We start from the raw sequence: 55534 nt of genomic DNA on the forward strand, positions 1-55534 counted from the left end.
GCTCCCTTTCTTTTCTAGTTATGGCTGGCCTTGTGGGCCGGGTTTCTTGCTGAGGTGTTGCCAGGGTGGCCCGGGGTGACCGGGCTGAATCGGGCAGTGGTGTTGGCTGTGCCGGCCTCTTCGCGGGTAAACCCGCTCCCACAGGAACATCACAGGTTTCGGAGCTTGTGCCGTACCTGTGGGAGCGGGTTTACCCGCGAAGAGGCCGCTGCAGGTTAAAAATCACTCAACACTCACACCGGAAAAATCATTGCGCCCGAACGGGCTGACCTTGAATTCGGAAACCTTGACGCTGAGCGGTTGGTTGACCGTGGAATGCGCCACCGGGGTAATTGGCACCTGTTGCTTGAGCCGCTGCTGGGCCTGCTGGTACAAGGCGCTGCGCTGCGCGCGGTCGGTGACCTGCTTGGCCTGCTTGACCAGGCTGTCGTACAGCGGGTCGCACCACCGCGAGTAGTTATTGCTGCCGATGGCGTCGCAGTTGTAGAGGGTGCCCAGCCAGTTGTCCGGGTCGCCGTTGTCACCGGTCCAGCCGATCAGGGCGACATCGTGCTCGCCGCTTTTGATGCGCTTGAGGTACTCGCCCCATTCGTAGCTGACAATGCGCACCTTGAAGCCGAGCTTGCTCCAGTCGGCCTGGAGCATTTCCGCCATCAGCTTGGCGTTGGGGTTGTACGGGCGCTGCACCGGCATGGCCCACAGGGTGATCTCGGTGCCCGGCTTGACCCCGGCCTGCTGCAGTAGCTGTTTGGCCTGTTCCGGGTCGAAGGGCGCGTCCTTGAGGCTGGCGTCATAGGACCACTGGGTCGGTGGCATGGCGTTGACTGCCAGCTGGCCGGAGTCCTGGTACACGGCCTGGATGATCGCCTGCTTGTTCACTGCCATGTCCATCGCCTGGCGCACTTCCAGGCGGTCGAACGGTGGATGCTGGGTGTTGTAGGCGATATAGCCAAGGTTGAAGCCCGGCTGCTGCAGCACCTGCAGTTTGCTGTCGGCCTTGAGCGCCGGCAGGTCGGCGGGGCGCGGGTGCAGGGTGACCTGGCACTCGTTGCGGCGCAGCTTCTGGATGCGCACCGAAGGGTCGATGTTGATCGAGAACACCAGGTTGTCGATCTTCACGTCCTGCGGGGCCCAATAAGCCTTGTTGCCTTTGTAGCGGATCTGCGAATCCTTTTGATAGCGCTGGAACACGAACGGCCCGGTGCCGATCGGTTGCTGGTTGATGTCGCTGGGGCGCCCGCTGGCCATCAGCTGTTCGGCGTATTCGGCGGAGAGGATGGAAGCGAAGCTCATGGCCAGGTTCTGGATGAACGCGGCATCGACGCTGTTCAGGGTGAACACCACGGTCATCGGGGCGGATTTCTCGACGCGGGCGATGTTCTTGTCCAGGCCCATGCTGATGAAGTAGGGGAACTCGGTCGGGTAGGCCTGGCGGAACGGGTGGCCCTTGTCGAGCATGCGGTTGAAGGTGAACAGCACATCGTCGGCATTGAAGTCGCGGCTCGGGGTAAAGGCCTTGTTGCTGTGGAATTTCACCCCTTCGCGCAGGTGGAAGGTGTAGCGCAGGCCATCGTCGGACACCTCCCAGCGGGTCGCCAGGGCAGGGTGCACGGCGGTGCCGCCGCGCTCGAACTCGACCAGGCGGTTGTAGATCGGTTCGGCGGCGTCGTTGTCGGTGGCGCTGGTGTACTGGGCGGTGTCGAAGCCGGCGGGGCTGCCTTCGGAGCAAAACACCAGGTTGTTGGCCAGCAGGGCCGGCGATTGGCTGATCAGGCCCAGGGCCAGCAGGGCGCAAAGGCGGGTGGTATGGCGCATGACAAGTCCTTTTACGTCTGTTTGCGCCGCCTCGGTGTACGAATGGCGGCAACAGGTCGCCTACCCCGCTGCGGGTAGCGGCGGGACGACATGAAGAGGTGGTGAGGTCGGCGCGGCACCCGCTGCTCAGCGGGTGCCGTGGCTAGCCTATTTGTCCACGCTGACGCCGTAGAAGGAGTTCAGGCCGAACGGGCTGATCTTGAAGTCCTTCACCTTGGCGCTCATGGGCTGGTAAACGGTGGAGTGGGCAATCGGAGTGATTGGCACCTGTTCCTTGAGAATGTGCTGCGCCTTTTGGTACAGCTCGGTGCGTTTGGCTTGGTCGGAGGTGGCCTTGGCCTGCTTGATCAGGTCGTCGTAGGGCTTGTAGCACCACTTGGAGAAGTTGTTGCCGTTCATGGCATCGCAGCCATACAGGGTGCCCAGCCAGTTGTCCGGGTCACCGTTGTCACCGCTCCAGCCGATCAGCATGGCGCCCTGTTCGCCGCCTTTGGAGCGCTTGATGTACTCGCCCCATTCATAGCTGACGATCTTCGCCTTGATGCCGACCTTGGCCCAGTCGGCTTGCAGCATCTCGGCCATCAGCTTGGCGTTGGGGTTGTACGGGCGTTGCACGGGCATGGCCCACAGGGTGATTTCGCTGCCTTCCTTGATGCCGGCTTCCTTGAGCAGTTGCTTGGCTTTCTCAGGGTCGAATGGCGCGTCCTTGATGCTGTCGTCATAGGACCACTGGGTTGGTGGCATGGCGTTGACGGCCAGCTGGCCGGCGCCCTGGTAGACCGACTCGATGATCTTTTTCTTGTCCACGGCCATGTCCAGCGCCTGGCGGACTTTCAGCTGGGCCAGCGGGTTGGCCTCGTTGCTGCCCTTGACCTTGTCCATCACGTTGTAGGCGATGTAGCCGAGGTTGAAGCCGGCCTGGTCAGGCATTTGTAGTTTCTGGTCCTGCTTTAGCGGCTGGATGTCGGCGGGGCGAGGGAACAGGGTGACCTGGCACTCGTTCTTCTTCAGCTTCTGCATGCGCACCGAGGCATCGGTGGTGATGGCGAAGATCAGGTTGTCGATCTTCACGTCAGCGGGTTGCCAGTAGTCCTTGTTGCCCTTGAAGCGGATCTGCGCGTCCTTCTGGTACTTGCTGAACACGAACGGGCCGGTGCCGATCGGTTTCTGGTTGATGTCGGCGGCCTTGCCGTCCTTGAGCAACTGGTCGGCGTATTCGGCGGACTGGATCGAGGCGAAGCTCATGGCCAGGTTCTGGATGAATGCGGCGTCGACTTCGTTGAGGGTGAACTTCACCGTGTGCTCGTCGAGCTTCTCCAGCCTGGCGATGTTCTTGTCCATGCCCATGTCGGTGAAGTACGGGAACTCGGTGGGGTAGACCTTGCGGAACGGGTGGTCCTTGTCGAGCATGCGGTTGAAGGTGAACAGCACGTCGTCGGCGTTGAAGGTACGGCTGGGCTTGAAGTAGTCGGTGGTGTGGAACTTGACCCCTTCACGCAGGTGGAAGGTGTAGGTCTTGCCGTCGTCAGAGACTTCCCATTTGCTCGCCAGGCCCGGGATGACTGCAGTGCCGCCACGTTCGAACTGGGTCAGGCGGTTGAACACGGTTTCGGCCGAGGCGTCAAAGTCAGTCCCTGTGGTGTATTGCCCCGGGTCGAAGCCGGCCGGGCTGCCTTCGGAGCAGAACACCAGGTTGGATGCGGCGAGGGCCGACGGTGCGCCGGATAGCAAACCTGCACCTAGCAGGAACGGAATGACTGCGTGTTTGAGCATGGTGGCCTCATTGTTGTCATTTTTCGATTGAGGTGGCCTCGTGAGCCGACCTGCGGATACTTATGCAGGGTGCGTTCCCAATGCAATATGCAGACGGATGATTGGCGCCAGAAAAGTGGTACGAACGTACATGGATGTCGCATCGGTATAACTTTCAGCGAAGTTAAACGTTTGCGTAGGCAAAATGATGGCTTTTTGCGAGATGTTGCTGGGCGGGGAGTTTGTAGGAAGCACCTGAATAGTGCGTAGGAAATTGCTGAAATTTGATTGTATGGGCTGCACTGCAGCCCATAACGATCGATTCAGCAGGGACCCTGTGGGAGCGGGTTCACCTGCGAACACCGGCGAAGCCGGTGCCATGTACCGCGTTGCCTGCTTCGCGGGTGAACCCGCTCCCACAGGTGCTTCGTCAACTGCTCAAGGCATCTGCACTTCGATCAGGCCATCGGCATTCATGCTCACTTCACTGGTCCCGGCCTCGATATCCGGCGCCGGTGCCGCTTCATCAGCCCCCATGGCCTTCATCGCCATCGGCGCACTGCGCAGGTACGGGCGTGGGTAACCGCTGCTGTTGAGGTTCAGACTGACCACTTTGTAGCCCTTGCCACCCAGCGCCTCGGTCGCCAGCTGCGCGCGCGCCTTGAAGGCATCCACCGCATCCTTGAGCAGCGCATCCTCGCTGGCCTTGCGCGTGGCCGGGGCGATGGAGAAGTCCATGCCAGCCATTTTCAGCTCTTGCAGCAGATCGGCAGTCAGTTGCGACAGGGCCGGGAAGTTGGCGCTCTCCAGGCGCAGCTCGGCGCGCTCGCGCCAGCCGGTGATCTTCTGACCCTTGCTGTCATACACCGGGTAGCTGTTGCGGCTGCCCTGGCTGATCTTCACGTCCTTGACCTGGCGCGACTGTTGTACGGCCTTGTTCATGGTTTCGGTGATCTGCTTGGCGAGCTTGCCCGGGTCGCTGTTCTGCGCTTCGCTGTACAGGGTCACGACCATCAGGTCGCGCGCCACTTCCTTGCTGACTTCGGCACGCAGCGAGACCTGGTTGTAACGCGGCTCATCGGCAGCCAGCGCCGACAGGCTGGCGAGCAGGCCGCAGGACAGGATCAGGGCGGTGCCGCGACGTGGGATTTGCATGTGGTACTCCTTGGCAATATAAGGCGTGGGTTGTGGTCATCCATTCCACGCATGGCCCATCAGACCGGCAACAGTGTAGTGGGTTCAAAAGTGCCATCATCAACCTGTGACAAAGTGTGGCGCTTTGCCGCATCGCTGCAGCGAGGCGCCCGGCTTCGGTATACTCCAGCCGATTTTTCTGGAGCACTCATCAGGAGAGCTCATGCTCGCCGCCGTACAACCGCTGTCCGCTACCCGCCAGAACCTCTGGCGCCTGACCGTCATTCGGGTGCTGGTCCTGGCTGCCCAGGCCGGCTCCGTGGGCGTCGCCTACTGGACCGAACTGCTGCCTTTGCCCTGGCTGTCGCTGGCCGGCACCCTGGCCTTGTCTTCGCTGCTGTGTGCCTTCACGGCCCTGCGCCTGCGCCTGTCGTTGCCGGTCACCGAGCTGGAGTATGCTCTGCAACTGGCCTGCGACCTGCTGATCCACAGTGCCTTGCTGTATTACTCCGGCGGCTCGACCAACCCGTTCGTGTCGTACTACCTGGTGCCGCTGGCTATTGCTGCGGTGACCCTGCCATGGGCATATTCGCTGATCCTCTCGGGCATTGCCCTGACCGCCTACAGCCTGCTGCTGGTGCAGTTCTACCCGCTCGAAGGCCTGCCGATGGCGCGGGACAAGATGCAGGTGTACGGCATGTGGCTGAGTATTGCCTTGGCCGCTGCGGTGATCACCTTCTTTGCCGCGCGCATGGCCGAAGAGCTGCGCCGCCAGGAGCAGTTGCGTTCCGAGCGGCGTGAAGAAAGCCTGCGCGACGAGCAACTGCTGGCCGTGGCCACCCAGGCCGCCGGTGCCGCCCATGAGCTGGGCACGCCATTGGCGACCATGAGCGTGCTGCTGAACGAAATGCGCCAGGACCACGCCGACCCGCTACTGCAGGAAGACCTGCAGATCCTCCAGGACCAGGTGAAGCTGTGCAAGGAAACCCTGCAACAGCTGGTACGCGCCGCCGAAGCCAACCGCCGCCTGGCCATGGTGGAGCAGGACGTGACGGCCTGGCTGGACGAGGCGCTCAACCGCTGGCACCTGATGCGCCCGGAAGCCAGCTATCGCTTCCAGCGCCTGCGCGACGGCCAGGTGCCGCGCCTGACCCCGCCGCCGGACCTGACCCAGGCACTGCTGAACCTGTTGAACAATGCCGCCGATGCCTGCCCCGATGACCTTGAAGTGCGCCTTGACTGGGACACCCATGACATCGTCATCAGCATTCGTGACCATGGCCCCGGCGTGCCGCCGGCCATCGCCGAAGCCATCGGCAAACCCTTCATTACCACCAAAGGCAAAGGCTTCGGCCTGGGCCTGTTCTTGAGCAAGGCCAGCGTGACCCGTGCGGGCGGTTCGGTGAAACTCTATAGTCATGAACTGGGTGGCACCCTGACCGAACTGCGCCTGCCCTATGGCAAGCGAGGAGATGAATGATGAGCGAAGAAAACCAGGTCGAAAGCGAAGAGCTGCCGCACCTGCTGCTGGTGGATGACGATGCCACCTTCACCCGGGTCATGGCCCGTGCCATGAGCCGCCGCGGTTTCCGCGTGAGCACTGCCAGCTCTGCCGAGGAAGGGTTGATCCTGGCCCAGCAGGACCTGCCGGACTACGCCACGCTGGACCTGAAGATGGACGGCGATTCCGGGCTGGTGCTGCTGCCCAAGCTGCTGGAGCTGGACCCGGAAATGCGCGTGGTGATCCTGACCGGCTACTCGAGCATTGCCACCGCGGTGGAGGCGGTCAAGCGCGGTGCCTGCAACTACCTGTGCAAGCCGGCCGATGCCGATGACGTGCTGGCGGCGCTGCTGTCGGAACACACCGACCTGGATACCCTGGTACCGGAAAACCCGATGTCGGTCGACCGCCTGCAGTGGGAACATATCCAGCGCGTACTGAGCGAGCACGAGGGCAATATCTCGGCCACCGCGCGGGCGCTGGGCATGCACCGGCGGACCTTGCAGCGCAAACTGCAGAAGCGCCCGGTTCGGCGCTGATTCAGTACTGACAGTACCGGCCTCTTCGCGGGTAAACCCGCTCCCACAGGTATTTCACAAGCTTCAAGATCTGTGCAGTACCTGTGGGAGCGGGTTTACCCGCGAAAGGGCCGTAACTGACAGAAACTTCTCTTTATCACCCCGCGATCCCCGCAACTCCCGGCCGTTGGCGTATCATTAGCCGCCTGACGGCAACCCCCTCCAGGATCGCTTGCGCATGCTTGCCCTTCTTATCCAGACACTGAACATCACGGCACCGGTCTTCGCCATGCTGTTCATGGGCGTGCTGCTCAAACGTATCCGCCTGATCGACGACAATTTCAACCGCGTTGCCTCGCAGTTGGTGTTCAACGTGTGCATGCCGGCGCTGCTGTTCCTCGGCATCTATCACGCCGACCTGGCCACGGCGGTCAAACCCGGTGTCCTCGTCTATTTCATCGTCGCCACCCTGGCCGGCTTCGCCGTCGCCTGGGGCCTGGCCATCTGGCGCAGCCCACAGGCCGACCGGGGCATCTATACCCAGGGCGCATTCCGCGGCAACAACGGCGTGATCGGCCTGGCCCTGGCCGCCAGCCTTTACGGCGACTACGGTATTTCCCTGGGGGCGGTGCTCGCCGGTCTGGTCATCCTCATGTACAACTCGCTGTCGGCAGTGGTGCTGGCGGTGTATAGCCCGGACCTGAAGTCCGACCCGTGGAGCATCTGCAAGAGCATTTTCAGCAACCCGCTGATCATCAGTGTACTGGTGGCCACGCCCATGGCCTACGGCCAGGTGCCGCTGCCCAACTGGCTGCTGACCTCGGGCGACTACCTGGCGCAGATGACCCTGCCGCTGGCGCTGATCTGTATCGGCGGGACGCTGTCGCTGGCGGCACTGCGCGACAGCGGCAGGCTGGCCATCGACGCCAGCCTGGTGAAGATGGTCTGGCTACCGCTGTTCGGTACCCTCGGTGCCTGGCTGTGCGGCTTCCGTGGGGCCGAACTGGGCATCCTGTTCCTGTACATCGGCAGCCCGACTGCAGCGGCCAGCTACGTCATGGCGCGGGCGGCCAACGGCAACCATGAGCTGGCGGCGTCGATCATCGTGATTACCACGCTAATGGCGGCGATCACTACCAACATTGGTATTTTCATCTTGCAGTGGGGCGGATGGATCTAGATCCTTGACTGCAAACAACACAAAAAACACAGCCTCACTGAGCTAAAGGACACTTCATGCAAGACCAGAGCACGCCCGAGCGGTTACAGCGCGGGCTGAAGAATCGCCATATCCAGCTGATCGCGCTGGGCGGGGCCATCGGTACCGGGTTGTTCCTGGGGATCGCCCAGACCATCCAGCTGGCCGGCCCCTCCGTGCTGCTGGGCTATGCCATTGCCGGCCTGATGGCCTTCCTGATCATGCGCCAGCTCGGCGAAATGGTGGTGGAAGAGCCGGTAGCCGGCAGCTTCAGCCACTTCGCCCACCAGTACTGGAGCGAGTTCGCCGGCTTCGTCTCGGGCTGGAACTACTGGGTGGTGTACGTGCTGGTCGGCATGGCCGAGCTGACGGCGGTGGGTATCTACGTGCAGTACTGGTGGCCCGGTTTCCCCACCTGGGCCACGGCGGCGATCTTCTTCGTGGTGATCAACCTGATCAACCTCACCCAGGTGAAGGTCTACGGCGAGATGGAGTTCTGGTTCGCCCTGGTCAAGGTGGTGGCCATCGTCAGCATGATCGGCTTCGGCGCCTGGTTGCTGACCAGCGGCCATGGCGGCCCGGACGCCAGCGTGGCCAACCTCTGGCAGTACGGCGGCTTCTTCCCCAACGGCGTCACCGGCCTGGTGATGGCACTGGCAGTGATCATGTTCTCGTTCGGTGGCCTGGAACTGGTGGGTATCACCGCCGCCGAGGCTGACAACCCGCGCCAGAGCATCCCCAAGGCCACCAACCAGGTGGTGTACCGCATCCTCATTTTCTACATCGGTGCCCTGGCAGTGCTGTTGTCGCTGTACCCGTGGCAGAAGGTGGTGCAGGGGGGCAGCCCGTTCGTGATGATCTTCCACGAACTGGACAGTGACCTGGTGGCGACCATCCTCAATATCGTGGTGCTGACGGCCGCGTTGTCGGTGTACAACAGCTGCGTGTACGCCAACAGCCGCATGCTGTTCGGCCTGGCCAGCCAGGGCGACGCACCGCGGCAGCTGCTGAAGGTAAGCCGTAGCGGCGTGCCGCTGAACGCGCTGGGCGTGTCGGCCTTCGCCACCGGGCTGTGTGTGCTGATCAACTACCTGATGCCGGGTGAGGCCTTTGGTTTGCTGATGGCCCTGGCGGTGTCGGCGCTGGTGATCAACTGGGCAAGCATCAGCATTACCCACCTGAAGTTCCGCAAGGCCAAGCTGGCGGCCGGAATTACCCCGTTCTACAAGAGCTGGGGGCACCCGGTCACCAACTACCTGTGCCTGGCGTTCATCGTGCTGATCCTGGTGGTGATGTACCTGACCCCGCCGATTCGCATTTCGGTAATGCTGATCCCGGGATGGATCCTGGTGCTGTGGGTGGCCTTCAAGATGAAAAAGGCTCGCCAGGCCAAATAGGCAAGACAGGCCCGGCCTCTTCGCGGGTAAACCCGCTCCCACAGGTACTGCACAGGTCTGAAGGCTTGTGAAATACCTGTGGGAGCGGGTTTACCCGCGAAGAGGCCGGGCGTGAAAAAGGCGGAATCAGTCTTGATAACTGTCGATCACTTCCTGCGCCGCGCGGAAGGCATCGATCGCCGCTGGCACCCCTGCATACACCGCGCAATGCAGCAGCGCTTCGCGAATCTCCTCCACCGTACAGCCATTGTTCAACGCCCCGCGCACATGCCCCTTGAGCTCCTGCGGGCACTTGAGTGCCGTCAGCGTGGCCAGGGTAATCAGGCTGCGGGTTTTCAGCGGTAGCCCGTCGCGAGCCCACACGCTGCCCCAGGCATGTTGGTTGACGAAGTCCTGCAGTGGCTGGGTAAAGTCGGTGGCATTGCCCAACGCGCGGTCGACGAACGTATCGCCCATTACCTGGCGCCGAATCTGTTCGCCGGTCTTCTTGCTATCAGCCATGTTGTTTTCCTTAGTGTTGGCGGCGCCAGGCTCGCACGGTGGTGTACAGCAACGCCATGGCGAGCACCGGCAGTACGTAGAACAGCATCAACCGCTCCAGGCGGCCGGCCAGCGGCATGCCCATGGTAAACGCCGCCACGTGCAGCCCATAGGCCAGGTACAGGCAGAGGAATACCAGGCCTTCGGCGCGGGTGATCCGGTAGCCGGAATAGAACACCGGCAGGCTCAGCGCGGCAACACCGAGCATCACCGGCAGGTCGAAGGCCAGGGCGTTGGGCGAGATCGACAGTGGCTCGGGGGTGACCACTGCGGTCAGGCCCAGCACGGCCAGCAGGTTGAACAGGTTGCTGCCGATCACTGTGCCTACGGCGATTTCCCGTTCACCCCGCAGGGCTGCGATCAGCGCGGCGGCCAGTTCCGGCAGGGAGGTGCAGATGGCAACGACGGTCAGGCCGATGATGCGCTCGGACAGGCCCAGGTCGGTGGCCACCGCCACGGCGGCCTCCAGCAGCAAATGGCCCGCCAGGCTCAGCAGGCCCAGGCCGGCCAGCACCTGTAGCAGCGTGCCCGACCAGAAGCGCCCGATGCCGCTTGTAACGACGGTCGGTGCGGGGTAGGTGCGTGCGTAGTGGCGCGACTGGTGCCAGAGTATCGCCAGGTAGCCGGCCAGGCCGAGCAGCAGCAACACCCCTTCGAACCGGCCCAGGTGGCCATTGGTGGATAACGCGTAGACCAGGCCGCTGGCGGCGATCATCAGGGGAATGTCCAGGCGCACCAGCTGCCGCGATACGCGCAGCGGGATGATCAGTGCGGCCAGGCCGAGAATGACCAGTACGTTGAAGATATTGCTGCCGATCAAGCTGCCCACCGCCACATCCGGCGCGCCCTGGTAGGCGGCCTGCAGGCTCACGGTCATTTGTGGTGCAGTGCTGCCGAAGGCCACCAGGCTCAGGCCGATGATCAGCGGGCGTACGTGCAGGCGCTGGGCCAGGCGCAGGGCTGCGCGTACCAGCAGTTCGGCACCGCCGACCAGCAACAGCAGGGCGATGCCCAGTTGCAGGAGGCTGGAGGTGGGAAGGGTGGCCAGGTCGAAAATGGTCGGACTCCTGTCGCGTCAGTCGCTAAGCCCTTGTACTCGCACGCGCGCGGTTCCGCTACGGATCATGCCGATTTTTTCTGCGGCGGCACGTGATAGATCGATCAGGCGGCCGCGGGTATGCGGGCCACGGTCGTTGATACGCACCACGACGCTGCGCTGGTTGGCCAGGTTGGTCACCCGTACCCGGGTGCCGAAGGGCAGGCTGCGGTGGGCGGCGGTGAGACCGTGCTGGTTGAACGGTTCGCCGCTGGCGGTGCGTTTGCCATGGTGGCGCGCGCCGTAATAGGAGGCGGTGCCGGTCTGGTCGTAACCGCGTGGGTCGATGTCGACGTCCTGGCTGGCGCAGCCGGCCAGCAGGGAGAACAGGGCGAGTGTGCTCAGGGATCGTTTCAGCAATTCAGATGCTCCGATACTGCAATTGGGGCCGCTGTGCGGCCCATCGCCGGCAAGCCAGCTCCCACAGGGGCTTCACCGCTCTTGAGAGCGGCGCAGTACCTGTGGGAGCTGGCTTGCCGGCGATCGAGGGCAGAGCCCTCGCCGCATTTTTCAGATCAGCCTTCGAGCTTGGCCTTGAGCAATTGGTTCACTTGCCCCGGGTTGGCCTTGCCTTTGGAGGCTTTCATCGCCTGGCCGACGAAGAAGCCGAACATCTTGCCACGCTTGGCTTCGTCGGCTGCGCGGTACTGTTCGACCTGTTCGGCGTTGGCCGCCAGCACTTCGTCGAGCATCTTGTCGATCGCACCGGTATCGGTGACCTGCTTCAGGCCTTTGCTTTCGATGATGCTGTCGGCATCGCCTTCACCGGCGGCCATGGCCTCGAACACGGTCTTGGCGATCTTGCCGCTGATGGTATTGTCGCGAATACGCAGCAGCATGCCACCCAGTTGCGCGGCGCTGACCGGCGCCTGGTCGATCTCGATGCCCAGCTTGTTCAGCAGGCTGCCCAGTTCGACCATGACCCAGTTGGCCGCCAGCTTGGCGTCGCCACCGATCTTCACCACTTCCTCGAAGTAGTCCGCCTGCTCGCGACTGGATGCCAGCACATTGGCGTCGTAGGCCGACAGGCCGTACTGGCTCTGGAAGCGCTCGACCTTCTGCGGCGGCAGCTCCGGCAAGCCGGCGCGGACGGTTTCGAGGAAGCTGTCCTCGATTACCACCGGTAGCAGGTCCGGGTCGGGGAAGTAACGGTAGTCGTTGGCTTCCTCCTTGCTGCGCATGGAGCGGGTCTCGTCCTTGTTCGGGTCGTACAGGCGGGTTTCCTGCACCACCTTGCCGCCATCCTCGATCAGGTCGATCTGGCGCTGGATCTCGCTGTTGATCGCACGCTCGATGAAGCGGAACGAGTTGACGTTCTTGATCTCGCAGCGGGTGCCGAACTCGGCCTGGCCTTTCGGGCGGATCGACACGTTGCAGTCGCAACGCAGCGAGCCTTCGGCCATGTTGCCATCGCAGATGCCCAGGTAACGCACCAGCGCGTGGATCGCCTTGACGTAGGCCACGGCTTCCTTGGCGCTGCGCATGTCAGGTTCGGAGACGATTTCCAGCAGCGGGGTGCCGGCACGGTTCAGGTCGATGCCGGTGGAGCCGCTGAAATCTTCGTGCAGGCTCTTGCCGGCGTCCTCTTCCAGATGCGCGCGGGTTACCCCGATGCGCTTGATGGTGCCGTCTTCCAGGGCGATGTCCAGGTGGCCCTTGCCGACGATCGGCAGGTCCATCTGGCTGATCTGATAGCCCTTGGGCAGGTCCGGGTAGAAGTAGTTCTTGCGCGCGAACACGTTGCGCTTGCCGATTTCGGCATCGATGGCCAGGCCGAACATGCACGCCATGCGCACGGCTTCCTGGTTCAGTACCGGCAGTACGCCGGGCATGCCCAGGTCAACCAGGCTGGCCTGGGTGTTCGGCTCGGAACCGAAGGTGGTGGCGCTGCCGGAGAAGATCTTCGACTGGGTGGCGAGCTGAGTGTGGATTTCCAGCCCGATCACAACTTCCCATTGCATGTGTGAACTCCTCAGAAGCCGTTGGGGGCACGGGTGTGCCAGTCGGTCACTTGCTGGTAGCGGTGCGCGACGTTGAGCAGGCGGCCTTCCTGGAAGTATGGCGCCAGCAGTTGCACGCCGACCGGCAGGCCGTCGACGAAGCCGGCTGGCATCGACAGGCCTGGCAGGCCCGCCAGGTTGGCGGTGATGGTGTAGACGTCTTCCAGGTAGGCGGCGACCGGGTCGCTGCTCTTGGCGCCGAGTTTCCAGGCCGGGTTTGGCGTGGTCGGGCCGAGGATCAGGTCGACGTCGTTGAAGGCGGCCATGAAGTCGTTCTTGATCAGGCGGCGGATCTGCTGCGCCTTCACGTAGTAGGCGTCATAGTAGCCGGCCGACAGGGCGTAGGTACCAACCATGATACGGCGCTGCACTTCGACGCCGAAGCCTTCGCCACGGGAGCGCTTGTACAGGTCGGTGAGGTCTTTCGGGTTCTCGCAGCGGTAACCGAAGCGCACGCCGTCGAAACGCGACAGGTTGGACGAGGCTTCAGCGGGGGCGATCACGTAGTAGGCCGGGATGGCGTGCTGCATGTTCGGCAGGCTGATTTCCTTGACTACCGCGCCGAGCTTTTCCAGCTCCTTGACGCTGGCCTGGACCAGGGCGGCGATGCGTGGGTCAAGGCCGGCACCGAAGTACTCCTTCGGCAGGCCGATGCGCAGGCCTTGCAGCGAAGCATTGAGGTTGGCGCTGTAGTCCGGCACCGGCTCTTCGATGCTGGTGGAGTCCTTGGCGTCGAAACCGGCCATGCCTTGCAGCAGCAGGGCGCAGTCTTCGGCGGTACGGGCCAGCGGGCCGCCCTGGTCGAGGCTGGAGGCGTAGGCGATCATGCCCCAGCGCGACACGCGACCGTAGGTCGGCTTGAGGCCGGTGAGGTTGGTCAGTGCCGCCGGCTGGCGGATCGAGCCGCCGGTGTCGGTGCCGGTGGTGGCTGGCAGCAGGCGCGCAGCCACCGCCGCGGCCGAACCACCCGACGAGCCGCCCGGGACGTGCTCGAGGTTCCAGGGGTTCTTCACCGCGCCGTAGTGGCTGGATTCGTTGGCCGAACCCATGGCGAATTCGTCCATGTTGGTCTTGCCCAGGGTGACCATGCCGGCTTCGGCCAGCTTGGCAACCACGGTGGCGTCATACGGTGCCTTGAAGTTGTCGAGCATCTTCGAGCCGCAGCTGGTGCGGACGCCGTTGGTGCAGAACAGGTCCTTGTGGGCGATCGGGGCACCCAGCAGCGCGCCGGTTTCGCCAGCGGCGCGACGGGCGTCGGCGGCACGCGCCTGGCCCAGGGCCAGGTCTTCGGTGACGCTGATGAAGCTGTTGATTTGCGGGTCGAGCTGCTTGATGCGCGCCAGCAGGGCGCCGGTCAGCTCTTCGGAGGAAAACGACTTGTCGGCGAGTCCGCGGGCGATCTCGGCCAGGGTCAATTGATGCATGGCAGGCTCTATCCCTTACTCGATGACTTTGGGAACCAGGTACAGACCGCTTTCGGTCGACGGCGCGATGGCCTGGTAGGCGTCGCGCTGGTTGCTCTCGGTGACCTGGTCGGGACGCAGGCGCTGGCTGGCCTCCAGGGGGTGGGCCAGGGGCTCGATGCCAGTAGTGTCGACCGCTTGCATCTGGTCGACCAGCCCGAGAATGCTGTTCAGTGCGTCGGTAATGCGTGGCAGTTCGCCATCATTCAGGCCCAGACGGGCCAGATGGGCGATCTTTTCCACGTCGCAGCGTTCAAGCGCCATGGGGATCTCCAGGGGAAACAAAGACCGGAATTTGGCTCCGGAGTGAGGAACATGTCAGCTTTCTGGCGGTCTAACGGCCGCGAAATTCTGCTGGCATGCTCGGAAAAACAGCCAATTTAACATATTGGCTCCTTGCCCAAAATCCCTGCCATTGTTAGAGTTTGCCGCACTTTTTTACCCACGCTTTCCCCAGGGTCACTTTCCCATGTTCAAGAAACTGCGTGGCATGTTTTCCAGCGATCTGTCCATCGACCTGGGTACTGCCAACACCCTTATTTACGTGCGTGAGCGCGGTATCGTCCTGAATGAGCCCTCGGTTGTTGCCATCCGTACCCATGGCAACCAGAAAAGCGTCGTCGCCGTCGGTACCGAAGCCAAGCGCATGCTGGGCCGTACGCCTGGCAACATTGCTGCCATTCGTCCGATGAAGGACGGCGTCATCGCCGACTTCAGCGTCTGCGAAAAAATGTTGCAATATTTTATCAACAAGGTTCACGAAAACAGCTTCCTGCAGCCGAGCCCGCGCGTGCTGATCTGCGTGCCATGCAAGTCGACCCAGGTAGAGCGCCGCGCCATTCGCGAGTCGGCCCTGGGTGCCGGTGCCCGTGAAGTGTTTCTGATCGAGGAGCCGATGGCCGCCGCCATCGGTGCCGGCCTGCCGGTTGAAGAAGCCCGCGGTTCGATGGTCGTCGATATCGGTGGTGGTACCACTGAAATCGCGCTGATCTCCCTGAACGGCGTGGTCTATGCCGAATCCGTGCGCGTTGGCGGCGACCGCTTCGACGAAGCCATCGTCACCTACGTGCGCCGCAACTATGGCAGCCTGATCGGCGAGTCCACTGCCGAGCGCATCAAGCAGGAAATCGGTACCGCCTACCCGGGCGGCGAAGTGCGTGAAGTCGACGTGCGCGGCCGCAACCTGGCCGAGGGCGTACCGCGTGCCTTCACCCTGAACTCCAACGAAGTGCTCGAAGCGCTGCAGGAATCCCTGGCGACCATCGTCCAGGCGGTCAAGAGTGCCCTGGAGCAATCGCCGCCCGAGCTGGCCTCGGACATCGCCGAGCGTGGCCTGGTGCTGACCGGTGGTGGCGCGCTGCTGCGTGACCTGGACAAGCTGCTGGCCCAGGAAACCGGCCTGCCGGTGATCGTCGCCGAAGACCCGCTGACCTGTGTCGCCCGTGGCGGTGGTCGCGCCCTGGAGATGATGGACAAGCACGCGATGGACCTGCTCTCCAGCGAGTGATCCCGCTCGCTGTTCACGAGCGCCCGGTTTACAGGTAGTACGCACAGTGCTACCTGTATGTACTGGGCTGGCGCCCGTTTGCGGCGCCGTATCCGTCAACCCGCAACCAGGCTGGTGCGTTGTCCCATGTCCAATGACCTCCTGAGTCGTCCACGAGGAACGGCCCATTAAACCGCTTTTCTCCAAGGGCCCTTCGCTGGGCGTTCGCCTGCTCGTCCTGGTGGTGATGTCGGTCGCGTTGATGGTTATCGACGCGCGCTTCGACGTGCTCAAGCCGGTGCGCAGCCAGATGGGCCTGGTACTCATGGAGTCGTACTGGATCACCGACCTGCCGCAGCGTGCTTGGCAGGGGGTGGCCGGCCAGTTCGGCAGCCGCAACGAACTGATCGCCGAAAACGAAAAGCTCAAGACCGAAGCCCTGCTGCTGCAGGGGCGCCTGCAGAAGCTGGCGGCCCTGACCGAGCAGAACGTGCGCCTGCGCGAGTTGCTCAACTCCTCGGCGCTGGTCAACGAAAAGGTCGAAGTGGCCGAGCTGATCGGTGTCGACCCCAACCCGTTCACCCACCGCATCCTGATCAACAAGGGCGAGCGTGATGGTGTGTTCCTTGGTCAGCCGGTGCTCGATGCCCGTGGCCTGATGGGCCAGGTGGTCGAGCTGATGCCCTATACCTCGCGAGTACTGTTGCTGACCGACACCACCCATAGCATCCCGGTGCAGGTCAACCGCAACGGCCTGCGCGCCATCGCCAGCGGTACCGGCAACCCGGAGCGCCTGGAGCTGCGCCATGTGGCCGATACCGCCGACATCAAGGAAGGCGACCTGCTGGTCAGTTCCGGCATGGGGCAACGTTTCCCGGCCGGCTACCCGGTGGCCACGGTCAACGAAGTGATTCACGATTCCGGCCAGCCGTTTGCCATCGTTCGCGCCATCCCCACCGCCGCGCTCAACCGTAGCCGTTACATGCTGCTGGTGTTCAGCGACCGGCGCAGCCCGGAGCAGCGCGCCACCGATGCCGCCATTGCCCAGGAAGAAGCAGACCGCAAGGGCACCTCGGCGCCAGGCCAGCCGACGGCTACGGGCGAGCAGGGTACACCTGCCGGCAGCGCGCCTGGCGCGCCGGCCACACCCGCGACCCCGGCAGCCCCGGCTGTGCAACCTGCAGTCCCGGCAGCCGCACCTGCCACGCCGGCTGCAGCGCCTGCCGCACCCGCTCATACCCGGAGGCAATGATGGCTGCATCACGCCGCAACAACGGCTGGGTCATCTGGCTGACTTTCGCCATCGGCCTGCTGCTCAGTGTCTCGCCCATGCCGCAGTTCATGGAAGTGTTCCGGCCCATGTGGCTGGCCCTGCTGGTGTCGTTCTGGACTCTTGCCGTACCGAACAAGGTCGGCATGACCACGGCGTTCGTGCTGGGCCTGGCCGAGGACGTGCTCTACGGCACCCTGCTGGGGCAGAATGCGCTGATCCTTACTCTGATCACCTTCCTGGTGCTGTCCTTGCAGCAGCGCCTGCGCATGTTCCCCATGTGGCAGCAGAGCCTGGTGATCCTGGTGATCTTCGGCATTGCCCAGCTGATCCAGCTGTGGCTCAGCGCGCTGACCGGCAACCGCTTGCCCACCCTGGCGCTGGTCTGGTCGGCGGTGATCAGTGCCTTGCTCTGGCCGTGGATCAGCTTCGCCCTGCGCGACCTGCGCCGACGTTTGCATATCAACTGACGGCGCTGCCGCGACTGACAGGGAGATGTCTGCATGACCCCGCTTTACCTGGCCTCCGGCTCGCCCCGTCGTCGTGAACTGCTGACCCAGATCGGCGTGCCGTTCAGCGTCGTCAGCGCCGCCATCGATGAAACCCCATTGCCCAACGAAGGTGTTTCGGCCTACGCCGTGCGCCTGGCGCGCGCCAAGGCACAGGCGGGTCTTGCCCATCTGGGCGGGCCCGGCGTGGTGCTGGGGGCGGACACCGTGGTGTCGGCGAAGGGGCAGATCCTGGGCAAACCCCATGACCGTGAGCAGGCCATGGCCATGCTCGCCGAACTCTCCGATGACCATCATCAGGTGATTACCGCCGTGGCGGTGACTGACGGCGAGCGCTGCCTGGACGTTTGTGTCGGCACACACGTTTACTTCCGTGCCATCAGCCCTGCGGAAGCGGAGCGCTACTGGGCTACCGGCGAACCGATGGACAAGGCTGGAGGCTATGCGATCCAAGGCCTGGGGGCGGTTTTCGTCAAGGAGCTGGTGGGGAGTTATTCAGCCGTGGTCGGGCTCCCGCTGTTTGAAACCGCTCGCTTGCTGGAAGCGTTTTCCATTCCATGCTGGCAGCAACACGAGGTATCAGCACAGCGCTAGCCAGCGACCCGACCGCGATCCATCATTACCGAATACCTTTGACGAGAGCCTGCCATGAGTGAAGAGATCCTGATCAACATCACCCCGATGGAGTCACGCGTGGCGGTGGTGGAAAACGGGGTGCTGCAGGAAGTACACGTCGAGCGCACCCAGCGCCGGGGCATCGTCGGCAATATCTACAAAGGCAAGGTGGTGCGCGTGCTGCCGGGCATGCAGGCAGCCTTCGTCGACATCGGCCTGGAGCGTGCGGCGTTCATCCACGCCTCGGAAATATCCCAGCGCGAAGGCTCGGCGGTAGAGAACATCACCGCCCTGGTGCATGAAGGCCAGGCCCTGGTGGTGCAAGTGACCAAGGACCCGATCGGCACCAAGGGCGCGCGTCTGACCACCCAGCTGTCGATCCCGTCGCGCTACCTGGTGTACATGCCGCGCAGCAGCCATGTTGGCATTTCCCTGAAGATCGAAGACGAAGCCGAGCGCGAGCGCCTCAAGCAGGTGGTGAGCGACTGCATGGAAAGCGAGAACATCAAGGACGCTGGCGGTTTCATCCTGCGCACCGCCGCCGAAGGCGCACGCGCTGAAGAGATCTTGCAGGACATCCGCTACCTGCGCCGCCTGTGGGAGCAGATCGGCACCCAGATCAAGACCTGCGGCGCGCCCATGGTCATCTACGAGGACCTGGGCCTGGCCCTGCGTACCCTGCGTGACCTGGTCAACCCGAAGATCGAGAAGATCCGCATCGACTCGCGGGAAACCTTCCAGAAGACCACGCAGTTCGTGGGCGAGTTGATGCCGGAAATCGCCGACCGCCTCGAGCACTACCCGGGCGAACGGCCGATCTTCGACCTGTACGGCGTCGAGGACGAGATCCAGCGCGCCCTGGAGCGCAAGGTGCCGCTCAAGTCCGGTGGCTACCTGGTGGTGGACCCGGCCGAAGCGATGACCACCATCGACGTGAACACCGGTGCTTTCGTCGGCCACCGCAACCTGGAAGAGACCATCTTCAAGACCAACCTCGAGGCCGCCACTGCCATTGCCCGGCAACTGCGCCTGCGCAACATCGGCGGCATCATCATCATCGACTTCATCGACATGGAAGACGAAGAGCACCAGCGCCAGGTGCTGCGCACCCTGGAAAAGCAACTGGAGCGCGATCACGCCAAGACCAACATCATCGGCATCACCGAGCTGGGCCTGGTGCAGATGACCCGCAAGCGCACGCGGGAAAGCCTGGAGCAGGTGTTGTGCGAGCCGTGTCTGGCCTGCCAGGGCCGCGGCAAGCTGAAAACCCCCGAGACGATCTGTTACGAAATCTTCCGCGAGATCCTGCGCGAGGCCCGTGCCTACCAGGCTGAAGGTTACCGCGTGCTGGCCAACCAGAAGGTGGTCGACCGGCTGCTGGATGAAGAGTCCGGTAACGTCGCGGAACTGGAGGCCTTTATCGGCCGAACCATTCGTTTCCAGGTCGAGTCGATGTATTCGCAGGAACAATACGATGTGGTGCTGCTCTGAGGCCTTATGATACGCGCCGCGGGTGGCCCGGGCTGGCAAAGCCGGCACGACGGGCCATCATGGATAAACGACCTGGAGGGCCATGGCCATGGGACGTCTGACCCGCGTTCTTGTCGCCTTGACCCGCTGGAGCCTGGGCGTTTGCGCCCTGCTGGCGGTATTGGTGGCGCTGTATGTCAGCCTCGGCCGTGAACTGGTGCCGTTGGTGGCCGAGTACCGCGCGGATGTGGAGATCAAGGCCGAGCAGGCGTTGGGCCTGCCGGTTCGCGTCGGTGCCCTGGAAGGCCACTGGAGCGGCCTGGCGCCAGTGCTGCGGGTGCGCGACCTGCAACTGGGCGAGGGGGCCACGGCATTGCGCCTGGACGACGTCAAGGTGGTACCTGACGTCTGGGCCAGCCTTACCGCCCGTGAAGTACGTCTGGCTCGCATTCAGCTGGGTGGCCTGCAACTGATCCTGCGCGAGAACGAGCAGGGCGCCTGGAACCTCGAAGGCCTGCCGAAGAAAGACGACGCGCCGCTCGACCCGGCCGAGCTGCTGCAGCGCCTGCGCCAGCTGGGCCGCATCGATGTGTTCGACAGCCAGGTCACCCTGCACCCCTGGCAGCGTGACCCGTTGACCCTGACTTACGTGAGTGCCGGCCTGCAGGCCGGAGCGTCGCGCCAGGCCCTGGACCTGCGTGCGACCCTGCCCGATGGCCAGCCACTGGCGCTGAACCTGCGCAGCCGTGCATCGGCCAACGCCTGGCGCGACGGCCAGGTCGAAGCCTACCTGAGCCTGCCGCAGAGTGACTGGGCGCGCTGGTTGCCGCCTCGCCTGCTGGGCCAGTGGCATGCCGACGCCTTGCGGGCAGGCGGCGAGTTCTGGGTCGTCTGGCGCAAGGGGCAGTTGCAGCAGGCCGTGGTGCGCCTCAATGCACCTGAGCTGCAGGGCGCCTTTGCCGGGCGCAAGGCGGCCACACTGAACAACCTGGCCCTGGGCGCCTGGTTCCAGCGCCGGGAGCAAGGCTTCGATGTGGTGGTCGATTCCCTGGCCATGGACATCGGCAAGAGCCGTTGGGAGTCGCACCTGCAATTGCAGCAGCGCCCTGGCGCGCACGCTGCCGCGGAAAGCTGGCAAGTGCAGGCCGACCGCCTCGATCTCACGCAGTTGACCCCGCTGATCGATGCCCTGGCGCCGTTGCCGGACAAGGTCATGGCCGTGGTCGATGGCCTGAAGGTGACCGGCGCGCTGCGCAATGTGCGCCTGGAAGCCCGGCCCAGGGCCGAGGGTGACCAGCGTCTGCAGTTCGAAGCCAACCTGGAGAAGGTCGGTTTCGATGCCTATCACAATGCCCCGGCAGCCGGTAATGTCAGCGGCAGCATCAGCGGTGACCTTGGCCATGGCGAACTGCGCCTGGATACCGAGGCATTCATGCTGCACCTGTATCCTATCTTCGCCAAACCCTGGCACTACCAGAAGGCCAATGCGCGCCTGACCTGGGCCTTGGACAAGGAAGGTTTCACCCTGGTCGCGCCTTACCTCAAGGTACTGGGCGAGGAGGGCAAGATCGCCGGTGACTTCCTTATTCGCCTGTTGTTCGAAGAGGGCCGCGAGGACTACATGGACCTGCGCGTCGGCCTGACTGAAGGCGATGGCCGCTACACCGCCAAGTACCTGCCCGAGGTGCTCAGCCCGGCCCTCGACGAATGGCTGCGCAGCGCGATCGTCAAAGGCACGGTGGACGAAGGCTACTTCCAGTACCAGGGCTCGCTGAACCATGGTGTCGCACCGGAAGCCCGCAGCATCAGCCTGTTCTTCAAGGTGCGTGATGCAGCCCTGGACTTCCAGCCGGGCTGGCCGCAAGTGCAGCACGTGGATGGCGATGTGTTCATCGAGGACAGCGGTGTGCGCATCAAGGCCCAGCGCGGCGTGTTGCTCGACACCAAGGTCAGTGATGTGAGCGTCGATATCCCGCATGTCGACGAGGGCCAGCAAAGCCACCTGTACCTCGATGGCGACTTCGACGGCAGCCTGGGCGATGGCCTGAAGATCCTCAAGGAAGCGCCAATCGGCACCGGTGAGATCTTCGCCGGCTGGGAGGGCGAGGGGCCGCTCAAGGGCAAGGTCAAACTCGACATTCCGCTGGCCCGAGGGCAGCGGCCGAAAGTGCAGGTGGACTTTGCCACCAACGATGCGCGGCTGAAGGTCGCGCCGCCGAGCCTGGAGTTGAGCCAGTTGAAGGGTGACTTCAGTTTCGATTTCGACAAGGGCCTGAGCGGCAAGGGCATCAGCCTGCAGGCCTTCGGCAAGCCGGTGACGGCGCAAATCACCGCCGAAGGCCAGCCAGGGCAGATGCAGACCCGCATCAACGCCAATGGCCAGGTCTCGCTCAAGGCGCTGACCGACTGGCTGCAGTTCAACCAGGCCTTGCCGGCGTCCGGCAACCTGCCGTACCAGTTGCAGGTCAGCCTGGGTAGCCGGGATAACCGCCTGAGTGTCACCTCCAACCTCAAGGGCCTTGCCATCGACCTGCCGGCACCGTTCGGCAAGGCTGCGGCGGATACCCGTGACAGCCGGTTCAGCATGAACCTGCAGGGCCCGGAGCGGCGCTTCGATGCGGTGTACGCCGACCTTGCCCGCTTTGCCTATGCTGCGCCGGTCGACAAGCTGCCCCTGGGCCGTGGCGAGTTGTTGCTGGGCACAGGTGACGCCCAGCTACCTGCCGGCCAGGGCCTGCGCGTGCGCGGGCATCTGGAGACGCTGGACCTGGCGCCCTGGCAAGAGCAGGCAGCGCGGCTGGCTGGTGACGACCCGGGCGGTAGCGCGCGGCAGAACCTGCAAGGCGTTGACCTGAGCATCGGTCAGTTGAAAGCCTTTGGCCTGGACCTGAACCAGGCCGTGGTGCGCCTGGCCCGTGGTGGCCCGGCCTGGGATTTGCGCCTCGACAGCAAGGAGGTCATCGGCAACGCCCGGGTGCCGGATGCCAAGGGCGCGCCCATGGTCGTGCGGTTGCAGACCTTGCGCCTGCCCGCTGCCAGCGCTGCTGAAAAGCAGGCCGAGGAGGGCCCGGACCCGCTGGCCTCGTTCGACCCGCGCAAAGTGCCGGCGCTGGACCTGAGCATCGACAAGCTCTACCGCGGTGATGACCTGTACGGCAGTGCGTCGCTCAAGCTGCGGCCTACCCCGCGCGGCGTGACCGCCAGTGATATCGACCTTGACTTCAAAGGCTTGCGTATCGATGGTGGTGGCGGCTGGGAAGGCGAACCAGGCAGTACCAACAGCTGGTACAAAGGGCGCCTGGATGGCAAGGACCTGGCGGATGTGCTCAAGGCCTGGGGCTTTGCCCCGACCGTGACCAGCCGCGACTTCCGCCTGGATGTGGATGGCCGCTGGCCGGGTTCGCCGGCCTCGGTGAGCCTCAAGCGCTTCTCCGGCAGCATGGACGCAGCGCTGCGCACCGGCCAGTTCGTCGAGGTCGAAGGCAGTGCCCAGGCGCTGCGGGTGTTCGGCCTGCTCAATTTCAACTCCATCGGCCGGCGCTTGCGCCTGGACTTCTCCGACCTGTTCGACAAGGGCCTGGCCTATGATCGGGTCAAAGGCTTGCTGGTGGCCAGTGACGGTGTCTACGTGACCCGCGAGCCAATCGCCGTGACCGGCCCGTCGAGCAACTTCGAGCTGGACGGTACCCTGGATCTGGTGCGCGACCGGGTCGATGCCAACCTGCAGGTGAGCCTGCCGGTGACCAACAACCTGCCGCTGGCGGCCCTGATTGTCGGCGCGCCGGCCGTGGGCGGGGCGCTGTTTCTGGTCGACCGGCTGATCGGCGACCGCGTGTCGCGCTTCGCCAGTGTGCACTACCGTGTCGAAGGGCCGGTGAAAGAGCCTAGAATCACATTTGTGAAACCTTTCGAGAAATCCCGCTAGGAGTGCCCATGAAGGCAGCGGTAATCCAGATGGTCAGCCAGGGCGATGTGCTGGCCAACCTGCAGCGCGCCGGTGCCCTGCTGGAGCAGGCCGCGTCTGGCGGTGCACGGCTGGCCGTGCTACCGGAAAACTTTGCCGCCATGGGCCGCAAGGACGCCGCTGCCATCGGTCGCGCCGAAGCGTTGGGCGAAGGGCCGATCCTGCCATGGTTGAAACGCACCGCCCGCGACCTCAAGTTATGGATTGTCGCCGGTACCTTGCCATTGCCACCGGTCGGCCAGCCCGAGGCCAAGGCTCATGCCTGCTCGCTGCTGGTCGACGAACACGGTGAGGTGGCCGCACGCTATGACAAGCTGCACCTGTTCGACGTTGACGTTGCCGACAACCGTGGGCGCTACCGTGAGTCCGACGACTACGCCCACGGCGCCCAGGTGGTGGTGGCCGATACGCCGCTGGGGCGACTGGGGCTGAGCGTGTGCTACGACCTGCGCTTCCCCGAACTGTACAGCGCACTGCGCGCCGCCGGCGCGGAGCTGATCACTGCGCCGGCCGCCTTTACTGCGGTAACGGGCGCGGCGCACTGGGAAGTGCTGGTGCGCGCCCGTGCCATCGAGACCCAGTGCTACCTGCTGGCTGCGGCACAGGGGGGCACTCACCCGGGGCCGCGGGAAACCCATGGTCATGCGGCGATCGTCGACCCCTGGGGGCGCATCATCGCGGAACAGGCGCAAGGTGAAGCAGTACTGCTCGCCGAGCGCGACATTGACGAACAAGCGTCCATCCGGGCGCGCATGCCGGTGGTATCGCACCGGCGCTTTTTCTCGCAGGGCGCGTTGCGGCCTGCGCACACCTCGGAGTGACTATGAGCCAGATGTTATCCACCGTCAGCGAGCAGCTCCTGGCCCCAGGCGGCTTGACCCTGGACAGCCTGCAGAGCGTGCTGGGTGAGTTGGCTGGCCCCGGCATCGATGCCGCCGACCTGTATTTCCAGGGCCAGATCTCGGAAACCTGGGCGCTGGAAGACGGCATCGTCAAAGAGGGCAGTTTCAACCTCGACCAGGGCGTGGGCGTGCGTGCCCAGTCCGGTGAAAAGACCGGCTTTGCCTACAGCAACGCGATCAACCTTGAAGCGCTGACCTCGGCAGCCCGCGCCGCCCGTTCGATCTCGCGTGCCGGGCAGAACGGCAAGGTACAGGCCTTCCGCAGCCAGGACGTGGCCGCCCTTTATTCGGCGGACAACCCGCTGGATGTGCTCAGCCGTGCCGAGAAGGTCGAGCTGCTCAAGCGTGTTGACGCCGCCACCCGTGCCCTGGACCCGCGTATCCAGCAGGTCAGTGTGAGCATGGCTGGGGTCTGGGAGCGCATCCTGATCGCTGCGGCCGATGGCAGCCTGGCTGCCGACGTGCGCCCGCTGGTGCGCTTCAACGTCAGCGTCATCGTCGAGCAGAACGGCCGCCGCGAGCGTGGCGGGCACGGTGGTGGTGGGCGTACCGACTACCGCTTCTTCACCGAAGAACGGGTCATGGGCTATGCCCGCGAAGCGCTGCGCCAGGCCGTGGTGAACCTGGAGGCGATCCCGGCGCCGGCCGGTACCCTGCCGGTGGTGCTGGGTTCGGGCTGGTCAGGCGTGCTGCTGCACGAGGCTGTCGGCCATGGCCTGGAAGGTGACTTCAACCGCAAGGGCAGTTCGGCGTTCAGCGGCCGCATTGGCGAGAAAGTGGCGTCGAGCCTGTGCACCATTGTCGACGACGGCACCCTCGAAGGCCGCCGTGGTTCGCTGAGCGTGGACGACGAAGGTACCCCGACCGAGTGCACCACGCTGATCGAGAACGGTGTGCTCAAGGGTTACATGCAGGACAAGCTGAACGCGCGCCTGATGGGCATGGCGGTGACTGGCAACGGCCGCCGTGAATCCTATGCGCACCTGCCGATGCCGCGCATGACCAACACCTACATGCGTGCCGGCGAAAGCGACCCGCAGGAAATCATCGCTTCGGTGAAGAAGGGCATCTACTGCGCCAACCTCGGCGGTGGCCAGGTGGACATCACCAGCGGCAAGTTCGTGTTCTCGACCAGTGAGGCCTACCTGATCGAAGACGGCAAGATTACCGCGCCGGTGAAGGGGGCGACCCTGATCGGCAATGGTCCGGAGGCGATGAGCCGGGTGTCGATGGTCGGTAACGACCTGGCGCTGGACAGTGGGGTGGGGACGTGCGGCAAGGACGGGCAGTCGGTGCCGGTCGGGGTTGGGCAGCCAACCTTGAAGCTGGATGCGATTACCGTGGGCGGTACCGGGGCGTGATGGCTTCGGCGACCGTTGTGGGAGCGTGCATGCCCGCTCCCACAGGGCCGCAAAGCGGCCCCAGGGCGATCAGCGTAACCCGCGCTGCAACTCGTCGAGGTCGCGGATGTACTTGAACACCTTGCGCGCAGCGGCAGGCGGCTTGTTCCGCGCCTTCTCGTGCTGGGCATGGCGCACCAGCGAGCGCAGCTGCTGGCGGTCGGTGTCGGGGTACTCGTTGACGAAGCGCTCGAGGTCTTCGTCGTTACCGTCGATCAGCCGGTCGCGCCAGCGCTCCAGGTTGTGGAAGCGCTCGTTGTACTGGCGGGTCGAGCTGTCCATCTGTTCGAGCAAGGCGTGGATGGCATCCAGGTCCTGCACGCGCATCAGCTTGCCGACAAACGACATGTGGCGTTTGCGGGCACCGTGAGCGGTGTGCTTGCTGGCTTCGGCCAGGGCCTTGCGTAGCTCGTCGGTCAACGGCAGGAGGGCCAGGGTATCGGCCTTGAGCGTGGTAAGGCGCTCGCCGAGTTCGACCAGCGCATGCAACTCGCGCTTGATCTGGGTTTTGCTTTTTTCGCCGTCGAAGGCGTCGTCGTTTGAATCAACCATGGTGGCAGTCCGCTAGAAATCGCCGCCATGATAACCAGTCGGGGGCCGCTTGTCCGGCCCGGTCGTAGAATGACCCCAAGCCGTACGCAGAATTTGAGTGGAGAGAACCATGAGTGCAGTCCAGAGCGTAGGTCCCAAGGACCTGCCAGCATTGCAGGAGCAGGTCGAGGCAATCATCGCCGAAGCTCGCCGCCAGGGGGCCAGTGCCTGCGAAGTGGCAGTGTCGCTGGAGCAGGGCCTGTCCACCACGGTACGCCAGCGTGAGGTCGAGACGGTCGAGTTCAACCGCGACCAGGGCTTTGGCATCACCCTCTATGTGGGGCAGCGCAAAGGCTCGGCCAGCACCTCGGCCAGTGGCCAGGACGCGATCCGCGAAACCGTCGCCGCTGCCTTGGCGATTGCTAAACATACCTCCGAGGACGAATGTTCCGGGCTGGCCGATGCAGCGCTGATGGCCCGCGAGATCCCGGACCTGGACCTGTACCATGACTGGAACCTCGAGCCGGAAAAGGCCATCGAGATGGCCCTGGCCTGCGAGGCGGCGGCGTTCGACGCCGACCCGCGTATCCTCAATGCCGACGGCACCACCCTCAATACCCATCAGGGCTGCCGCGTGTATGGCAACAGCCATGGCTTCATCGGTGGCTACGCCTCGACCCGGCACAGCCTGAGCTGCGTGATGATCGCCGAAGGCGACGGGCAGATGCAGCGTGACTACTGGTACGACGTGAACCGCCAGGGCAACCTGCTGGCCGACCCGCGTAGCATCGGCGTACGCGCTGCCCAGCGTGCCGCGAGCCGCCTGGGGGCGCGGCCGGTGCCGACCTGCGAGGTGCCAGTGCTGTTCTCGGCCGAGCTGGCTGGTGGCCTGTTCGGCAGCTTCCTGTCGGCCATCTCCGGCGGCAACCTGTACCGCAAATCCTCGTTCCTGGAGGGGACCATTGGCCAGCGCCTGTTCCCTACCTGGCTGACCCTTGACGAGCGTCCGCACATTCCGCGGGCACTGGGCAGTGCCGCATTCGATGGCGATGGCCTGGCTACCTATGCCAAGCCGTTCGTCGACAAGGGCGAGCTGGTGTCGTACCTGCTGGGTACCTATTCCGGGCGCAAGCTGGGCTTGCCAAGCACGGCCAACGCCGGCGGCGTGCACAACCTGTTCGTCAGCCACGGTGTCGAAGACCAGGCGGCGCTGATCCGGCGCATGGGCCGCGGGCTGCTGGTGACCGAGCTGATGGGCCATGGCCTGAACATGGTAACGGGGGATTATTCCCGCGGTGCGGCGGGGTTCTGGGTCGAGAATGGCGAGATCCAGCATGCGGTGCAGGAAGTGACCATTGCCGGAAACATGAAAGACATGTTCCAGCAGATTGTCGCGATTGGCAGCGATCTTGAAACCCGCAGCAACATCCACACCGGGTCGGTGTTGATCGAGCGGATGACTGTGGCAGGTAGCTGATTCATCGCCTGTACCGGCCTCTTCGCGGGCAAGCGCGCGAAGAGGCCGGTACAGGCGATAGCGAATTATCTATGAAAGACCCGGCTTCGAGCTGAATGTGGTAGTGCCGGTGATCGCTCGAACCCTGCTGGAGAGCATCGAACTGATGGCCAACTTCAGTCGCCTGCTGGCCGACAAGGCCATCGCCAGCGGTCCGCGTACCCTGTGGGGCTTTAGCCGCGAAGAAGCCATCGCGGTGGATGGCACCGGCTGCGCGCCGGTGTTCGCGGCTAAAGCCGCTCCCACAGGTCCCTGCTAATTCAATGAGCTATGTGCAGTTCCAGGAAAGCTGGTTTGCCGGCGATAGGATCGGTGCAGTTCCGGCTTGGATGGATCATTCGCCTTCATCAAAGAAGTTGTTGATCAGCTCGACCAGCGCTGCCATGGCAGCGTCGTCCTGCTCACCTTCGGTATGCAGGTGCACTTGGGTGCCCTTGCCGGCCGCCAGCATCATCACTGCCATGATGCTCTTGCCATCCACCAGCTTGTCCGGCGCACGGCCAACCCTGACCTGGCAGGGGAAGCGCCCGGCAACGCCGACGAACTTGGCTGCCGCCCGGGCATGCAGACCCAGCTTGTTGATGATGGTTATTTCACGGGCGGGCATCGTGGGGTGGATCCTTGGGCTAGAGGTCGCGGTGGCGGACCTGGACGTTTTTCAGGGATTGCTGCAGCAACTGGCCAAGGCGTTCGGTGATATACACCGAGCGGTGGTGGCCGCCGGTGCAGCCAATCGCAATGGTGACGTAGGCACGGTTGCTGGCGGCGAAGCGGGGCAGCCACTTGAGCAGGTAGCTGGAAATGTCGTTGAACATCTCTTCGACATCCGGCTGTGCGGCCAGGTAGTCGATCACTGGTTGGTCGAGGCCGGAGTGCTCACGCAGTTCGGGCTTCCAGTAGGGGTTGGGCAGGCAGCGCACATCGAACACCAGGTCGGCATCGACCGGCATTCCGCGCTTGAAGCCGAACGACTCGACCAGGAACGCGGTGCCAGGCTCGGGCTGGTTGAGCAGGCGCAGCTTGATCGAATCACGCAGCTGGTACAGGTTCAGGCTGGTGGTGTCGATCTTCAGGTCGGCCAGGTCTGCAATCGGCCCCAGCAATTCGCTTTCCACCCGAATCGCTTCCGCCAGCGAGCGGTTGGCGTTGGTCAGCGGGTGGCGCCGGCGGGTTTCCGAGAAGCGCTTGAGCAGCATGTCTTCGTCGGCATCCAGGTACAGTACGTCGCACTGGATATGCCGGGCGCGGGCTTCTTCGAGCAGTTCGGGGAAACGTGTCAGGTGGCTGGGCAGGTTGCGCGCGTCGATCGACACGGCGACCTTGGGTTGCTGCAACTCGGTGTTGATCAGCGCATTTTCCGCCAGCTGCGGCAGCAGCCCGGCGGGCAGGTTATCAATGCAGTAGAAACCGCTGTCTTCCAGGACATCGAGGGCGGTGCTCTTGCCGGAGCCGGACCGGCCGCTGACGATGATCAGGCGCATGTTCAGTGCTCGTTCTGTACGTCCAGGACAACCTGGAACAGGGCCTTGCTGCTGGTGGCCGCACGCAGGCGATCACGGACCTCCTTGCGATCGAGCATGCTGGCAATCTGGCGCAGCAGTTCCAGATGGGCATCGGTGGCGGCTTCTGGTACCAGCAGGACGAACAGCAGGTCCACCGGCGCGCCATCGATGGCGTCGTAGTCGATAGGGGCTTCCAGGTGCAGCAGGGCGCTGACCGGAGCGGAACATCCTTCAAGCCGGCAGTGGGGGATGGCGATGCCATTGCCGAAACCGGTCGAACCGAGTTTTTCCCGGGCGACCAGTTTTTCGAAGACATCCTGCATCTCCAGTTCTGGCACTTGTTCGGCGATGACGGTGGCGACCTTTTCCAGGGCGCGCTTCTTGCTGCCGCCCGGCACGTTCACGAGGGAACGGCCGGGGGTCAGGATGGTTTCAAGTCGGATCATGGATGAGGGGGATCAGCGGGCAGCTGCACCTTGCAGCAGGCTTTGCTGTTTTTCCTTGTGTTTTTTCAGTTGGCGGTCGAGCTTGTCGGCCAAGGCGTCGATCGCTGCATACATGTCTTCGTGTTCGGCGTTGGCAACCACTTCGCCGCCGGGGATCTGCAAGGTCGCCTCGACCTTCTGCTGCAGCTTCTCGACTTTCATGATGACCTGCACGTTGGTGATCTTGTCGAAGTGACTTTCCACGCGAGCGAGCTTTTCAAGCACATAATCGCGCAGTGGTTGGGTGACTTCTACATGCTGTCCACTGATATTGACTTGCATACAGCTTCTCCTTTGTTGCCCGTGCATAAAGAGGCAGGTCTTGCACCTGCCCCACAAACGCTGTGGCACATCTCAGGGGCTACATCAGTCGCTTGCGCTCGCTCGACGGTGCGATGCCGAGGGACTCGCGGTACTTGGCGACGGTGCGACGGGCTACCTGGATGCCTTGTGCCTCCAGTAAACCAGCGATCTTGCTGTCACTCAATGGCTTTTTCTGATTTTCCGCCGCAACCAGTTTCTTGATGATCGCGCGGATCGCCGTGGACGAGCATTCTCCGCCTTCGGAGGTGCTGACGTGGCTGGAGAAAAAGTATTTCAGTTCGTAGATGCCACGCGGCGTGTGCATGTACTTTTGCGTGGTAACCCGCGAAATGGTCGACTCGTGCATGCCCACCGCTTCGGCAATGTCATGCAGCACCAACGGCTTCATCGCTTCGTCGCCGTGGTCGAGGAAGCCGCGCTGATGCTCGACGATCTGCGTGGCCACCTTCATCAGGGTTTCGTTGCGGCTTTGCAGGCTCTTGATGAACCAGCGTGCTTCCTGCAGCTGGTTGCGCATGAAGGTATTGTCGGCGCTGGTGTCGGCCCGGCGCACGAACCCGGCGTACTGCGGGTTGACGCGCAGGCGCGGGATGGCCTCCTGGTTCAGTTCCACCAGCCAGCGGTCGCTGTCCTTGCGCACGATGACGTCGGGCACCACGTACTCAGGCTCGCTGGACTCGATCTGCGAGCCGGGGCGCGGGTTGAGGCTTTGTACCAGCTCGATGACCTGGCGCAGCTCGTCTTCCTTGATTTTCATGCGACGCATCAGCTGGCTGTAGTCACGGCTGCCGAGCAGGTCGATGAAATCGGTGACCAGGCGCTTGGCTTCGGTCATCCACGGGGTGCTGGCGGGCAGCTGGCGCAGTTGCAGCAACAGGCATTCGCCCAGGCTGCGGGCGGCGACGCCGGCAGGCTCGAACTGCTGGATGCGGTGCAGCACCGCTTCGACCTCGTCCAGCTCGATATCCAGCTCCGGGTCAAAACCGGCGCAAATTTCTTCGAGGGTGTCTTCCAGGTAGCCCTGGCCGTTGATGTTGTCGATCAGGGTGACGGCGATCAGGCGGTCGGTGTCGGACATCGGTGCCAGGTTCAGTTGCCACAGCAGGTGGCTTTGCAAGCTTTCGCCGGCCGATGTGCGGGTGGTGAAGTCCCACTCGTCATCGTCGTTGCTCGGCAGGCTGCTGGCACTGGTCTGGTAGATGTCTTCCCAGGCGGTGTCGACCGGTAGTTCGTTGGGGATACGCTCGCTCCACTCACCGTCTTCCAGGGTGTCGGCACTGATGGTGCTTTCCTGGAAGCTGTTGTCCTGGGCTTCGGCGGCCGGCTTGTTCTCGGCGTTGTCCGCCATCGGGTCGCTGTTGTCGAAGTCGTCGCCGTCTTCCTGACGTTCGAGCATAGGGTTCGACTCCAGCGCTTCCTGGATTTCCTGTTGGAGGTCCAGAGTGGAGAGCTGGAGCAGGCGGATGGCCTGTTGCAACTGCGGTGTCATCGTCAGTTGCTGGCCCATTTTTAGGACGAGCGATGGTTTCATGGCTGGGGCTTAATACCTTGTTCGCCGGCGCGCATGCGCCATCCACTACACGAGGGCGCCGGGGCGCCAGATCAAGCAAGTTTTATGCCTTAAATTGTAGCGTTTGCCTAGAGCACTGTAACAACTTTACCGCCGGTTCCGGGGCGATTTGCCAGTACTCCAGGCGCGTGCCGGGCTCAGAGCCGGAACTCGTGGCCCAGGTAAACCTCTTTGACCAGGTCGTTGGCCAGGATGGTTTCGGCGTCGCCTTCGGCGATCAGTCGGCCATCATTGACGATATAGGCGGTTTCGCAGATATCCAGGGTCTCGCGCACGTTGTGGTCGGTGATCAGTACACCGATGCCCTTGGCCTTGAGGTGGTGGATGATCTGCTTGATGTCGCCGACCGAGATCGGGTCGACACCGGCGAACGGTTCGTCCAGCAGGATGAACTTGGGCGCGGTGGCCAGCGCGCGGGCAATTTCCACGCGGCGGCGCTCGCCGCCGGACAGGCTCATGCCGAGGTTGTCGCGGATGTGGCTGATGTGGAACTCTTGCAGCAGCCCTTCCAGTTCTTTGCGCCGGCCTTCGCGGTCGAGGTCCTTGCGGGTCTCGAGGATGGCCATGATGTTGTCGGCCACCGACAGCTTGCGGAAGATCGAGGCTTCCTGCGGCAGGTAGCCGATGCCGGCGCGCGCGCGCCCGTGCATGGGCTGGTGGCTGACATCGAGGTTGTCGATCAGCACGCGCCCCTGCTCGGCCTGGACCAGCCCGACGATCATGTAGAAACAGGTGGTCTTGCCGGCGCCGTTGGGGCCGAGCAGGCCGACGATCTGGCCGCTGTCGATCGACAGGCTGACGTCACGTACGACTTGCCGCCCCTTGTAGCTCTTGGCCAGGTGCTGGGCTTTGAGGGTTGCCATTTACTCGGCCTTCTTCTTGGGCTGGATCACCATGTCGATACGCTGACGCGGCGAGGTCACGTTGCCACCACGACCGGCGGTCGCCACCTGGGTCTGGGTGTTGTAGACGATCTTCTCGCCTTCGGTGGTGTTGCCTTCGTTCTCGACCTTGGCGCGGTCGGTGAGGATCACCAGGTCCTTCTGCGACTGGTACTGGATGGTCACGCCCCAGCCTTTCATCTTGTCCGGCTTGGCCGCGCTCTGCTGCTGCTCGAAGTAGGCCAGGTTGCCCACCGAGGTCACCACGTCGATATCGCCGGAGGCGGAGCGGGTGATGGTCACGGTGTTGCCTTTGATCATCATCGAACCCTGGGTGATGATCACGTCGCCGGTGTAGGTGGCCACGCCCTGCTTGTCGTCCAGGTGGGCGTTGTCGGCCTGGATGCGGATAGGCTGGTCACGGTCGTTCGGCAGGGCGAGGGCGCTCGCGCTTCCCAGTGCTGCGCTCAGGCTGAGCAAAAGGGGGAGGGTTTTAACGAGCCTCATACTGTCCTCTTACGTTAGAGAGCAAGTCCATCTTGCCTTCTTTCAAATACGCTTTCATTCCTTTGCCCGTAGTTGTGCCACCGGCGCCGTCGATTCTAACGGCTTGCTCGGTCTGCGCATATTGCTTCTGCGGGAACACGGTCATGCGTGAGCTGGTAATGATCATTTCGCGCTGCTTTTCGTCGGTGCGGGCAACCCGGACCTTGTCGATCAGTTCGACCTCGCTGCCGTCCGGGTTGACCTCGGCGCGGGTGCTCTGCACGTGCCACGGGTATTCGGTGCCGCGGTACAGGTGCAGGTCCGGCGTGGTCAGCAGGGTGATTTCGCTGGCCTTGAGGTGTTCGACCTTGTCGGCGGTCATTTCGTACTGCAGCTTGCCGTCGGGCAGGAACTGCACACTGTGGGCGTTGACCGCGTAGTAGTCGATGGCGCTTTCGTCGACCTGGGCTACCGGCTTGTCGAGGAAGCTTTCCGGGCTGACATTCCAGTAGCCGATCGCCGCCAGCAGGGCGGCGATCACCGCGAGCAGCGCAATGTTGCGGGCTTTCTTGCTGAACATGGGCAGCCTTACAGATAGTTGGCGTTGGCAGCGTCCAGGGTGCCCTGGGCCTGCATGATCAGTTCGCAGAATTCACGGGCCGCGCCTTCGCCGCCACGTGCCTGGGTCACGCCATGGGCGTGCTGGCGAACGAACGGCGCGGCGTTGGCCACCGCCATGCCCAGGGCGACCCGGCGAATCACTGGCAGGTCGGGCAGGTCGTCGCCCAGGTAGGCCACTTGAGCATAGCTCAGGCCCAGTTCGGCGAGCAGGCCGTCCAGCACCACCAGTTTGTCCTCGCGGCCCTGGTACAGGTGCGGGATGCCGAGGTTCTTCGCCCGGCGCTCGACCACCGGGGTCTTGCGCCCGCTGATGATCGCGGTAGTCACGCCCGAGGCCATGAGCATCTTGATGCCCTGGCCGTCGAGGGTGTTGAAGGTCTTGAACTCGCTGCCGTCCTCGAGGAAGTACAGGCGCCCGTCGGTGAGCACGCCGTCCACGTCGAACACTGCCAGCTTGATGTGCCTGCCGCGTTGCATGAGGTCCTGGTTCATTCCATCGCTCCTTTACATTACGCCGGCGCGCAGCAGGTCGTGCATGTTCAGGGCACCGGTCGGGCGGTCCTCGCGGTCCACCACCACCAGGGCGCCGATCTTGTGGTCTTCCATGATCTTCAGGGCCTCGGCCGCGAGCATTTCGGCGCGGGCCGTCTTGCCGTGTACGGTCATGACCTGGTCGATCAGGGTGGTGTGGACGTCGATGTTGCGGTCCAGGCTGCGGCGCAGGTCGCCGTCGGTGAAGATCCCGGCCAGCTTGCCGTCGGCTTCGACGATCACGGTCATGCCCAGGCCTTTGCGGGACATTTCAAGGAGTGCGTCCTTGAGCAGGGTGCCGCGGGGTACCTGGGGCAGTTCGTCGCCGGCGTGCATCACGTTCTCCACCTTGAGCAACAGGCGGCGGCCCAGCGCACCACCCGGGTGCGAGAAGGCAAAGTCCTCGGCGGTAAAGCCGCGGGCTTCGAGCAGGGCAATGGCCAGCGCGTCGCCCAGCACCAGCGATGCGGTGGTGGAGGAGGTGGGGGCCAGGTTCAGCGGGCAGGCCTCTTGCTCGACGCCGGCGTCGAGGTTGACCTCGGCAGCCTGGGCCAGGGGTGAGTCCGGATTGCCGGTCAGGCTGATCAGCTTGATGCCCAGGCGCTTGATCAGCGGCAGCAGGGTGACGATTTCGGCGGTGCTGCCGGAGTTCGACAGGGCCAGGATGACATCATCGCGGGTGATCATGCCCATGTCGCCATGGCTGGCTTCGGCCGGGTGCACGAAAAACGCCGGTGTGCCGGTGCTGGCCAGGGTGGCGGCGATCTTGTTGCCGATGTGCCCGGACTTGCCCATGCCGACCACGACGACCCGGCCCTTGCTGGCCAGGATCAGTTCGCAGGCCTTGACGAAATTGTCGTCGATGCGCGCCAGCAGGGCCTCTACGGCCTCGAGTTCCAGGCGCAGGGTGCGTTGGGCGGATTGGATCAGCTCGCTGGATTGGCTCATGTCGAAAAAGCAATGCCTGATGAAAAGGCGGCGATTATAGCTGCAATGAAAGAAACCCTCACGCTTTCGATTGCCTTGGCGAATGTCTCGCCAGCCTGTCGCGGGGCTGAACGACTCGTTAGCCGACCTTGGGGCAGCGCTGTCAGCGGTGCTATAGTTCGCCGCTATTCGGCCTGCCAGGGGCGCTTGTGCCTTCCAGATGGAGGCCGACGTCCATTAGGACGAGGCTGCACCAGCAAGGAGTCTAGATGAGTGTGGATAGCGCCTACGCGGTCGAGTTGAAGGGGGTTACCTTCAAACGCGGTTCGCGCAGCATTTTCAGCAATGTCGACATTCGCATCCCGCGCGGCAAGGTCACCGGTATCATGGGGCCATCGGGTTGCGGCAAGACCACGTTGCTCCGCCTGATGGGCGCGCAGCTGCGCCCTTTCAGCGGTGAGGTCTGGGTTGCCGGGCAGAACCTGCCGACGCTGTCGCGCAGCGACCTGTTCGACGCCCGCAAGCAAATGGGGGTGCTGTTCCAGAGCGGCGCGCTGTTCACCGATCTCGATGTGTTCGAGAACGTCGCGTTCCCGCTGCGTGTGCACACCCAGCTGTCGGACGAAATGATCCGCGATATCGTGCTGATGAAGCTGCAGGCCGTGGGGCTGCGCGGTGCCATCGACCTGATGCCCGACGAACTGTCCGGCGGCATGAAACGGCGTGTGGCGCTGGCCCGGGCGATTGCCCTGGACCCGCAGATTCTCATGTACGACGAACCGTTCGTCGGCCAGGACCCGATCGCCATGGGCGTATTGGTGCGCCTGATCCGCCTGCTCAACGATGCCCTGGGTATCACCAGCATCGTCGTATCCCACGACCTGGCGGAAACCGCCAGCATCGCCGACTACATCTATGTGGTAGGTGATGGCCAGGTGCTGGGCCAGGGGACGCCTGACGAGCTGATGGGCTCGGACAACCCGCGCATTCGCCAGTTCATGAAGGGCGACCCGGACGGCCCGGTACCTTTCCACTTCCCTGCGCCTGACTACCGCGCCGACTTGCTGGGGGCGCGTTGATGCGCAGAAAATCCTTACTCGAACGTGTACGCCTGCTGGGCCGCTCGGCAATCGACGTGCTGGCGGTGCTGGGGCGCTCCTGCCTGTTCCTGTTCCATGCGCTGATCGGCCGCGGCGGCATCGGTGGCGGCTTCCAGCTGCTGATCAGGCAGCTGTACTCGGTAGGCGTGCTGTCACTGGCGATCATCGTCGTGTCCGGGGTGTTCATCGGCATGGTGCTGGCGCTGCAGGGCTTCAGCATCCTGACCAAATACGGCTCGGAGCAGGCGGTGGGGCAGATGGTCGCCCTGACCCTGCTGCGTGAACTCGGCCCGGTGGTGACGGCGTTGCTGTTCGCCGGCCGTGCCGGTTCGGCGCTGACCGCCGAAATCGGCAACATGAAATCCACCGAGCAGTTGTCGAGCCTGGAAATGATCGGCGTCGACCCACTCAAATACATCGTCGCGCCGCGCCTGTGGGCCGGCTTCATCTCGCTACCGTTGCTGGCGCTGATTTTCAGCGTGGTCGGCATCTGGGGGGGCTCGTGGGTGGCGGTGGACTGGCTGGGCGTCTACGAGGGCTCGTTCTGGGCCAACATGCAGAACAGTGTTTCGTTCACCGACGACGTGCTCAACGGGCTGATCAAGAGCCTGGTATTCGCCTTCGTCACGACCTGGATCGCCGTATTCCAGGGGTACGACTGTGAGCCCACCTCAGAAGGGATCAGCCGTGCCACCACCAAGACCGTGGTCTATGCCTCGTTGGCAGTGCTGGGTCTGGACTTTATTCTGACCGCCTTGATGTTTGGAGATTTCTGATGCAAAACCGCACCCTGGAAATCGGTGTCGGCCTGTTCCTCCTGGCCGGGATTCTGGCGCTGCTGCTGCTGGCCCTGCGTGTCAGCGGGCTGTCGGCCAGCCCGAGCAGCGATACCTATAAAGTTTATGCCTACTTCGACAATATCGCCGGTTTGACGGTCAGAGCTAAAGTGACCATGGCCGGCGTGACCATCGGCAAGGTTACCGCCATCGATCTGGACCGTGATTCCTACACCGGTCGGGTGACGCTGCAACTGGACAAGTCGGTGGACAACCTGCCGACCGACTCCACTGCCTCGATCCTGACCGCCGGGTTGCTTGGCGAGAAGTACATCGGCATCAGCGTGGGCGGTGAAGACCAGGTGCTCAAGGATGGCGCGACCATTCACGACACCCAGTCGGCGCTGGTGCTGGAAGATCTGATTGGCAAGTTCCTGCTCAACTCCGTTGGCAAGGAACCGAAAGAAGCGCAACCGGCTAATTAAGGAGTTTCCATGATTTCCATCCTGCGACGTGGCCTGCTGGTCCTGCTGGCGGCCTTCCCCCTGCTGACCATGGCTGCGCAGACGCCACACGATGTGGTTCAGGGCACCACCACTGAACTGCTGGGCGACCTCAAGGCCAACAAGGAACAGTACAAGTCCAACCCCAACGCCTTCTACGATGCGCTGAACCGCATCCTCGGGCCGGTGGTGGACGCCGACGGTATTTCCAGGAGCATCATGACCGTCAAGTTCTCGCGCAAGGCCAGTCCTGAGCAGATGCAGCGCTTCCAGGAAAACTTCAAGCGCAGCCTGATGCAGTTCTACGGCAACGCCCTGCTCGAGTACAACAACCAGGGCATCACCGTCGACCCGGCCAAGGCTGATGACGGCAAGCGTGCCAGCGTTGGCATGAAGGTGACCGGCAACAACGGTGCGGTGTATCCGGTGCAGTACACCCTGGAAAACATCGGTGGCGAGTGGAAGGTGCGTAACGTGATCGTTAACGGCATCAACATCGGCAAGCTGTTCCGCGACCAGTTCGCCGACGCCATGCAGCGCAATGGCAACGACCTGGACAAGACCATCGACGGCTGGGCCGGCGAAGTGGCCAAGGCCAAGCAGGCCGCCGACAACTCGCCAGAGAAGACCGTCAAATGAGTGAGGCCGGTGTAAGCATGGCCGAGCCGGGCGTGCTGCGCCTTGCCGGCGTGCTGGACTACCGCAGCGGGCCGCTCCTGCGCAAGCAGGGCAAGGCGCTGATCGTGGCCTGCCGCGAGGCGCAGCTGGTGCTCGATTGCTCGGCAGTGCAGCGCTCCACCAGTGTCGGCCTGTCGTTGCTGCTGGCCTTCATGCGCGATGCCCAGGCCACCGGCAAGGGCTGCCAGGTGCGCAGCATGCCTGATGACATGCGGGAAATTGCCGAGGTCTATGACCTCGATGAAGTGCTGGCAACCTGATGGCCAGGCACGAGTGATGGCCCCTCGGTCAGCGAAGCCTTCGTTGGGCTTCGCAGGCGAGGGGCTTTTTTGTATGATGGCCGACCCGTGCGCATCGGGCGCCGATTGAGGTTGAGCATGCAGGCCGTAGAAGTTAAAAGCTTCCTTGAAGAGAAATTGCCGGGTTCCCGGGTCGAAGTTGAAGGCGAAGGCTGCAACTTCCAGTTGAACGTGATCAGCGACGAGTTGGCTGGCCTGAGCCCGGTCAAACGCCAGCAGGCGATCTATGCTCACCTGAATCCGTGGATCGCCAATGGCAGCATCCATGCGGTAACCATGAAATTTTTCAGCAGCGCAGCCTGGGCTGAGCGCACCTGAGCCAACGTGGCGGCGAGACTCCAATGGACAAACTGATTATTACTGGCGGTGCTCGCCTTGATGGCGAGATCCGCATTTCGGGCGCGAAGAACGCAGCCCTGCCGATTCTGGCGGCGACCCTGCTCGCCGACGGCCCGGTCACCGTGGGCAATCTGCCGCACCTGCACGACATCACCACCATGATCGAGCTGTTCGGCCGCATGGGCATCGAGCCGGTGATCGACGAAAAGCTGGCGGTGGAGATCGATCCACGCACCATCAAGACCTTGGTCGCGCCTTACGAGCTGGTCAAGACCATGCGCGCCTCGATCCTGGTGCTGGGGCCGATGGTCGCCCGTTTCGGCGAGGCCGAAGTGGCCCTGCCTGGCGGTTGCGCCATTGGCTCGCGCCCGGTCGACCTGCACATCCGTGGCCTCGAGGCCATGGGTGCGAAGATCGAAGTCGAAGGCGGCTACATCAAGGCCAAGGCGCCTGAGGGTGGCCTGCGCGGTGCGCACTTCTTCTTCGACACCGTCAGCGTGACCGGTACCGAGAACATCATGATGGCCGCTGCCCTGGCCAACGGCCGCAGCGTGCTGCAGAACGCCGCGCGTGAGCCGGAAGTGGTCGACCTGGCCAACTTCATCAACGCCATGGGCGGCAAGGTCCAGGGCGCTGGTACCGACACCATCACCATCGATGGCGTCGCGCGCCTGCACTCGGCCAACTACCGCGTGATGCCGGACCGTATCGAGACCGGCACATACCTGGTTGCCGCTGCCGTGACCGGTGGCCGCGTCAAGGTCAAGGACACTGACCCGACCATCCTTGAAGCGGTCCTGGAAAAGCTCAAGGAAGCCGGCGCCGACATCAACGCCGGCGAAGACTGGATCGAGCTGGACATGCATGGCAAGCGGCCGAAAGCCGTCAACCTGCGTACCGCTCCGTACCCGGCGTTCCCGACCGACATGCAGGCGCAGTTCATCTCGCTCAACGCCATTGCCGAAGGTACTGGCGCGGTGATCGAGACGATCTTTGAAAATCGCTTCATGCACGTTTACGAAATGCACCGCATGGGCGCGCAGATCCAGGTCGAAGGTAACACTGCCATCGTCACTGGCGTCAAGGCGCTGAAGGGGGCCCCGGTAATGGCCACCGATCTGCGTGCTTCCGCCAGCCTGGTGCTGTCGGCGCTGGTAGCCGAAGGCGATACCCTGATCGACCGCATCTACCACATCGACCGTGGTTACGAGTGCATCGAAGAAAAACTGCAGATGCTGGGCGCGAAGATCCGTCGCGTACCGGGCTAGTCGTCTGCCAGGCACGGTCTGTGGGGGGCTTGCCCGCTCCCACAGGATGTGCCTAACGAATTGAATGCGGTCGGGCTCAACGCCCGGCCGGCAGTAGCCGCTTAAGGACCGACGTTCCAATGTTGACCATCGCGCTTTCCAAAGGCCGTATTCTCGACGATACCCTGCCGTTGTTGGCCGAGGCCGGTATCGTGCCGACCGAGAACCCGGACAAGAGCCGCAAACTGATCATCCCCACCACCCAGGACGATGTGCGCCTGCTGATCGTGCGTGCCACCGACGTGCCGACCTATGTCGAGCATGGTGCCGCCGACCTGGGTGTGGCCGGCAAGGATGTGCTGATGGAGTACGGCGGCCAGGGCCTGTACGAGCCCCTGGACCTGCAGATTGCCTGTTGCAAGCTGATGACCGCTGGCGTAGTCGGTGCACCCGAGCCCAAGGGCCGTTTGCGGGTGGCTACCAAGTTCGTCAACGTAGCTAAGCGCTACTACGCCGAACAGGGCCGCCAGGTCGACATCATCAAGCTGTACGGTTCGATGGAGCTGGCACCGCTGATCAACCTTGCCGACAAGATCATCGATGTGGTCGACACCGGCAACACCCTGCGTGCCAACGGCCTGGAGCCCCAGGAACTGATCGCCACGATCAGCTCGCGCCTGGTGGTCAACAAGGCCTCCATGAAAATGCAGCACGCCCGTATCCAGAGCCTGATCGACACGCTGCGCGGAGCGGTCGAAACGCGACACCGCGGCTGACTCTCTACCTCCTGCGCGCGGCCTTCGCTGTCGCGCCCGTCTATCCGCGTCATAGCCATTTTTCTCGGGTGCCCGCGCGGATGGACTGGTAGCCTAGGGCGCCTGAGCATTCGCCAATCATCGAGGCCCTCGCCATGACCGTGTCCACTGCAATTGCCCGTCTCAACGCTGCTGATCCGGATTTCGCCCGACATCTGGATCATCTGCTGAGCTGGGAAAGTGTGTCCGATGACGCGGTCAACCAGCGCGTGCTCGACATCATCAAGGCCGTGCGTGAGCGCGGTGATGCGGCATTGGTGGAATTCACCCAGCGTTTCGATGGTGTCGATGCCAAGTCGATTGACGAGCTGATCCTCAATCGCGAGCGCCTGGAGCTGGCCCTGACCCGCATTACCCCGGCCCAGCGCGAAGCCCTGGAAAAGGCCGCCAATCGTGTGCGCATGTACCACGAGCGGCAGAAGCAGGACTCCTGGCAGTACACCGAAGCCGATGGCACCGTGCTCGGCCAGAAGGTCACCCCGCTGGACCGCGCCGGCCTGTATGTGCCGGGTGGCAAGGCGTCGTACCCGTCGTCGGTGCTGATGAACGCCATCCCGGCCAAGGTTGCCGGCGTGGCCGAAGTGGTGATGGTGGTGCCGACCCCGCGTGGTGAGGTCAACGAGCTGGTGCTGGCGGCTGCCTGCATTGCCGGTGTCGACCGTGTGTTCACCGTTGGTGGCGCCCAGGCTGTTGCCGCGCTGGCCTACGGTACCGAAAGCGTGCCGCAGGTGGACAAGATCGTCGGCCCCGGCAACATCTACGTCGCCACCGCCAAGCGCCACGTGTTCGGCCAGGTCGGTATCGACATGATCGCCGGTCCGTCGGAAATCCTCGTGGTGTGCGACGGCCAGACCGACCCTGACTGGATAGCCATGGACCTGTTCTCCCAGGCCGAGCACGATGAAGATGCCCAGGCCATTCTGGTCAGCCCCGATGCCGCGTTTCTCGACCGCGTTGCCGCCAGCATCGAAAAACTGCTGCCGACCATGGAACGTGCCGAGATCATCGAGAAGTCGATCAATGGCCGTGGCGCGCTGATCCAGGTGCGTGACATGCAGCAGGCCATGGAAGTGGCCAACCGCATCGCACCGGAGCACCTGGAGCTGTCGGTGGCCGACCCGCAGGCCTGGCTGCCGCACATCCGCCACGCTGGCGCGATCTTCATGGGCCGCCACACCAGCGAAGCGCTGGGCGACTACTGCGCCGGCCCCAACCACGTGCTGCCGACTTCGGGCACCGCGCGTTTCTCCTCGCCGCTGGGGGTGTATGACTTCCAGAAGCGTTCGTCGATCATTTTCTGTTCCGAGCAGGGCGCGTCCGAGCTGGGCCACACCGCCTCGGTCCTGGCCCGTGGCGAGTCGCTGACCGCCCACGCCCGCAGCGCTGAATACCGCATCCTGACCCAAGAGAAGGGGAACTGAGCATGAGTCGATTCTGGAGCCCCTTCGTCAAGGACCTGGTGCCTTACGTGCCGGGCGAGCAGCCCAAGCTGACCCGCCTGGTCAAGCTGAACACCAACGAAAACCCCTATGGCCCGTCGCCCAAGGCGCTGGAAGCCATGCGCGGCGAGCTGAACGACAACCTGCGCCTGTACCCGGACCCGAACGGCGACCGGCTGAAGCAGGCGGTGGCCGAGTACTATGGCGTGACCCCGGCGCAAGTGTTCGTCGGCAACGGCTCGGACGAGGTCCTGGCGCACATCTTCCACGGCCTGTTCCAGCACGACGCACCGCTGCTGTTCCCGGACATCAGCTACAGCTTCTATCCGGTCTACTGCGGCCTCTACGGTATCGCCTTCGAACAGGTGGCGCTGGACGAACAGTTCCAGATCCGCATCGAGGACTACAACAAGCCCAACGCCGGCATCATCTTCCCCAACCCCAACGCGCCGACCGGCTGCCTGATGCCGCTGCAGGCGGTGGAGCAGTTGCTGCAGGCCAACCGTGATTCGGTGGTGGTGGTCGATGAAGCCTACATCGACTTCGGTGGCGAAACGGCCATCAGTTTGGTGGACCGTTACGACAACCTGCTGGTCACCCAGACCCTGTCGAAGTCGCGCTCGCTGGCCGGGCTGCGGGTTGGCCTGGCGGTGGGCCACCCGGACCTGATCGAGGCACTGGAGCGGATCAAGAACAGCTTCAACTCTTACCCGCTGGACCGTGCGGCGATCGTCGGCGCGGCGGTGGCGTTCGAAGACCGCGAGTACTTCGAGGAAACCTGCCGCAAGGTGATCGACAGTCGCGAGGTATTGGTCGGGCAGCTGCGGGCCAAGGGCTTCGAAGTGCTGCCGTCGGCGGCCAACTTCATCTTCGCCCGCCATCCGCAGCAGGATGCCGGTGAGCTGGCTGCACGCCTGCGCGAGCAGGGCGTAATTGTGCGCCACTTCAAGCAGCCACGCATTGCCCAGTTCCTGCGTATCACCATCGGCACGCCAGAGATGAACCAGGCGCTGCTTGATGCGTTGAACTGACGGTATCGTCGCCGCTTCCCCGGGGTATCAGGCCCTGGGGAAGCACCTTTCTTTACTGCCTGTGCTGGCCTCATCGCCGGCAAGCCGGCTCCCACAGGTACTGCACATGGCTTGAGGTCGCTGCGGTCAAGGTCGGAGCTGCCTGTGCCGGCGATTGCATCAGCACAGGCAGCGCAGCGGCATCTTCTTCAATAACTGCTCTCTCAATGACAAACGCCTTGTTCGCTAGTAAGCTACGCCAATTCATCGGATGATTGGTTGAGTAGCATGAGTACAGAACTGACCAAGCGTTCCCTTGTCGATCTGGCCGTCGAGCGCATGCGCGAGCGCATCGTGCTGGGCGACTGGCAGGTCGGTCAGCGCCTGCCGACCGAGCCGGAACTGGCCCTGCAGCTGGGCATCAGCCGCAACACTGTGCGCGAAGCCATGCGCGTGCTGGCGTTCAGTGGCCTGGTGGAAATTCGCCAGGGCGACGGCAGCTACCTGCGTACGGCCCAGGACCCACTGCAGGCGGTGCAGGCGATGTCCCGCTGCACACCCGAGCAGGCCCGTGAAACCCGGCACATCCTCGAAGCCGAGGCCATCGGTCTGGCAGCGCTGCGCCGTACCGACGCCGACCTGCAAGCGCTGCGTGCTGCCCTGGCCAGCAGTGCCGGGCATTTTCACGGTGATGTCGATGCTTATGTGGCCTGCGACCTGGTGTTTCACCAGCGGCTGGTCGATGCCGCCCATAACCCGGCCTTGAGTGAGCTGTACCGGTACTTTTCCGGGGTGGTGGCGACCGCGCTGCAGCGCAACATGGCGACCGTGCCACGCTGCCAGGCCACGTTCGACCTGCATGGGCAGATCCTTGCCGCCATCGAGCAACGCGATGCGGAGCGGGCCAAGCGCCTGAGCCGTACCCTTATCGAATCCTGACGCTGAGAAGGCCATGGCTGAATCCATCACCCGTAACACCCCACCGAGCGAGCGGGACCTCGATGAGTTGCTGATCGATGCCGAGGCTGACGACGAGCAGGTCCAGCAGCAGCCAGTGGTAGTGCGGCGGCCCTGGCTGTTGCTGCTGGGCCTGGTGCTGGTGGCCTTGAACCTGCGCCCGGCGCTGTCGAGCATGGCACCGGTGCTGGGCCAGGTCTCCGAAGGTTTGGGGCTGAATGCTTCGCAGGCCGGTTTGCTCACCACCCTGCCGGTGCTGTGCCTGGGCCTGTTCGCCCCCTTGGCGCCGGTGCTGGCGCGGCGCTTCGGTAGCGAGCGGGTGATCCTCGGCATTCTCGTCACCCTGGCGCTGGGCATTTTGCTGCGCAGCACCTTTGGCGCTATCGGAATGTTCCTCGGCAGCCTGATGGCGGGGGCCAGTATTGGCATTATCGGTGTGTTGTTGCCGGGTATCGTCAAGCGCGACTTCCCGCAGCACGCTGGCACTCTGACCGGCGTGTACACCATGGCGTTGTGCCTGGGCGCGGCCATGGCGGCAGGTGCCACGGTACCCCTGGCCGAGCATCTCTACGACAGCTGGGCGCTGGGGTTGGGCTTCTGGGTGCTGCCGGCCCTGCTGGCCATGCTGGTATGGCTGCCGCAAGCCCGCCAGGGCCATGGCCTGCACAAGGTGGCCTATCGCGTGCGTGGACTGTGGCGTGATCCGCTGGCCTGGCAGGTGACCCTGTACATGGGCCTGCAGTCTTCGCTGGCTTATATCGTCTTCGGCTGGTTGCCATCGATCCTGATCGGCCGCGGCCTGAGCCCGACCGCAGCGGGGCTGGTGCTGTCGGGGTCGGTGATCGTGCAGCTGATCAGTTCGCTCAGTGCACCGTGGCTGGCCACTCGTGGCAAGGACCAGCGCCTGGCGATCGTGCTGGTCATGCTGATTACCCTGGCTGGCCTGTTCGGTTGCCTGTATGCGCCACTTTCCGGGCTGTGGGGCTGGGCGGTGGTGCTGGGCCTGGGGCAGGGCGGTACCTTTGCCCTGGCGCTGACCTTGATCGTGCTGCGCTCGAAGGATGCCCATGTGGCGGCGAACCTGTCGAGCATGGCGCAGGGGGTGGGGTACACGCTGGCGTCGATGGGACCGTTCGCGGTGGGGCTGGTGCATGACCTGACCGGGGGCTGGGCGGCAGTGGGGTGGATTTTTGCCGTGCTGGGGGTGGGGGCCATCGTGTTCGGCCTGGGGGCCGGGCGGGCGCTGCATGTGCAGGTGAGCAGCGAAAAAGTCTGAAGCTGATATTGGCAGTACCGGCCCTTTCGCGGGTAAACCCGCTCCCACAGGTACAGCACAGCTTTCAAGATATGTGCGATCCCTGTGGGAGCGGGTTTACCCGCGAAAGAGCCGGTACTGGCATAAGCCGGCGGGGCAGATTATCGTGCTGCTTTCGACACCAGGACGGACCAGCCCCCATGAGCGACGCCAACCGCGACCTGATCAGCCGCTTCTACCAGGCCTTCCAGCGCCTGGACGCCGAGGCCATGGTCGCCTGCTACAGCGACGATATCGTCTTCAGCGACCCGGTCTTCGGCACCCTGCGCGGCAAGGATGCAGGCGACATGTGGCGGATGCTCACCAGCCGGGCCAAGGACTTCACCCTGACTTTCGACAGCGTTCGCGCCGATGAGCACAGTGGCGGCGCACACTGGGTGGCCACCTACCTGTTCAGCCAGACCGGTCGCACCGTGGTCAACGATATCCAGGCGCGCTTCGTGATTCGTGACGGGCTGATCTGCCAGCACGATGACCATTTCGACTTGTGGCGCTGGACGCGGCAGGCACTGGGAGTGCCTGGCGTGCTGCTGGGCTGGTCGCCGCTGGTGCAGAACAAGGTACGCCAGCAGGCATTCAAAGGGCTGCGCGCATTCCAGCAGGTCCAGGGTGAATGAGTCCGTCGAAATCGCCGTCAGCAAACCTTGGTATGTATACCTGGTAAGAGCGGCCAATGGTTCCTTGTATTGTGGTATCAGCGATGACCCGCAGCGACGTTTTCTGGCGCACCAGAAAGGGCAGGGCGCGCGCTACTTCAAGACCAGCCCGGCCCGGGCGCTGGTGTATGTGGAGCAATGGCCGGACAAGGGCGAGGCGTTGCGTCAGGAGCGGCTGGTGAAGCGGCTGCGCAAGTCGGCGAAGGAGGCGCTGGTGGCTTCCTATGGCGCAGTAACGGCTGCTGATTAGGACCGCTTCGCGCCCCATCGCCGGCAGCCCCCAGGGCCCTCAGTCCTTGCGCCGCTTCAGCTGATCCACCAAGGTGGTCGGCAGGCCCTTGATGATCAAGGTCCCCGCCTCTTCGTCATATTCGACCTTGTCCCCCAGCAGGTGCGCTTCGAAGCTGATCGACAACCCTTCGGCACGCCCGGTGAAACGGCGGAACTGGTTGAGCGTGCGCTTGTCCGCGGGAATTTCCGGCGACAGGCCGTAGTCCTTGTTGCGGATGTGATCGTAGAACGCCTTGGGCCGGTCCTCGTCGATCAGGCTGGACAGCTCCTCCAGCGTTACCGGCTCGCCCAGCTTGGTCTGGGTAGTGGCGTACTCGACCAGGGTCTGGGTTTTTTCGCGGGCGGACTCTTCCGGCAGGTCTTCGCTCTCGACGAAGTCGCTGAAGGCCTTGAGCAGGGTGCGGGTTTCGCCCGGGCCGTCGACGCCTTCCTGGCAGCCGATGAAGTCGCGGAAGTAGTCCGAGACTTTCTTGCCGTTCTTGCCCTTGATGAACGAAATGTACTGTTTGGAGTTCTGGTTGTTCTTCCACTCCGACAGGTTGATGCGCGCCGCCAGGTGCAGCTGGCCAAGGTCGAGGTGGCGCGAAGGCATTACGTCGAGCTCGGCGTTCACCGCCACGCCTTCGCTGTGGTGCAGCAGGGCGATCGCCAGGTATTCGGTCATGCCTTGCTGGTAGTGGGCAAACAGGATGTGGCCGCCGGTGGACAGGTTGGACTCTTCCATCAGCTTCTGCAGGTGCTCCACGGCCACGCGGCTGAAGGCGGTAAAGTCCTTTTCTTCGTCCAGGTACTGCTTCAGCCAGCCGCTCAGCGGGTAGGCACCAGACTCGCCGTGGAAAAAGCCCCAGGCCTTGCCTTGCTTGGCGTTATAGCTGTCATTGAGGTCGGCCAGCAGGTTTTCGATGGCGTCGGAGGCAGCCAGTTCGCAATCGCGGGCATGCAGTACGGCGGGGCTGCCATCGGGCTTTTTGTCGATCAGGTGAACGATGCAATGACGGATTGGCATGGAATTCTCGGCGAGCTGCAAAAGTCGTCCAGTTTACCCTAGACCCAAGGTGATGCAGTGGCCGGATGTTGGCAGAAATGCCGGTTGTTCGTTTTTTGTTCAGATTTGTGCGTTTTAGGTTAAAATCCCCGAAAAACCAGCATTAAATCGAAGTGCGCAGCGGATATTTATCCGTTCCTGTGGTAGCTTTGCGCGGTCTTGTGCCCGTCGTGTGGCGCATTGCTGGCAGCGTGCTGTCGTCGTGTCGAACCAAACGTCGATTTACGTATCTACATACGCGATTGGCGCGGCCCTCCACTTTCAGGGGCTGGCCCGATAACGTCGTAGTCCGCTGCATAACCATCGAATTTGATAGGGAAGGAACACCACCATGGCATTGACCAAAGACCAACTGATTGCCGACATCGCCGAATCGATCGCCGCGCCAAAAGCCACCGCCAAGAACGCTCTGGAGCAACTGGGCCAGATCGTTGCCGACCAACTGGAAAACGGCGCTGAAATCACTCTGCCAGGCATCGGCAAGCTGAAAGTCGCTGAGCGTCCTGCCCGTACCGGCCGCAACCCTTCGACTGGCGCTGCCATCGAAATCGCTGCCAAGAAAGTCGTCAAGTTCGTTCCGGCCAAAGTACTGACCGACGCCATCAACAAGTAATTGTTGAAGCTTTGACGAAACCGCGCCCGGCTTGCCCGGGCGCGGTTTTTTCATGCCTGGGTTTTACGCCGGGCGTGCCAGGCCTGGCGTGCGCTGTCGTCGTGGAAGCTCCAGGCGACCATGCGGCTTTGCTTCTGCCCCTGGCCCATTTCACTGATGCGCACGGCCTTGGCGCCGGCTTTTTTGAGTGCGGCCTCGATCCCCGGCAGGTTGCTGACCTTGGATACCAGGCTGGTGAACCACAGTACCCGCTCGGCGTACTGCACGCTTTCGCTGACCAGTTGGGTGACAAAACGGATCTCGCCGCCTTCGCACCACAGTTCATTGTTCTGGCCACCGAAGTTGAGCACCGGCAGCTTGCGCTTGGGGTCCTGCTTGCCGAGGTTCTTCCACTTGCGCTGGCTGCCACGCGTGGCTTCGTCACGTGAGGCGTGGAAGGGAGGGTTGCACAGGGTCAGGTCGAAGCGTTCATCCTCCTGCAGCAGGCCACTGAGGATGTGTGCACGGTTGGCCTGCTGGCGCAGGGTGATGGCCTTGCCCAGGCCGTTGGCCTGGACGATGGCTTTGGCCGAAGCCAGGGCCACGGGGTCGATGTCCGAGCCGAGGAAGCGCCAGCGGTAGTCGCTGTGGCCCAGCAGCGGGTAGATGCAGTTGGCGCCCACGCCGATGTCCAGCGCGCGCACCTGGGCGCCCTTGGGGATCTCGCCGGCATTGTCGTCGGCCAGCAGGTCGGCGGCCACGTGGATGTAGTCGGCGCGGCCGGGAATCGGTGGGCACAGGTAATCGGCGGGGATGTCCCAGTGCTGGATACCGTACTGGGCCTTGAGCAAGGCACGGTTGAACACCCGCACGGCTTCGGGGTTGGCGAAGTCGATGCTGGGTTTGCCGTGGGGGTTGGTGATGGTGAAGCGCGCCAGCTCAGGGTGGGCCTTGATCAGGCTGGGGAAGTCGTAGCGGCCCTGGTGGCGGTTGCGCGGGTGTAGGGTGGGTTTGTTCGGGGTCATGGCAATGTCCAGCCCTATACGAGCGGTGGTTTGAAGAGCCTGGGGCTGCTGCGCAGCCCTTTCGCGACACAAGGCCGCTCCCACAGGGTGGTAGCGCCTTGAAGGTTGGCGCCGTCCTGTGGGAGCGGCCTTGTGTCGCGAAAGGGCCGCCCAGCGGCCCCAACGGTCTCTCTAGTGATTACAGCGCTGCAATCCGCGCATGCTGCTCGGTGAAGTTGGCCAGGGCCTGTTCGGACTCGGCCAGCTTGGCGCGTTCCTTCTCGATCACCGCAGGCGGGGCTTTGTCGACGAAGGCGGCGTTGGACAACTTGCCACCCACGCGTGCCACTTCACCCTGCAGGCGCTGGATTTCCTTGTTCAGGCGCGCCAGCTCGGCATCCTTGTCGATCAGGCCGGCCATTGGTACCAGCACTTGCAGGTCGCCAACCAGGGCAGTCGCCGACAGCGGCGCTTCGTCGGCATCGCCCAGTACGGTGAACGATTCGACCTTGGCCAGCTTCTTCAGCAGGGCTTCGTTTTCCTGCAGGCGACGCTGGTCGTCGGCGTTGGCGTTCTTCAGGAACAGCGGCAGCGGCTTGCCTGGGCCGATGTTCATCTCGGCGCGGATGTTGCGCAGGCCGACCATCAGTTCCTTGAGCCACTCGATGTCACCTTCGGCAGCAGCGTCGATGCGGCTTTCATTGGCCACTGGCCACGGTTGCAGCATGATGGTCTTGCCCTGGATGCCAGCCAGCGGCGCGATGCGCTGCCAGATCTCTTCGGTGATGAACGGCATGAACGGGTGCGCCAGGCGCAGCGCCACTTCCAGTACGCGCACCAGGGTGCGGCGGGTGCCACGGGCGCGCTCGACCGGGGCGTTCTCGTCCCACAGCACCGGCTTGGACAGCTCCAGGTACCAGTCGCAGTACTGGTTCCAGATGAACTCGTACAGCGCCTGGCTGGCCAGGTCGAAGCGGAACTGCTCCAGCTGGCGGGTCACTTCGGCTTCGGTACGCTGCAGCTGCGAGATGATCCAGCGGTCGGCCAGCGACAGTTCGCAGGCTTCGCCGTTCTGGCCGCAGTCCTCGCCCTTGTCCAGCACGTAGCGGGCGGCGTTCCAGATCTTGTTGCAGAAGTTGCGGTAGCCTTCGACGCGGCCCATGTCGAACTTGATGTCGCGGCCGGTGGAGGCCAGCGAGCAGAAGGTGAAGCGCAGGGCGTCGGTGCCGTAGCTGGCGATACCTTCGGGGAACTCGGCCTTGGTCTGCTTGGCAATTTTTTCGGCGAGCTTGGGCTGCATCATGCCGCTGGTGCGTTTTTCCAGCAGGGCGTCGAGGGTGATGCCGTCGACGATGTCCAGCGGGTCCAGCACGTTGCCCTTGGACTTGGACATCTTCTGGCCCTGGCCGTCCCGTACCAGGCCGTGTACGTACACGGTCTTGAACGGTACCTGCGGGGTGCCGTCCTCGTTCTTGATCAGGTGCATGGTCAGCATGATCATGCGCGCAACCCAGAAGAAGATGATGTCGAAGCCGGTCACCAGCACGTCGGTGGAGTGGAACTTCTTGAGGAACTCGGTCTGCTCCGGCCAGCCCAGGGTGGAGAAGGTCCACAGGCCCGAACTGAACCAGGTGTCGAGTACGTCGTCGTCCTGGCGCAGCGCCACATCGGCGCCCAGGTTGTGCTTGGCGCGCACCTCTTCCTCGTTGCGGCCGACATAGACCTGGCCGGCCTCGTCGTACCACGCCGGGATGCGGTGGCCCCACCACAGCTGGCGGCTGATGCACCAGTCCTGGATATCACGCATCCAGGAGAAGTACATGTTCTCGTACTGTTTGGGCACGAACTGGATACGGCCATCTTCCACGGCGGCGATGGCAGGTTCTGCCAGCGGCTTGGTGGAAACGTACCACTGGTCGGTCAGCCACGGCTCGATGACGGTGCCCGAACGGTCGCCTTTCGGCACTTTCAGGGCGTGGTCGTCGATGCTCACCAGCAGGCCCTGGGCATCCAGGTCGGCGACGATTTGCTTGCGCGCGACGAAGCGGTCGAGGTTGGCGTACTGGGCCGGCAGGCGGGTGTCGACCTGCTCGTTGACGCTGCCGTCGAGGTTGAAGGCCTGCGCGCTGGCCAGCACGAAGGCGTTCTTGTCGAAGATGTTCAGCAGTGGCAGGTTGTGGCGCTTGCCGACTTCGTAGTCGTTGAAATCGTGGGCCGGGGTGATCTTCACGCAGCCGGTACCGAACTCGGGGTCGCAGTAGTCGTCGGCGATGATCGGGATGCGGCGGCCGACCAGCGGCAGTTCGACGAACTTGCCGATCAGCGCCTGGTAGCGTTCGTCGTTCGGATTGACCGCCACGGCGGCATCACCCAGCAGGGTTTCCGGACGGGTGGTGGCGACGACCAGGTAGTCCTTGCCTTCGGCGGTCGTGGCGCCGTCGGCCAGCGGGTAGCGCAGGTTCCACAGGTGGCCCTTCTCGTCGTGGTTTTCCACTTCGAGGTCGGAGATGGCCGTGTGCAGCTTGGTGTCCCAGTTGACCAGGCGCTTGCCGCGGTAGATCAGGCCGTCTTCATGCAGGCGCACGAAGGCTTCCTTGACCGCTTCGGACAGGCCGTCGTCCATGGTGAAGCGCTCGCGGCTCCAGTCGACCGACGAGCCCAGGCGGCGGATCTGACGGCTGATGTTGCCGCCGGACTGGTCCTTCCATTCCCAGACCTTTTCCAGGAACTTTTCGCGGCCCAGGTCATGCCGGTTCTGGCCCTTGGCCTCGAGCTGGCGCTCGACCAGCATCTGGGTGGCGATACCGGCGTGGTCGGTGCCTGGCTGCCACAGGGTGTCGCGGCCTTGCATGCGGCGGAAACGGATCAGGGCGTCCATGATCGCGTTGTTGAACCCGTGGCCCATGTGCAGGCTGCCGGTCACGTTCGGCGGCGGGATCATGATGGTGTAGGACTCGCCTGCACCTTGTGGGGCGAAATAGTTCTCGGACTCCCAGGTGTTGTACCAGGAAGTTTCGATAGCGTGCGGCTGGTAGGTCTTATCCATGCGCGGCGGGACCCTGTGCATTTATTCGGGAAAGCCGGGAAGTATAACCAAGCTGGGGGCCACAGGCGACAAGCTGCTGTTATCCGGCAAAGCAGGGATGGCCTGTTCGCGGATAAACCCGCTCTCACAGCTACGGCGCAAGTCGCAAAGCTTGCGCCGTAGCTGTGGGAGCGGGTTTACCCGCGAAGAAGGCAGCGCCGAATGTCGGTTTTACTCGGAACGCTTGATCAACCGCTCGATCCGCGCATCCAGCCGGCGCTTGATCTCGTTCTCGATGTGCGGGGTAAAGTCGTTGATCACGTCCTGCATGATCATCTGCGCCGCCGCACGCAGCTCGCTTTCCAGGTGCAGCAGGGTGTCCTGGCGGCGGGTCTGCGGGTCGTCTTCGGGCTCAACCGGTTCGACCGCAGGCGCGGGGTTGGCGGGTGCTTCTTCCAGCAGCAACGGGATCTGCTCCACCGTCTCGGTCAGCAGCGGTGGTTGCAGGTCGGCGTCGCCAAGCAGCTGGCGTATCGACTCGAGGTCATCGAGCAGATGGGCGGAGTCGGGCAGGGGGGAGGGCTTGTCCATCGTCGTCAAAGTCGCTGTAAGCGGTGGTCTTGCAGAGCATAGCCCTGTTCACGGTAGAAACGGAATCGCTCACGGGCTGATTGGCGGATGCCAGGCTCTTCGACCACGATCTCGGCCACCCGCTCGAACTGCCTGACGAAGCCCGGCACGCTGGCGCCCAGGTTGATCAGCAGGTCGCGGTGCTCGCCGGCGTCGTCAGCCAGGCCCAGGGCCACGCGGGCATCGCCATGCGTCTCGGCCAGGTCGTGGGGCACGAAGGCCTCGCCCTTGAAGCGCCACAAACGTTGGTCCAGCTCGCTGCGTTGTTCGGCATCCTGGCAGTGCAGGTAAACCCGGTGGCCAAGGCGCCAGGCCTTTTCGCACAGCTTGCAGGCGAAATCGAGCCGCGCCGACAGCGAGTCGGTGGGCAGGATGTAGAAATCGACTTTGCTCATGGTGGTATCGCCGGCCGGTGGCGCGCGGGGCGCCACCGGCTTCACGGCCTCAGGCGCCAGCGCGGTCCAGCAGGTACTGGGTCAGCAGCGGCACAGGGCGACCAGTGGCGCCCTTGTCCTTGCCACCGCTGACCCAGGCGGTGCCGGCGATGTCCATGTGCGCCCAGGCATAGGCCTTGGCAAAACGCGACAGGAAGCAGCCGGCGGTGATGGTGCCGGCCTTCGGCCCGCCAATGTTGCCCATGTCGGCGAACGGGCTGTCCAGCTGCTCCTGGTATTCATCGAACAGCGGCAGTTGCCAGGCTCGGTCGTCGGCACGCTTGCCGGCGTCGAGCAACTGGCCGACCAGGTCGTCGTTGTTGCCCATCAGGCCGGTGGTGTGGCTGCCCAGGGCGACAATGCAGGCGCCGGTCAGGGTGGCGATGTCGATGACTGCCTGTGGCTTGAAGCGTTCGGCGTAGGTCAGGGTGTCGCACAGCACCAGGCGGCCTTCGGCGTCGGTGTTGAGAATTTCCACGGTCTGCCCGCTCATGGTGGTGACGATGTCACCCGGGCGGGTGGCGCCGCCGCTTGGCATGTTCTCGGCGCAAGCCAGCAGGCACACCAGGTTGACCGGCAGCTGCAGTTCGAGCACCGCACGCAGGGTGCCGAGCACGCTGGCGGCACCGCACATGTCGTACTTCATTTCGTCCATGCCGGCACCGGGTTTGAGGCTGATGCCGCCGGTGTCGAAGGTAATGCCCTTGCCCACCAGCACGAACGGTTTGTCTGCCTTCTTGCCGCCCTGGTAGTTGAGCACGATCAGGCGTGGCGGCTGGTCGCTGCCCTGGCCGACGGCGTAGAACGCGCCCATGCCCAGGTCCTTGATCTTCTTCTCGTCCAGTACTTCGACTTTCAGTGCCTTGTGCGCCTTGCCCAGGTCCTTGGCCTGTTCAGCCAGGAAGCTTGGGTGGCACAGGTTGGGCGGCAGGTTGCCCAGGTCGCGGGTGAAGGCCATGCCGGTGGCGATGGCGCTGGCGTGCTTGAGGGCACGTTCGACCTCGGCCTGGCCGGCCTTGTCGGCCAGCAGGGTGACCTTCTTCAGGGGGCGTGGCTCGGTCTTCTGGCTCTTGAAGCGGTCGAACACGTACTCGCCGTCAAGCAGGGTTTCGGCCAGCAGGCGGTATTTGCCGTAGTGGGCGTTGCGGTTGCTGAGTGCGATGTCGTCCAGGGCCAGCACGGCGTCAGCGCCGTTCAGGCCCTTGAGCACGCCGGCGACGCTGGTGACCAGTTTGCGCCAGGCGCGGTCGCCCAGGGCTTCGTCCTTGCCGCTGCCCACCAGCAGCACGCGCTCGGCCTTCAGGCCCGGGAGGCTCTGCAGCAGCAGGGTCTGGCCCGGCTTGCCGGCCAGGTCGCCACGCTTGAGCACGGCACTGATGGCACCTTCGCTGGCCTGGTCCACGGCCTTGGCCACGGCGCCGAGCTTGCGGTTTTCACCTACCGGGAGGACCAGGGTGGCGGTTTTTACGGATGCAGCAGCTACGCTTTTTACAACCAGTTCCATGTCAGGATCCCCGAATGATCGATACAGTCGGCGCTGTGTATTCCAGCGCTCTGGACGGGCCTGGCCGCGTCGTCGCGCGCCAGCGGAAAAGCTGCCAGTTTGAGCCTGCGGCAAGCGTGCTGACAACCCCGTTATGCGCCTTCATGCGCGGCGAAGTGACAGGGGCGGTCAATCACAGGATAATGCGCGCACTTTATATGGAGGTTCGCCTTTGGCGAACCGGCATTGGTCTTGGCTGTACTAAGTCATTGTCTGGCGCCATTGATTGGCAGTCCGCCCTGACAACCCAGGAGTGTCTGGTTTGATCGTCTTTCGTTATCTGTCCCGCGAGGTCCTGGTGACCTTGAGCGCCGTCAGCGCCGTGCTGCTGGTGATCATCATGAGTGGGCGCTTCATCAAGTACCTGGCCCAGGCTGCCCAGGGCGTGCTCGACCCGAGCGTGCTGTTCCTGATCATGGGCTTCCGCCTGCC

Annotated in this window: 56 protein-coding genes and 1 pseudogene (1 of these 57 only partly in view); 31 read left to right on the plus strand and 26 right to left on the minus strand. The window is 63.6% G+C overall.

Annotation, left to right across the window (positions count from 1 at the left end):
• Nucleotides 1-222 precede the first annotated feature (222 nt).
• The 3 genes from FQ664_RS05080 to FQ664_RS05095 all read right to left on the minus strand — a co-directional run bounded on the left by FQ664_RS05080 (nucleotide 223) and on the right by FQ664_RS05095 (nucleotide 4722).
• Entirely contained in the window at nucleotides 223-1815 is a 1593-nt protein-coding gene (locus FQ664_RS05080; protein WP_144170665.1) for an ABC transporter substrate-binding protein, read from the minus strand.
• Between the two features lie 147 nt (nucleotides 1816-1962).
• Entirely contained in the window at nucleotides 1963-3588 is a 1626-nt protein-coding gene (locus FQ664_RS05085) for an ABC transporter substrate-binding protein (RefSeq protein WP_144170666.1), read from the minus strand.
• Nucleotides 3589-4005: 417 nt separating this feature from the next.
• Entirely contained in the window at nucleotides 4006-4722 is a 717-nt protein-coding gene (locus FQ664_RS05095; RefSeq protein WP_144170668.1) for an SIMPL domain-containing protein, read from the minus strand.
• 202 nt (nucleotides 4723-4924) lie between these two features.
• Between FQ664_RS05095 and FQ664_RS05100 the strand changes: the two genes are divergently transcribed.
• The 4 genes from FQ664_RS05100 (at nucleotide 4925) to FQ664_RS05115 (ending at nucleotide 9315) form a co-directional block, all read left to right on the plus strand.
• Complete coding sequence (locus tag FQ664_RS05100) at nucleotides 4925-6181, plus strand: ATP-binding protein (protein WP_144170669.1); 1257 nt, start codon at nucleotides 4925-4927, stop codon at nucleotides 6179-6181.
• A complete protein-coding gene (locus FQ664_RS05105; protein WP_144170670.1) occupies nucleotides 6181-6741 on the plus strand; it encodes a response regulator transcription factor in 561 nt (186 codons plus the stop codon). Before FQ664_RS05100 ends, FQ664_RS05105 begins: the two co-directional genes overlap by 1 nt.
• 217 nt (nucleotides 6742-6958) lie before the next feature.
• Nucleotides 6959-7900, plus strand: a complete 942-nt coding sequence (locus tag FQ664_RS05110) for an AEC family transporter (protein WP_144170671.1) — start codon at nucleotides 6959-6961, stop codon at nucleotides 7898-7900.
• Nucleotides 7901-7956: 56 nt separating this feature from the next.
• Nucleotides 7957-9315, plus strand: coding sequence for an amino acid permease (locus tag FQ664_RS05115; RefSeq protein WP_144170672.1), 1359 nt, complete (start codon nucleotides 7957-7959; stop codon nucleotides 9313-9315).
• Nucleotides 9316-9441: 126 nt separating this feature from the next.
• Here the strand turns inward: FQ664_RS05115 and FQ664_RS05120 are convergent, their stop codons facing one another.
• The 6 genes from FQ664_RS05120 to gatC form a co-directional block, all read right to left on the minus strand.
• Nucleotides 9442-9816 (minus strand): carboxymuconolactone decarboxylase family protein, encoded by a 375-nt coding sequence (locus FQ664_RS05120; RefSeq protein ID WP_144170673.1) that lies wholly within the window; start codon nucleotides 9814-9816, stop codon nucleotides 9442-9444.
• Between the two features lie 10 nt (nucleotides 9817-9826).
• Complete coding sequence (locus FQ664_RS05125; RefSeq protein ID WP_144170674.1) at nucleotides 9827-10870, minus strand: calcium/sodium antiporter; 1044 nt, start codon at nucleotides 10868-10870, stop codon at nucleotides 9827-9829.
• Nucleotides 10871-10930: 60 nt separating this feature from the next.
• Nucleotides 10931-11311, minus strand: a complete 381-nt coding sequence (locus FQ664_RS05130) for a septal ring lytic transglycosylase RlpA family protein (protein WP_178090949.1) — start codon at nucleotides 11309-11311, stop codon at nucleotides 10931-10933.
• Between the two features lie 155 nt (nucleotides 11312-11466).
• Nucleotides 11467-12912 (minus strand): Asp-tRNA(Asn)/Glu-tRNA(Gln) amidotransferase subunit GatB, encoded by a 1446-nt coding sequence (gatB, locus tag FQ664_RS05135; protein ID WP_144170675.1) that lies wholly within the window; start codon nucleotides 12910-12912, stop codon nucleotides 11467-11469.
• An 11-nt stretch (nucleotides 12913-12923) separates the two neighbouring features.
• On the minus strand, nucleotides 12924-14375 hold the full coding sequence (gene gatA, locus FQ664_RS05140) for an Asp-tRNA(Asn)/Glu-tRNA(Gln) amidotransferase subunit GatA (RefSeq protein WP_144170676.1): 1452 nt from the start codon (nucleotides 14373-14375) through the stop codon (nucleotides 12924-12926).
• Nucleotides 14376-14390: 15 nt separating this feature from the next.
• Complete coding sequence (gene gatC / locus FQ664_RS05145; RefSeq protein ID WP_003255165.1) at nucleotides 14391-14678, minus strand: Asp-tRNA(Asn)/Glu-tRNA(Gln) amidotransferase subunit GatC; 288 nt, start codon at nucleotides 14676-14678, stop codon at nucleotides 14391-14393.
• A gap of 205 nt (nucleotides 14679-14883) precedes the next feature.
• On the opposite strand from gatC, the gene mreB reads away from it, so the two are divergent.
• The 8 genes from mreB (at nucleotide 14884) to tldD (ending at nucleotide 25991) form a co-directional block, all read left to right on the plus strand.
• Entirely contained in the window at nucleotides 14884-15921 is a 1038-nt protein-coding gene (gene mreB, locus FQ664_RS05150) for a rod shape-determining protein MreB (RefSeq protein WP_003255163.1), read from the plus strand.
• 196 nt (nucleotides 15922-16117) lie between these two features.
• On the plus strand, nucleotides 16118-17152 hold the full coding sequence (gene mreC, locus FQ664_RS05155) for a rod shape-determining protein MreC (RefSeq protein WP_474707133.1): 1035 nt from the start codon (nucleotides 16118-16120) through the stop codon (nucleotides 17150-17152).
• On the plus strand, nucleotides 17152-17640 hold the full coding sequence (mreD, locus tag FQ664_RS05160) for a rod shape-determining protein MreD (RefSeq protein ID WP_015269051.1): 489 nt from the start codon (nucleotides 17152-17154) through the stop codon (nucleotides 17638-17640). The genes mreC and mreD overlap by 1 nt, the downstream gene beginning before the upstream one ends.
• Nucleotides 17641-17673: 33 nt before the next feature.
• The gene (locus tag FQ664_RS05165; RefSeq protein ID WP_144170678.1) at nucleotides 17674-18273 is read left to right on the plus strand and encodes a Maf family protein; all 600 of its coding nucleotides are present in this window, start codon (nucleotides 17674-17676) and stop codon (nucleotides 18271-18273) included.
• Between the two features lie 54 nt (nucleotides 18274-18327).
• On the plus strand, nucleotides 18328-19785 hold the full coding sequence (gene rng, locus FQ664_RS05170) for a ribonuclease G (protein WP_144170679.1): 1458 nt from the start codon (nucleotides 18328-18330) through the stop codon (nucleotides 19783-19785).
• 82 nt (nucleotides 19786-19867) lie between these two features.
• A complete protein-coding gene (locus FQ664_RS05175; RefSeq protein WP_144170680.1) occupies nucleotides 19868-23689 on the plus strand; it encodes a YhdP family protein in 3822 nt (1273 codons plus the stop codon).
• 8 nt (nucleotides 23690-23697) lie between these two features.
• Nucleotides 23698-24549: a carbon-nitrogen hydrolase family protein gene (locus FQ664_RS05180; RefSeq protein ID WP_144170681.1), complete on the plus strand. Its 852-nt coding sequence runs from the start codon at nucleotides 23698-23700 to the stop codon at nucleotides 24547-24549.
• A 2-nt stretch (nucleotides 24550-24551) separates the two neighbouring features.
• Complete coding sequence (tldD, locus tag FQ664_RS05185; protein WP_144170682.1) at nucleotides 24552-25991, plus strand: metalloprotease TldD; 1440 nt, start codon at nucleotides 24552-24554, stop codon at nucleotides 25989-25991.
• A 69-nt stretch (nucleotides 25992-26060) separates the two neighbouring features.
• Here the strand turns inward: tldD and yjgA are convergent, their stop codons facing one another.
• A complete protein-coding gene (gene yjgA / locus FQ664_RS05190; protein ID WP_144170683.1) occupies nucleotides 26061-26582 on the minus strand; it encodes a ribosome biogenesis factor YjgA in 522 nt (173 codons plus the stop codon).
• Between the two features lie 109 nt (nucleotides 26583-26691).
• Here yjgA and pmbA point away from each other — a divergent pair, with 109 nt between their 5' ends.
• The gene (gene pmbA, locus FQ664_RS05195; RefSeq protein WP_144170684.1) at nucleotides 26692-28038 is read left to right on the plus strand and encodes a metalloprotease PmbA; all 1347 of its coding nucleotides are present in this window, start codon (nucleotides 26692-26694) and stop codon (nucleotides 28036-28038) included.
• Between the two features lie 85 nt (nucleotides 28039-28123).
• Nucleotides 28124-28228 (plus strand): annotated as a pseudogene (locus tag FQ664_RS27725) (hypothetical protein); the annotation flags it as partial.
• 183 nt (nucleotides 28229-28411) lie between these two features.
• Here FQ664_RS27725 and FQ664_RS05205 read toward each other — a convergent pair.
• The 10 genes from FQ664_RS05205 to FQ664_RS05250 all read right to left on the minus strand — a co-directional run bounded on the left by FQ664_RS05205 (nucleotide 28412) and on the right by FQ664_RS05250 (nucleotide 35425).
• Entirely contained in the window at nucleotides 28412-28684 is a 273-nt protein-coding gene (locus FQ664_RS05205; RefSeq protein WP_144170686.1) for an HPr family phosphocarrier protein, read from the minus strand.
• A 19-nt stretch (nucleotides 28685-28703) separates the two neighbouring features.
• Nucleotides 28704-29558 carry an RNase adapter RapZ gene (rapZ, locus tag FQ664_RS05210; RefSeq protein ID WP_144170687.1) on the minus strand — a complete coding sequence of 285 codons (855 nt, stop codon included), beginning with the start codon at nucleotides 29556-29558 and terminating at the stop codon, nucleotides 28704-28706.
• Between the two features lie 2 nt (nucleotides 29559-29560).
• The gene (ptsN, locus tag FQ664_RS05215) at nucleotides 29561-30025 is read right to left on the minus strand and encodes a PTS IIA-like nitrogen regulatory protein PtsN (RefSeq protein WP_144170688.1); all 465 of its coding nucleotides are present in this window, start codon (nucleotides 30023-30025) and stop codon (nucleotides 29561-29563) included.
• A gap of 12 nt (nucleotides 30026-30037) precedes the next feature.
• Nucleotides 30038-30346: a ribosome hibernation-promoting factor, HPF/YfiA family gene (hpf, locus tag FQ664_RS05220; protein WP_003255135.1), complete on the minus strand. Its 309-nt coding sequence runs from the start codon at nucleotides 30344-30346 to the stop codon at nucleotides 30038-30040.
• Between the two features lie 79 nt (nucleotides 30347-30425).
• On the minus strand, nucleotides 30426-31919 hold the full coding sequence (locus tag FQ664_RS05225; protein WP_144170689.1) for an RNA polymerase factor sigma-54: 1494 nt from the start codon (nucleotides 31917-31919) through the stop codon (nucleotides 30426-30428).
• 176 nt (nucleotides 31920-32095) lie between these two features.
• Entirely contained in the window at nucleotides 32096-32821 is a 726-nt protein-coding gene (lptB, locus tag FQ664_RS05230) for an LPS export ABC transporter ATP-binding protein (RefSeq protein WP_087502546.1), read from the minus strand.
• Entirely contained in the window at nucleotides 32822-33346 is a 525-nt protein-coding gene (lptA, locus tag FQ664_RS05235) for a lipopolysaccharide transport periplasmic protein LptA (protein WP_063911362.1), read from the minus strand.
• On the minus strand, nucleotides 33333-33905 hold the full coding sequence (gene lptC / locus FQ664_RS05240) for an LPS export ABC transporter periplasmic protein LptC (protein ID WP_144170690.1): 573 nt from the start codon (nucleotides 33903-33905) through the stop codon (nucleotides 33333-33335). The genes lptA and lptC overlap by 14 nt, the downstream gene beginning before the upstream one ends.
• Before the next feature lie 8 nt (nucleotides 33906-33913).
• Complete coding sequence (locus FQ664_RS05245) at nucleotides 33914-34438, minus strand: KdsC family phosphatase (RefSeq protein WP_144170691.1); 525 nt, start codon at nucleotides 34436-34438, stop codon at nucleotides 33914-33916.
• A 12-nt stretch (nucleotides 34439-34450) separates the two neighbouring features.
• The gene (locus FQ664_RS05250) at nucleotides 34451-35425 is read right to left on the minus strand and encodes a KpsF/GutQ family sugar-phosphate isomerase (RefSeq protein WP_144170692.1); all 975 of its coding nucleotides are present in this window, start codon (nucleotides 35423-35425) and stop codon (nucleotides 34451-34453) included.
• Nucleotides 35426-35673: 248 nt separating this feature from the next.
• Here FQ664_RS05250 and FQ664_RS05255 point away from each other — a divergent pair, with 248 nt between their 5' ends.
• From FQ664_RS05255 to FQ664_RS05320, 14 genes are all read left to right on the plus strand, one after another.
• The gene (locus FQ664_RS05255; RefSeq protein ID WP_144170693.1) at nucleotides 35674-36483 is read left to right on the plus strand and encodes an ATP-binding cassette domain-containing protein; all 810 of its coding nucleotides are present in this window, start codon (nucleotides 35674-35676) and stop codon (nucleotides 36481-36483) included.
• Nucleotides 36483-37280 carry a lipid asymmetry maintenance ABC transporter permease subunit MlaE gene (gene mlaE, locus FQ664_RS05260; RefSeq protein ID WP_063911366.1) on the plus strand — a complete coding sequence of 266 codons (798 nt, stop codon included), beginning with the start codon at nucleotides 36483-36485 and terminating at the stop codon, nucleotides 37278-37280. Before FQ664_RS05255 ends, mlaE begins: the two co-directional genes overlap by 1 nt.
• On the plus strand, nucleotides 37280-37765 hold the full coding sequence (gene mlaD / locus FQ664_RS05265) for an outer membrane lipid asymmetry maintenance protein MlaD (protein ID WP_016485045.1): 486 nt from the start codon (nucleotides 37280-37282) through the stop codon (nucleotides 37763-37765). Before mlaE ends, mlaD begins: the two co-directional genes overlap by 1 nt.
• 9 nt (nucleotides 37766-37774) lie before the next feature.
• Nucleotides 37775-38422: an MlaC/ttg2D family ABC transporter substrate-binding protein gene (locus FQ664_RS05270; RefSeq protein ID WP_144170694.1), complete on the plus strand. Its 648-nt coding sequence runs from the start codon at nucleotides 37775-37777 to the stop codon at nucleotides 38420-38422.
• Nucleotides 38419-38721 (plus strand): STAS domain-containing protein, encoded by a 303-nt coding sequence (locus FQ664_RS05275; RefSeq protein WP_144170695.1) that lies wholly within the window; start codon nucleotides 38419-38421, stop codon nucleotides 38719-38721. The genes FQ664_RS05270 and FQ664_RS05275 overlap by 4 nt, the downstream gene beginning before the upstream one ends.
• 117 nt (nucleotides 38722-38838) lie before the next feature.
• Nucleotides 38839-39078: a BolA family protein gene (locus FQ664_RS05280; RefSeq protein WP_003255121.1), complete on the plus strand. Its 240-nt coding sequence runs from the start codon at nucleotides 38839-38841 to the stop codon at nucleotides 39076-39078.
• Between the two features lie 23 nt (nucleotides 39079-39101).
• Complete coding sequence (gene murA, locus FQ664_RS05285) at nucleotides 39102-40367, plus strand: UDP-N-acetylglucosamine 1-carboxyvinyltransferase (protein ID WP_144170696.1); 1266 nt, start codon at nucleotides 39102-39104, stop codon at nucleotides 40365-40367.
• Between the two features lie 119 nt (nucleotides 40368-40486).
• Nucleotides 40487-41122 (plus strand): ATP phosphoribosyltransferase, encoded by a 636-nt coding sequence (hisG, locus tag FQ664_RS05290; protein ID WP_144170697.1) that lies wholly within the window; start codon nucleotides 40487-40489, stop codon nucleotides 41120-41122.
• Between the two features lie 134 nt (nucleotides 41123-41256).
• Nucleotides 41257-42582, plus strand: a complete 1326-nt coding sequence (gene hisD, locus FQ664_RS05295) for a histidinol dehydrogenase (RefSeq protein WP_144170698.1) — start codon at nucleotides 41257-41259, stop codon at nucleotides 42580-42582.
• 2 nt (nucleotides 42583-42584) lie between these two features.
• Complete coding sequence (gene hisC, locus FQ664_RS05300; protein WP_144170699.1) at nucleotides 42585-43631, plus strand: histidinol-phosphate transaminase; 1047 nt, start codon at nucleotides 42585-42587, stop codon at nucleotides 43629-43631.
• Nucleotides 43632-43898: 267 nt separating this feature from the next.
• A complete protein-coding gene (locus tag FQ664_RS05305) occupies nucleotides 43899-44549 on the plus strand; it encodes a FadR/GntR family transcriptional regulator (RefSeq protein WP_144170700.1) in 651 nt (216 codons plus the stop codon).
• Nucleotides 44550-44562: 13 nt separating this feature from the next.
• On the plus strand, nucleotides 44563-45843 hold the full coding sequence (locus tag FQ664_RS05310; protein WP_144170701.1) for a CynX/NimT family MFS transporter: 1281 nt from the start codon (nucleotides 44563-44565) through the stop codon (nucleotides 45841-45843).
• A gap of 179 nt (nucleotides 45844-46022) precedes the next feature.
• On the plus strand, nucleotides 46023-46499 hold the full coding sequence (locus tag FQ664_RS05315) for a nuclear transport factor 2 family protein (RefSeq protein ID WP_144170702.1): 477 nt from the start codon (nucleotides 46023-46025) through the stop codon (nucleotides 46497-46499).
• Nucleotides 46492-46788, plus strand: coding sequence for a GIY-YIG nuclease family protein (locus FQ664_RS05320; RefSeq protein ID WP_144170703.1), 297 nt, complete (start codon nucleotides 46492-46494; stop codon nucleotides 46786-46788). Before FQ664_RS05315 ends, FQ664_RS05320 begins: the two co-directional genes overlap by 8 nt.
• Before the next feature lie 39 nt (nucleotides 46789-46827).
• Here the strand turns inward: FQ664_RS05320 and yejK are convergent, their stop codons facing one another.
• Nucleotides 46828-47835, minus strand: coding sequence for a nucleoid-associated protein YejK (yejK, locus tag FQ664_RS05325; protein ID WP_085664594.1), 1008 nt, complete (start codon nucleotides 47833-47835; stop codon nucleotides 46828-46830).
• Between the two features lie 370 nt (nucleotides 47836-48205).
• Here yejK and FQ664_RS05330 point away from each other — a divergent pair, with 370 nt between their 5' ends.
• Nucleotides 48206-48487: an HU family DNA-binding protein gene (locus FQ664_RS05330; RefSeq protein ID WP_003257928.1), complete on the plus strand. Its 282-nt coding sequence runs from the start codon at nucleotides 48206-48208 to the stop codon at nucleotides 48485-48487.
• 50 nt (nucleotides 48488-48537) lie between these two features.
• Here the strand turns inward: FQ664_RS05330 and rlmF are convergent, their stop codons facing one another.
• The 5 genes from rlmF to FQ664_RS05355 all read right to left on the minus strand — a co-directional run bounded on the left by rlmF (nucleotide 48538) and on the right by FQ664_RS05355 (nucleotide 55063).
• Nucleotides 48538-49491 carry a 23S rRNA (adenine(1618)-N(6))-methyltransferase RlmF gene (gene rlmF, locus FQ664_RS05335; RefSeq protein ID WP_144170704.1) on the minus strand — a complete coding sequence of 318 codons (954 nt, stop codon included), beginning with the start codon at nucleotides 49489-49491 and terminating at the stop codon, nucleotides 48538-48540.
• A gap of 178 nt (nucleotides 49492-49669) precedes the next feature.
• A complete protein-coding gene (locus FQ664_RS05340) occupies nucleotides 49670-52516 on the minus strand; it encodes a valine--tRNA ligase (RefSeq protein WP_144170705.1) in 2847 nt (948 codons plus the stop codon).
• Nucleotides 52517-52726: 210 nt separating this feature from the next.
• Nucleotides 52727-53086: a DNA polymerase III subunit chi gene (locus FQ664_RS05345; RefSeq protein ID WP_144170706.1), complete on the minus strand. Its 360-nt coding sequence runs from the start codon at nucleotides 53084-53086 to the stop codon at nucleotides 52727-52729.
• Nucleotides 53087-53091: 5 nt separating this feature from the next.
• On the minus strand, nucleotides 53092-53520 hold the full coding sequence (locus FQ664_RS05350; protein ID WP_144170707.1) for a DNA polymerase III subunit chi: 429 nt from the start codon (nucleotides 53518-53520) through the stop codon (nucleotides 53092-53094).
• A gap of 49 nt (nucleotides 53521-53569) precedes the next feature.
• The gene (locus FQ664_RS05355) at nucleotides 53570-55063 is read right to left on the minus strand and encodes a leucyl aminopeptidase (protein ID WP_144170708.1); all 1494 of its coding nucleotides are present in this window, start codon (nucleotides 55061-55063) and stop codon (nucleotides 53570-53572) included.
• Nucleotides 55064-55077: 14 nt separating this feature from the next.
• Here FQ664_RS05355 and FQ664_RS05360 point away from each other — a divergent pair, with 14 nt between their 5' ends.
• On the plus strand, nucleotides 55078-55368 hold the full coding sequence (locus FQ664_RS05360; protein WP_003257935.1) for a hypothetical protein: 291 nt from the start codon (nucleotides 55078-55080) through the stop codon (nucleotides 55366-55368).
• On the plus strand, nucleotides 55365-55534 hold the start of the coding sequence (gene lptF / locus FQ664_RS05365; protein ID WP_144170709.1) for an LPS export ABC transporter permease LptF. The gene runs 946 nt beyond the window's last position; 170 of the gene's 1116 nt are visible here — the first part of the coding sequence; its start codon is at nucleotides 55365-55367; the stop codon falls past the right edge of the window. Before FQ664_RS05360 ends, lptF begins: the two co-directional genes overlap by 4 nt.

The organism is Pseudomonas persica, from assembly GCF_900291015.1.
In the GTDB taxonomy this organism is placed as follows: domain Bacteria; phylum Pseudomonadota; class Gammaproteobacteria; order Pseudomonadales; family Pseudomonadaceae; genus Aquipseudomonas.

Bases quoted from the DNA above. Each gene is read 5' to 3' on its own strand.
- FQ664_RS05350 (WP_144170707.1), bottom strand. From the start codon at position 53,520: ATGAGCAAAGTCGATTTCTACATCCTGCCCACCGACTCGCTGTCGGCG.
- rng (WP_144170679.1), top strand. From the start codon at position 18,328: ATGAGTGAAGAGATCCTGATCAACATCACCCCGATGGAGTCACGCGTG.
- FQ664_RS05120 (WP_144170673.1), bottom strand. From the start codon at position 9,816: ATGGCTGATAGCAAGAAGACCGGCGAACAGATTCGGCGCCAGGTAATG.
- ptsN (WP_144170688.1), bottom strand. From the start codon at position 30,025: ATGATCCGACTTGAAACCATCCTGACCCCCGGCCGTTCCCTCGTGAAC.
- yejK (WP_085664594.1), bottom strand. From the start codon at position 47,835: ATGCCAATCCGTCATTGCATCGTTCACCTGATCGACAAAAAGCCCGAT.
- FQ664_RS05225 (WP_144170689.1), bottom strand. From the start codon at position 31,919: ATGAAACCATCGCTCGTCCTAAAAATGGGCCAGCAACTGACGATGACA.
- murA (WP_144170696.1), top strand. From the start codon at position 39,102: ATGGACAAACTGATTATTACTGGCGGTGCTCGCCTTGATGGCGAGATC.
- hpf (WP_003255135.1), bottom strand. From the start codon at position 30,346: ATGCAAGTCAATATCAGTGGACAGCATGTAGAAGTCACCCAACCACTG.
- rlmF (WP_144170704.1), bottom strand. From the start codon at position 49,491: ATGACCCCGAACAAACCCACCCTACACCCGCGCAACCGCCACCAGGGC.
- mreB (WP_003255163.1), top strand. From the start codon at position 14,884: ATGTTCAAGAAACTGCGTGGCATGTTTTCCAGCGATCTGTCCATCGAC.
- gatC (WP_003255165.1), bottom strand. From the start codon at position 14,678: ATGGCGCTTGAACGCTGCGACGTGGAAAAGATCGCCCATCTGGCCCGT.
- FQ664_RS05315 (WP_144170702.1), top strand. From the start codon at position 46,023: ATGAGCGACGCCAACCGCGACCTGATCAGCCGCTTCTACCAGGCCTTC.
- FQ664_RS05180 (WP_144170681.1), top strand. From the start codon at position 23,698: ATGAAGGCAGCGGTAATCCAGATGGTCAGCCAGGGCGATGTGCTGGCC.
- FQ664_RS05340 (WP_144170705.1), bottom strand. From the start codon at position 52,516: ATGGATAAGACCTACCAGCCGCACGCTATCGAAACTTCCTGGTACAAC.
- FQ664_RS05355 (WP_144170708.1), bottom strand. From the start codon at position 55,063: ATGGAACTGGTTGTAAAAAGCGTAGCTGCTGCATCCGTAAAAACCGCC.
- FQ664_RS05280 (WP_003255121.1), top strand. From the start codon at position 38,839: ATGCAGGCCGTAGAAGTTAAAAGCTTCCTTGAAGAGAAATTGCCGGGT.
- gatB (WP_144170675.1), bottom strand. From the start codon at position 12,912: ATGCAATGGGAAGTTGTGATCGGGCTGGAAATCCACACTCAGCTCGCC.
- FQ664_RS05080 (WP_144170665.1), bottom strand. From the start codon at position 1,815: ATGCGCCATACCACCCGCCTTTGCGCCCTGCTGGCCCTGGGCCTGATC.
- FQ664_RS05345 (WP_144170706.1), bottom strand. From the start codon at position 53,086: ATGGACAAGCCCTCCCCCCTGCCCGACTCCGCCCATCTGCTCGATGAC.
- FQ664_RS05275 (WP_144170695.1), top strand. From the start codon at position 38,419: ATGAGTGAGGCCGGTGTAAGCATGGCCGAGCCGGGCGTGCTGCGCCTT.
- FQ664_RS05165 (WP_144170678.1), top strand. From the start codon at position 17,674: ATGACCCCGCTTTACCTGGCCTCCGGCTCGCCCCGTCGTCGTGAACTG.
- FQ664_RS05360 (WP_003257935.1), top strand. From the start codon at position 55,078: ATGATCGATACAGTCGGCGCTGTGTATTCCAGCGCTCTGGACGGGCCT.
- FQ664_RS05205 (WP_144170686.1), bottom strand. From the start codon at position 28,684: ATGCCCGCCCGTGAAATAACCATCATCAACAAGCTGGGTCTGCATGCC.
- FQ664_RS05175 (WP_144170680.1), top strand. From the start codon at position 19,868: ATGGCCATGGGACGTCTGACCCGCGTTCTTGTCGCCTTGACCCGCTGG.
- FQ664_RS05105 (WP_144170670.1), top strand. From the start codon at position 6,181: ATGAGCGAAGAAAACCAGGTCGAAAGCGAAGAGCTGCCGCACCTGCTG.
- FQ664_RS05250 (WP_144170692.1), bottom strand. From the start codon at position 35,425: ATGAGCCAATCCAGCGAGCTGATCCAATCCGCCCAACGCACCCTGCGC.
- FQ664_RS05305 (WP_144170700.1), top strand. From the start codon at position 43,899: ATGAGTACAGAACTGACCAAGCGTTCCCTTGTCGATCTGGCCGTCGAG.
- FQ664_RS05085 (WP_144170666.1), bottom strand. From the start codon at position 3,588: ATGCTCAAACACGCAGTCATTCCGTTCCTGCTAGGTGCAGGTTTGCTA.
- hisG (WP_144170697.1), top strand. From the start codon at position 40,487: ATGTTGACCATCGCGCTTTCCAAAGGCCGTATTCTCGACGATACCCTG.
- yjgA (WP_144170683.1), bottom strand. From the start codon at position 26,582: ATGGTTGATTCAAACGACGACGCCTTCGACGGCGAAAAAAGCAAAACC.
- tldD (WP_144170682.1), top strand. From the start codon at position 24,552: ATGAGCCAGATGTTATCCACCGTCAGCGAGCAGCTCCTGGCCCCAGGC.
- hisD (WP_144170698.1), top strand. From the start codon at position 41,257: ATGACCGTGTCCACTGCAATTGCCCGTCTCAACGCTGCTGATCCGGAT.
- mlaE (WP_063911366.1), top strand. From the start codon at position 36,483: ATGCGCAGAAAATCCTTACTCGAACGTGTACGCCTGCTGGGCCGCTCG.
- rapZ (WP_144170687.1), bottom strand. From the start codon at position 29,558: ATGCGCCTGATCATCGTCAGCGGCCGGTCCGGCTCCGGCAAGAGCACC.
- FQ664_RS05110 (WP_144170671.1), top strand. From the start codon at position 6,959: ATGCTTGCCCTTCTTATCCAGACACTGAACATCACGGCACCGGTCTTC.
- FQ664_RS05095 (WP_144170668.1), bottom strand. From the start codon at position 4,722: ATGCAAATCCCACGTCGCGGCACCGCCCTGATCCTGTCCTGCGGCCTG.
- mreD (WP_015269051.1), top strand. From the start codon at position 17,152: ATGGCTGCATCACGCCGCAACAACGGCTGGGTCATCTGGCTGACTTTC.
- lptC (WP_144170690.1), bottom strand. From the start codon at position 33,905: ATGTTCAGCAAGAAAGCCCGCAACATTGCGCTGCTCGCGGTGATCGCC.
- FQ664_RS05310 (WP_144170701.1), top strand. From the start codon at position 44,563: ATGGCTGAATCCATCACCCGTAACACCCCACCGAGCGAGCGGGACCTC.
- FQ664_RS05100 (WP_144170669.1), top strand. From the start codon at position 4,925: ATGCTCGCCGCCGTACAACCGCTGTCCGCTACCCGCCAGAACCTCTGG.
- lptA (WP_063911362.1), bottom strand. From the start codon at position 33,346: ATGAGGCTCGTTAAAACCCTCCCCCTTTTGCTCAGCCTGAGCGCAGCA.
- lptB (WP_087502546.1), bottom strand. From the start codon at position 32,821: ATGGCAACCCTCAAAGCCCAGCACCTGGCCAAGAGCTACAAGGGGCGG.
- pmbA (WP_144170684.1), top strand. From the start codon at position 26,692: ATGAGTGCAGTCCAGAGCGTAGGTCCCAAGGACCTGCCAGCATTGCAG.
- FQ664_RS05115 (WP_144170672.1), top strand. From the start codon at position 7,957: ATGCAAGACCAGAGCACGCCCGAGCGGTTACAGCGCGGGCTGAAGAAT.
- FQ664_RS05270 (WP_144170694.1), top strand. From the start codon at position 37,775: ATGATTTCCATCCTGCGACGTGGCCTGCTGGTCCTGCTGGCGGCCTTC.
- mlaD (WP_016485045.1), top strand. From the start codon at position 37,280: ATGCAAAACCGCACCCTGGAAATCGGTGTCGGCCTGTTCCTCCTGGCC.
- FQ664_RS05245 (WP_144170691.1), bottom strand. From the start codon at position 34,438: ATGAACCAGGACCTCATGCAACGCGGCAGGCACATCAAGCTGGCAGTG.
- hisC (WP_144170699.1), top strand. From the start codon at position 42,585: ATGAGTCGATTCTGGAGCCCCTTCGTCAAGGACCTGGTGCCTTACGTG.
- FQ664_RS05255 (WP_144170693.1), top strand. From the start codon at position 35,674: ATGAGTGTGGATAGCGCCTACGCGGTCGAGTTGAAGGGGGTTACCTTC.
- gatA (WP_144170676.1), bottom strand. From the start codon at position 14,375: ATGCATCAATTGACCCTGGCCGAGATCGCCCGCGGACTCGCCGACAAG.
- FQ664_RS05330 (WP_003257928.1), top strand. From the start codon at position 48,206: ATGGCATTGACCAAAGACCAACTGATTGCCGACATCGCCGAATCGATC.